At 49.2% G+C, this 57,671-nt stretch carries 47 protein-coding genes (2 of these 47 cut by a window edge); 27 read left to right on the plus strand and 20 right to left on the minus strand.

Annotated elements, in window-relative coordinates; all coding sequences use genetic code 11:
• Together groL and CBE68_RS00275 are read right to left on the minus strand one after the other, a co-directional pair.
• Positions 1–343, minus strand: the beginning of a protein-coding gene (gene groL, locus CBE68_RS00270; RefSeq protein WP_087504062.1) for a chaperonin GroEL. Its footprint begins 1,304 nt before the window's first position; 343 of the gene's 1,647 nt are visible here — the first part of the coding sequence; its start codon is at positions 341–343; the stop codon falls past the left edge of the window.
• Between the two features lie 74 nt (positions 344–417).
• Positions 418–708 (minus strand): co-chaperone GroES, encoded by a 291-nt coding sequence (locus tag CBE68_RS00275; protein ID WP_087504063.1) that lies wholly within the window; start codon positions 706–708, stop codon positions 418–420.
• Between the two features lie 399 nt (positions 709–1,107).
• On the opposite strand from CBE68_RS00275, the gene CBE68_RS00280 reads away from it, so the two are divergent.
• The gene (locus CBE68_RS00280) at positions 1,108–2,937 is read left to right on the plus strand and encodes an alpha-amylase family glycosyl hydrolase (RefSeq protein ID WP_087504064.1); all 1,830 of its coding nucleotides are present in this window, start codon (positions 1,108–1,110) and stop codon (positions 2,935–2,937) included.
• A gap of 82 nt (positions 2,938–3,019) precedes the next feature.
• Here the strand turns inward: CBE68_RS00280 and CBE68_RS00285 are convergent, their stop codons facing one another.
• Both CBE68_RS00285 and CBE68_RS00290 read right to left on the minus strand, forming a co-directional pair.
• The gene (locus CBE68_RS00285) at positions 3,020–4,132 is read right to left on the minus strand and encodes a DUF3083 family protein (RefSeq protein ID WP_087504065.1); all 1,113 of its coding nucleotides are present in this window, start codon (positions 4,130–4,132) and stop codon (positions 3,020–3,022) included.
• Between the two features lie 177 nt (positions 4,133–4,309).
• On the minus strand, positions 4,310–4,786 hold the full coding sequence (locus tag CBE68_RS00290; protein ID WP_087504066.1) for an FxsA family protein: 477 nt from the start codon (positions 4,784–4,786) through the stop codon (positions 4,310–4,312).
• Positions 4,787–5,030: 244 nt separating this feature from the next.
• Between CBE68_RS00290 and cutA the strand changes: the two genes are divergently transcribed.
• The 7 genes from cutA (at position 5,031) to CBE68_RS00325 (ending at position 12,761) form a co-directional block, all read left to right on the plus strand.
• Entirely contained in the window at positions 5,031–5,375 is a 345-nt protein-coding gene (gene cutA, locus CBE68_RS00295; RefSeq protein ID WP_087504067.1) for a divalent-cation tolerance protein CutA, read from the plus strand.
• Entirely contained in the window at positions 5,369–7,150 is a 1,782-nt protein-coding gene (locus tag CBE68_RS00300; RefSeq protein WP_229744587.1) for a protein-disulfide reductase DsbD, read from the plus strand. The genes cutA and CBE68_RS00300 overlap by 7 nt, the downstream gene beginning before the upstream one ends.
• Positions 7,151–7,428: 278 nt before the next feature.
• Positions 7,429–7,890 (plus strand): type II 3-dehydroquinate dehydratase, encoded by a 462-nt coding sequence (gene aroQ / locus CBE68_RS00305; protein WP_087504069.1) that lies wholly within the window; start codon positions 7,429–7,431, stop codon positions 7,888–7,890.
• Between the two features lie 23 nt (positions 7,891–7,913).
• On the plus strand, positions 7,914–8,363 hold the full coding sequence (gene accB / locus CBE68_RS00310; RefSeq protein WP_087504070.1) for an acetyl-CoA carboxylase biotin carboxyl carrier protein: 450 nt from the start codon (positions 7,914–7,916) through the stop codon (positions 8,361–8,363).
• Between the two features lie 11 nt (positions 8,364–8,374).
• The gene (gene accC / locus CBE68_RS00315) at positions 8,375–9,718 is read left to right on the plus strand and encodes an acetyl-CoA carboxylase biotin carboxylase subunit (RefSeq protein ID WP_087504071.1); all 1,344 of its coding nucleotides are present in this window, start codon (positions 8,375–8,377) and stop codon (positions 9,716–9,718) included.
• Positions 9,719–9,984: 266 nt separating this feature from the next.
• Positions 9,985–11,016, plus strand: a complete 1,032-nt coding sequence (locus CBE68_RS00320; protein WP_087504072.1) for an ABC transporter substrate-binding protein — start codon at positions 9,985–9,987, stop codon at positions 11,014–11,016.
• A gap of 557 nt (positions 11,017–11,573) precedes the next feature.
• On the plus strand, positions 11,574–12,761 hold the full coding sequence (locus CBE68_RS00325) for an ROK family protein (protein WP_087504073.1): 1,188 nt from the start codon (positions 11,574–11,576) through the stop codon (positions 12,759–12,761).
• Between the two features lie 282 nt (positions 12,762–13,043).
• On the opposite strand, the gene CBE68_RS00330 is transcribed toward CBE68_RS00325, so the two are convergent.
• The 6 genes from CBE68_RS00330 to CBE68_RS00355 all read right to left on the minus strand — a co-directional run bounded on the left by CBE68_RS00330 (position 13,044) and on the right by CBE68_RS00355 (position 19,081).
• Entirely contained in the window at positions 13,044–13,382 is a 339-nt protein-coding gene (locus CBE68_RS00330) for a 4a-hydroxytetrahydrobiopterin dehydratase (RefSeq protein ID WP_087504074.1), read from the minus strand.
• Between the two features lie 121 nt (positions 13,383–13,503).
• Positions 13,504–15,495, minus strand: coding sequence for a transketolase (gene tkt, locus CBE68_RS00335; RefSeq protein WP_087504075.1), 1,992 nt, complete (start codon positions 15,493–15,495; stop codon positions 13,504–13,506).
• Positions 15,496–15,504: 9 nt separating this feature from the next.
• Positions 15,505–16,470, minus strand: a complete 966-nt coding sequence (gene tal, locus CBE68_RS00340; RefSeq protein WP_087504076.1) for a transaldolase — start codon at positions 16,468–16,470, stop codon at positions 15,505–15,507.
• A gap of 505 nt (positions 16,471–16,975) precedes the next feature.
• Positions 16,976–17,212, minus strand: coding sequence for a TIGR02922 family protein (locus tag CBE68_RS00345; RefSeq protein ID WP_087504077.1), 237 nt, complete (start codon positions 17,210–17,212; stop codon positions 16,976–16,978).
• Positions 17,213–17,421: 209 nt separating this feature from the next.
• Positions 17,422–18,711 (minus strand): ammonium transporter, encoded by a 1,290-nt coding sequence (locus CBE68_RS00350; protein ID WP_087504078.1) that lies wholly within the window; start codon positions 18,709–18,711, stop codon positions 17,422–17,424.
• 31 nt (positions 18,712–18,742) lie between these two features.
• On the minus strand, positions 18,743–19,081 hold the full coding sequence (locus CBE68_RS00355) for a P-II family nitrogen regulator (protein ID WP_087504079.1): 339 nt from the start codon (positions 19,079–19,081) through the stop codon (positions 18,743–18,745).
• Between the two features lie 379 nt (positions 19,082–19,460).
• On the opposite strand from CBE68_RS00355, the gene CBE68_RS00360 reads away from it, so the two are divergent.
• From CBE68_RS00360 to CBE68_RS00390, 7 genes are all read left to right on the plus strand, one after another.
• Positions 19,461–21,767, plus strand: coding sequence for a putative bifunctional diguanylate cyclase/phosphodiesterase (locus CBE68_RS00360; protein ID WP_087504080.1), 2,307 nt, complete (start codon positions 19,461–19,463; stop codon positions 21,765–21,767).
• Between the two features lie 69 nt (positions 21,768–21,836).
• A complete protein-coding gene (gene prmA, locus CBE68_RS00365; protein ID WP_087504081.1) occupies positions 21,837–22,712 on the plus strand; it encodes a 50S ribosomal protein L11 methyltransferase in 876 nt (291 codons plus the stop codon).
• A gap of 147 nt (positions 22,713–22,859) precedes the next feature.
• Positions 22,860–23,828: a tRNA dihydrouridine synthase DusB gene (gene dusB / locus CBE68_RS00370; protein WP_087504082.1), complete on the plus strand. Its 969-nt coding sequence runs from the start codon at positions 22,860–22,862 to the stop codon at positions 23,826–23,828.
• A 28-nt stretch (positions 23,829–23,856) separates the two neighbouring features.
• Entirely contained in the window at positions 23,857–24,147 is a 291-nt protein-coding gene (fis, locus tag CBE68_RS00375) for a DNA-binding transcriptional regulator Fis (RefSeq protein ID WP_087504083.1), read from the plus strand.
• A gap of 103 nt (positions 24,148–24,250) precedes the next feature.
• Entirely contained in the window at positions 24,251–25,843 is a 1,593-nt protein-coding gene (purH, locus tag CBE68_RS00380; RefSeq protein ID WP_087504084.1) for a bifunctional phosphoribosylaminoimidazolecarboxamide formyltransferase/IMP cyclohydrolase, read from the plus strand.
• Between the two features lie 110 nt (positions 25,844–25,953).
• The gene (purD, locus tag CBE68_RS00385) at positions 25,954–27,246 is read left to right on the plus strand and encodes a phosphoribosylamine--glycine ligase (RefSeq protein ID WP_087504085.1); all 1,293 of its coding nucleotides are present in this window, start codon (positions 25,954–25,956) and stop codon (positions 27,244–27,246) included.
• A gap of 135 nt (positions 27,247–27,381) precedes the next feature.
• A complete protein-coding gene (locus tag CBE68_RS00390) occupies positions 27,382–29,319 on the plus strand; it encodes a sensor domain-containing diguanylate cyclase (protein ID WP_143824442.1) in 1,938 nt (645 codons plus the stop codon).
• On the opposite strand, the gene CBE68_RS00395 is transcribed toward CBE68_RS00390, so the two are convergent.
• Positions 29,316–31,502 carry a cation:dicarboxylate symporter family transporter gene (locus tag CBE68_RS00395; protein WP_087504087.1) on the minus strand — a complete coding sequence of 729 codons (2,187 nt, stop codon included), beginning with the start codon at positions 31,500–31,502 and terminating at the stop codon, positions 29,316–29,318. The two genes, CBE68_RS00390 and CBE68_RS00395, sit on opposite strands and share 4 nt — an antisense overlap.
• A gap of 238 nt (positions 31,503–31,740) precedes the next feature.
• Between CBE68_RS00395 and tpiA the strand changes: the two genes are divergently transcribed.
• On the plus strand, positions 31,741–32,496 hold the full coding sequence (gene tpiA / locus CBE68_RS00400) for a triose-phosphate isomerase (RefSeq protein ID WP_087504088.1): 756 nt from the start codon (positions 31,741–31,743) through the stop codon (positions 32,494–32,496).
• Between the two features lie 65 nt (positions 32,497–32,561).
• Here the strand turns inward: tpiA and CBE68_RS00405 are convergent, their stop codons facing one another.
• Positions 32,562–32,789 (minus strand): hypothetical protein, encoded by a 228-nt coding sequence (locus tag CBE68_RS00405; protein WP_143824443.1) that lies wholly within the window; start codon positions 32,787–32,789, stop codon positions 32,562–32,564.
• 325 nt (positions 32,790–33,114) lie between these two features.
• Here CBE68_RS00405 and purU point away from each other — a divergent pair, with 325 nt between their 5' ends.
• Both purU and polA read left to right on the plus strand, forming a co-directional pair.
• On the plus strand, positions 33,115–33,993 hold the full coding sequence (gene purU, locus CBE68_RS00410; protein WP_087504090.1) for a formyltetrahydrofolate deformylase: 879 nt from the start codon (positions 33,115–33,117) through the stop codon (positions 33,991–33,993).
• A gap of 658 nt (positions 33,994–34,651) precedes the next feature.
• Entirely contained in the window at positions 34,652–37,399 is a 2,748-nt protein-coding gene (gene polA, locus CBE68_RS00420) for a DNA polymerase I (RefSeq protein WP_087504092.1), read from the plus strand.
• Between the two features lie 639 nt (positions 37,400–38,038).
• On the opposite strand, the gene gloA2 is transcribed toward polA, so the two are convergent.
• Entirely contained in the window at positions 38,039–38,428 is a 390-nt protein-coding gene (gene gloA2 / locus CBE68_RS00425) for an SMU1112c/YaeR family gloxylase I-like metalloprotein (protein WP_087504093.1), read from the minus strand.
• Between the two features lie 2 nt (positions 38,429–38,430).
• Positions 38,431–39,072 carry a ribosome biogenesis GTP-binding protein YihA/YsxC gene (yihA, locus tag CBE68_RS00430; RefSeq protein WP_371870463.1) on the minus strand — a complete coding sequence of 214 codons (642 nt, stop codon included), beginning with the start codon at positions 39,070–39,072 and terminating at the stop codon, positions 38,431–38,433.
• 145 nt (positions 39,073–39,217) lie between these two features.
• Between yihA and CBE68_RS00435 the strand changes: the two genes are divergently transcribed.
• The 8 genes from CBE68_RS00435 to CBE68_RS00470 all read left to right on the plus strand — a co-directional run bounded on the left by CBE68_RS00435 (position 39,218) and on the right by CBE68_RS00470 (position 47,191).
• On the plus strand, positions 39,218–39,832 hold the full coding sequence (locus CBE68_RS00435) for a c-type cytochrome (RefSeq protein WP_087504095.1): 615 nt from the start codon (positions 39,218–39,220) through the stop codon (positions 39,830–39,832).
• A complete protein-coding gene (locus tag CBE68_RS00440) occupies positions 39,798–40,532 on the plus strand; it encodes a DsbA family protein (RefSeq protein ID WP_087504096.1) in 735 nt (244 codons plus the stop codon). The genes CBE68_RS00435 and CBE68_RS00440 overlap by 35 nt, the downstream gene beginning before the upstream one ends.
• Positions 40,533–40,580: 48 nt before the next feature.
• Entirely contained in the window at positions 40,581–41,237 is a 657-nt protein-coding gene (locus tag CBE68_RS00445) for a class I SAM-dependent methyltransferase (RefSeq protein WP_087504097.1), read from the plus strand.
• Between the two features lie 35 nt (positions 41,238–41,272).
• On the plus strand, positions 41,273–41,782 hold the full coding sequence (locus CBE68_RS00450) for a GTPase-activating protein (protein WP_087504098.1): 510 nt from the start codon (positions 41,273–41,275) through the stop codon (positions 41,780–41,782).
• Positions 41,783–41,800: 18 nt separating this feature from the next.
• Positions 41,801–42,280 carry a DUF2489 domain-containing protein gene (locus CBE68_RS00455; RefSeq protein ID WP_087504099.1) on the plus strand — a complete coding sequence of 160 codons (480 nt, stop codon included), beginning with the start codon at positions 41,801–41,803 and terminating at the stop codon, positions 42,278–42,280.
• A gap of 62 nt (positions 42,281–42,342) precedes the next feature.
• Entirely contained in the window at positions 42,343–43,731 is a 1,389-nt protein-coding gene (hemN, locus tag CBE68_RS00460; protein WP_087504100.1) for an oxygen-independent coproporphyrinogen III oxidase, read from the plus strand.
• A gap of 96 nt (positions 43,732–43,827) precedes the next feature.
• Positions 43,828–45,702 (plus strand): permease, encoded by a 1,875-nt coding sequence (locus tag CBE68_RS00465; protein WP_087504101.1) that lies wholly within the window; start codon positions 43,828–43,830, stop codon positions 45,700–45,702.
• Positions 45,703–45,787: 85 nt separating this feature from the next.
• Positions 45,788–47,191, plus strand: coding sequence for a coniferyl aldehyde dehydrogenase (locus CBE68_RS00470; RefSeq protein WP_087504102.1), 1,404 nt, complete (start codon positions 45,788–45,790; stop codon positions 47,189–47,191).
• Here the strand turns inward: CBE68_RS00470 and CBE68_RS00475 are convergent.
• The 6 genes from CBE68_RS00475 to CBE68_RS00505 form a co-directional block, all read right to left on the minus strand.
• Complete coding sequence (locus CBE68_RS00475; RefSeq protein WP_087504103.1) at positions 47,171–48,418, minus strand: mechanosensitive ion channel family protein; 1,248 nt, start codon at positions 48,416–48,418, stop codon at positions 47,171–47,173. The two genes, CBE68_RS00470 and CBE68_RS00475, sit on opposite strands and share 21 nt — an antisense overlap.
• An 80-nt stretch (positions 48,419–48,498) precedes the next feature.
• A complete protein-coding gene (locus CBE68_RS00480; RefSeq protein WP_158100454.1) occupies positions 48,499–49,242 on the minus strand; it encodes an START domain-containing protein in 744 nt (247 codons plus the stop codon).
• Positions 49,157–52,771, minus strand: coding sequence for a hydantoinase B/oxoprolinase family protein (locus CBE68_RS00485; protein WP_087504105.1), 3,615 nt, complete (start codon positions 52,769–52,771; stop codon positions 49,157–49,159). The genes CBE68_RS00480 and CBE68_RS00485 overlap by 86 nt, the downstream gene beginning before the upstream one ends.
• 132 nt (positions 52,772–52,903) lie before the next feature.
• Positions 52,904–55,081: an EAL domain-containing response regulator gene (locus CBE68_RS00490; protein ID WP_087504106.1), complete on the minus strand. Its 2,178-nt coding sequence runs from the start codon at positions 55,079–55,081 to the stop codon at positions 52,904–52,906.
• 498 nt (positions 55,082–55,579) lie between these two features.
• On the minus strand, positions 55,580–56,065 hold the full coding sequence (gene rraA, locus CBE68_RS00500) for a ribonuclease E activity regulator RraA (RefSeq protein WP_087504108.1): 486 nt from the start codon (positions 56,063–56,065) through the stop codon (positions 55,580–55,582).
• A gap of 93 nt (positions 56,066–56,158) precedes the next feature.
• Positions 56,159–57,064 carry a carbohydrate kinase family protein gene (locus CBE68_RS00505; protein WP_087504109.1) on the minus strand — a complete coding sequence of 302 codons (906 nt, stop codon included), beginning with the start codon at positions 57,062–57,064 and terminating at the stop codon, positions 56,159–56,161.
• A gap of 310 nt (positions 57,065–57,374) precedes the next feature.
• Here CBE68_RS00505 and CBE68_RS00510 point away from each other — a divergent pair, with 310 nt between their 5' ends.
• Positions 57,375–57,671, plus strand: partial view of a phosphatase PAP2 family protein gene (locus tag CBE68_RS00510; protein ID WP_087504110.1) — the 5' portion only. The gene runs 225 nt beyond the window's last position; 297 of the gene's 522 nt are visible here — the first part of the coding sequence; the start codon lies at positions 57,375–57,377; its stop codon lies beyond the right edge, outside the window.

Genomic DNA, 57,671 nt, shown 5'->3' on the forward strand with positions numbered 1-57,671 from the left:
CCATTGGGTTCATGCCTGCAGCAACACCCTTCATGCCTTCGTTGATCACAGCTTGCGCCAACACAGTTGCCGTGGTGGTACCGTCACCGGCATTGTCAGAAGTTTTAGAAGAAACTTCTTTGACCATTTGTGCGCCCATGTTTTCGAACTTGTCTTCCAGCTCGATTTCTTTCGCAACAGAAACACCATCTTTAGTGATGGTTGGGGCACCGAAGCTCTTGTCCAGAACCACGTTACGGCCTTTCGGACCGAGAGTAACTTTTACCGCGTCAGCCAGGATGTTTACACCAGCCAGCATCTTGGTGCGGGCGTCATTACCGAATTTCACTTCTTTTGCTGCCATTTTCTTAAATTCCTATCTATTCGTTACCAGAAGTAGCGCTAGTGATGATCAAACCAGCGCCTTTGCTTCAGCAATTAACCTTCAACAACCGCCAGAACGTTGTCTTCTTTCATGATCAGGTGCTCTTCACCAGCGATTTTTTCTGACTTCTCTACGCCGTGACCAAATAGCACTACGTCGCCAACCTTAACGGCAACGGCTTTTACTTCGCCGTTATCCAGTACGCGGCCTGCGCCAACAGCAACAACTTCACCTTTAGAAGATTTTTCTGCTGCACTGCCAGTCAGAACGATACCGCCTGCAGATTTAGTTTCGACTTCCAAGCGCTTAACCAGCACGCGATCGTGTAATGGACGAATGTTCATGAGTTAGATCTCCGATTCACGTTCCAAAATTATTTGTGAGTAGACGACCAAGGTCTGTGCCTCGGCCGGGATGAAAGAAAAATGGGGATGGTTTTTATCAATACAAGCGGTGAGCGAAAAATTTTTTGAAAAAAGTCGACCAAATGAGAATTCAACGACGTTCTGCTGTTTTTAGCGAAGATCAAACTAACTTTTCTTTCTCTGTCTCGTGCCGCAACACAACATTCTTGCACCCGCCAAAAGCATTGACTCTAAACAGCACTTCAGGCCAACAAAACCACGGCAATCCGAGCAATAAGCGCTAAAATATAAACGCTTCAGGCAAGGGTTTGCTTGAAGATCTTCGGGAGTAGTCTGGAATTCATTTCCAGTCCTTTTCTCAATCTTTCGGAGGTTCTTATGTCAAGTACGACTTTCTCTTCAAATCCAACGACAGTCAGCCAAACACTTTCAGAGTATGAGATCTTTGAGTTCTGCTCTCCGGGCTTAGTCATCGAGCAAGACCATTGGTACGCCGTCATTCACACCGCCCCTCATGCCGTTGCAGTTCAGCTAGTTGGTGACTTTACTGACTGGGAAGCTACGCCAATAGCATTAACGGCAATTCCAAGCGGCAAGTTCTGGTATTGCAAATACCCATTAACCGACACCGACCAACGACCTCGGGACGGTCAGTCATATCAATTCCGAGTAAAATACAGCGACAACGGCAGCTGGTTCTACTATCAAGATCCAGCTGCACGGCGACTAGAGCACACCGGCTTAAGCGGCAAATCTCAAGTGTCCGACTCAACCTACGTGTGGCAAGACCAAGATTGGCAAAGACCTGGCTGGGAATACTATGCCATCTATCAACTTCACCCACTTCGCTTCAGTGGTCGTCACCCTACTCTTAAGCCATTGCAAACGGTCAGAGCCGAGTTGCCAGATTACATTGTCAAAACCAAGGCGACAGCAATTCAATTACTGCCGGTCAATGCATTTGCAGGCAATGTGAGTTGGGGATACAACGGCACCTTCTTTTTTGCCATCGAAGAATCGTATGGCAGCCCGGATGACCTCAAGGCATTGGTTGATAGTGCGCACCAACATGGTATGGCGGTGATTCTCGACATCGTCCTCAATCACATAGGCAATCGGGACAACGTGCTGTGGCAACTGGACAAAGATGAGTATGTATCGGGCGACACTGCCTGGGGGCCGATGCTCAATTTTGGCAGTGATGTCACGCGCCATTTTCTAATTAACAGCATTGTCTACCTAGCCCGCGAGTATCACATTGATGGCTTCCGGTTCGACATGACCCATATCCTCCATCAAGGCCACACTTGGGCAAACCATGTTCGCTACCCCGGCAAAACTAGTGGTTGGAATTTCATCAAAGAACTGCGCCATCGAGTCAAGCAAATCGATCCTAATATCCTCCTAATTGCAGAGGAACTCCCCGATAACTGGTATGTCACCAAAGAGCAATGTCATTCAAATTGGGCTGGCGACTGGCACGGCCCTTACGACTCTCAATGGTGCGACAGTTTCCATGACCACGCCAAAGCGGTGTTGGCTGGCGGCCACTTAGACCAACTAAAGCGAGTGCTGACCAACTTTGGTGATAATTGGCAAGATGCAGTGAACTATACCGAGTCTCACGATGAAGTCGGCAATGAAGATAAGCGCGTTGCCAAAATCGGCCGCAATGGTATGGGCTGGAATATGTCGCAAATTGCCGCATCGCTAACCATCTTTTCTCGTGGTATTCCAATGATATTCATGGGCCAAGAAGGCGGCGAATGGATGCAGTTCGGCCAGAATGGCCAACCAGAAGGTGGCGGCAGCTGGTGGGATCACAGGCTGAGCTTAACCACCTACGAAACCATGCCTTACCAGCAAAAAATACTGCATTGGTATCGTCGAATGTTTGAGATCCGCAGCAACAACATGGCTGCATTCGCTTGGGGCAATATCGCCATTTGCCATATTCATAATGACAATGGTATTGCAGCGTTTACTCGAGCCGATGGTCGCTATCTGATCGTGCTAAATTTTGGCCCGACAACCTGGTGGCATTACAACGTTGGCGTCGCAGGTTTTTATAAGGAACTTGCCAACACCAGCTGGCCAGCATTCAACATTTGGGATTTTACCGAGGCCTCCCGCCACGGTGACGAGCACCACCAAATTTCAGATGTTCACATCCCAGCTTACGGCGCTGTTATCCTCGAGCGCTATTGACAACGATGCCAAGCAACGATCTCCAAAACAAAAAAAACCAGTGACCTAGTCACTGGTTTTCTTACTTGATGCTTGTGCGGTATTAGATACTGCCACCAATGTGTTGGTGGACGCGAATTGACAAATTCTCGCGTTTTTCGTCGTGGTCAATCTTGTCAGCAAAGTCACGCATCGCCTGATGCACTTCGCTAATGAATTTACCGTAACCGTAGCTGGTTTTGTCTGCCTTAGAAGCAATCATGATGAATTGGATCGAGTCCACCAAATTGCCCTTAGCGAAGTAACAATCAAAGCCATTAATTGGATCTTTTTCATTAAAGTCGATGGTTTGTAATTCACCATTCTCAGCAATATGGCTATCGGCTTTGCTACGGACCACAGGGGTGCGATCGTTGGCAGTCATAATGCCACGATCTAAACCCGCCGACTTAGCACTCTCAACAAACCGCTCATACAACGACTTGTATAAGTCCAGATAGGGCCAATCAGATGTTTTGTCGGCCGCAACCAGTTTCTGAACGCGCTTGTTAACGTGCAAATTGATCACTGCATAGGTTTGCGAGTCCAATTCGTTTTCGTCAATGACAACATCATGGGCACGGAAACGATTGGCGATTGAGCGCAACTTGTGCGCCTGTACGCCTTCAACACCTTTTTCTTTGGCGAACAAATCGTAAGTCAGGTGCTGATGGTCACATAGACGAATGGCGCCTGGAGCTAACTCCAGCAGCTGTGAGTATTCTTTCACGGCTTCAGTCACCTTGGTGTGGAACTGAGCTGAGTAATGACGCAGTTCTGGACCCGTCGCCAAAAACAGTAATTTAATTTTGCGAACCCGCTTTTGCTCATTGACAAACTGACGGCTACCGGTGTGGTATTTGGGGCTGTACAAAAAAGTCAGTTGTTGCTCAGATTCAACGGTAAATTTTTCTGGGCAGTAGCGCACCCGAATAAACTTGTCGTTGGCAATGAACTGGCCAGCGTCGAGACCATGTTTATCGCAGACATCGAAGAACAAATTGGCCAATTGTTGATAGCAGTAACCATATGGTGAGTCAGCGTCACTACTGCCTTGTTGTGAAAATGCCGCCAGCAACTCATCCGTTAGTTCAAATTTAGCCAGCAAATACTGGTTTTCTCGTGCATTCGAAGGAATATATACCTTGTGCTGCAAGCCTCGATCTCTGGAAAGCATGTTTTCTCCGATTAATTAATTCGACTTTTCATAACGTTAATCGGATTCTACAGATCTTTTATTTCAGCTAAAGAAATAAAAATCACAAGGGTGATCTAAGGCGGGTGACAAGGGGGCAAACAGGGCTTTGGCAAAGTGCCGGGAAACGCTTTGGCTTCCCGACATTAGACGCGCCGATTAGTTCAATCGATCGCGATCGTCCTTGCGCTCGAATTCGCCGTCGAAAGTATTGCCTTGGCTATCGCCCTGTGATGATCGACCCTGCTGAAATTGGCCATGGCCGAAATGTTGGGCATGACCAAAACGAATAAAACGAGATGTCAGCACCGACTTGGCAAATTGTTGGCGCAGCGGCGGCAATAATAATAGTGCCCCCAAAGCATCCGTGATGAACCCAGGGATTAGCAAACATAAGCCCGCAAACGCCAGCATACCGCCCTCAATGACTTCTGGAGCCGTGGTTTGACCTTGCGCCATGTTTTGCTGAGCGCGCTGCATCACACCCAAGCCCTGACTACGAACTAGCGATAAACCAACAATTGCAGTCAACACCGTCAGGCCAATAGCCCCCAAGGCACCAATTTGACTACCGACTTGAATCAACACCGTCAATTCAACAATAGGGACTAACAATATCAATATCAGAAAAGGCAAACTCTTGCTCCAACGTCGTCTTGAACCATAAAGATGGGGGCACTTCTCCGTTTTGCAAGCAAAGTGCTCAATGTTTGAGCATATGACCACGCCATCAACAAAAGGTTGCAGTGCCAACTAAATCTGCACCGAGGGGCTGATCGCACGGTTTGTTCGCTGTGAATTTCTGTACTTGTTGCCGAGCATGTTATAAACGACGACTTAAACTCTATTTGATCAGCTGACCACTCATTGACGTTTCAAGATGACAAACAAAGCGGATACACCAAACCACCGGGACGATATCCGTATCGTTCTAACCACCTGCGGAACAACTGAGCAAGCTCAGGCAATAGCAACTGATTTGCTGTCGGCCGAGCTGGTGGCATGCGTTAACCTGTTACCGCCAATGCAAAGTATCTATCGCTGGCAGGGGGAGATTTGTAATGAAACCGAAGTTCAACTGGTCATAAAAACCAGAGAACAACACGTAGAGGCAATTAAACGCTGGCTCAATGAACACCACCCCTACGAAACGCCAGAAGTCTTGGTGCTTTCTGTCGCCGATGCCAGCCTAGCCTATCATCAATGGATAAAAGAAGTATGCTGACCCACACGACCCGTTTATTAGCTATGACACGCCGTAGCGCCGTTGCGACAATGGCTGTGTTGAGCCTGCTGATGAGTTCAATCAGCACTGCTAACCCGTTGTCGTTCTTAAATGACACACCAGAATTTCTGCCAGAGCACGAAGCCTTTGAGTTTTCGGCAGATGTCATTGAACCGGGTAGAGTGGAAGTGTTTTGGCAAATAGCAGATGGCTATTATTTATATCGAGACAAACTTAAGTTTGAGCTCAATGGTCAAGTGATCACACCGACGAACTTACCGAAGGCAGAGCCCCACGAAGATGAGTTTTTCGGTTTAACCCAGGTTTATTACTACAACCTAGTGGTGCCATTGAATTATGAGAGTTCGGCCGACAGCAGCATCACCGTGACTTACATGGGGTGTGCCGAAGCAGGCCTTTGCTACCCTCCTACCAAACAGAAAATTTCGGTGCCATCGACCCTTGCGAGCAGCAGCGCACCAACAACGCCGGCAACTCAAGCAGATTTAGCCAGCTCATTGGCATCAGACAGCAAGTCCACAACCTTGGCTTTGTTCTTTTTACTCGGCCTAGGTTTGGCATTCACGCCTTGCGTATTTCCCATGTACCCGATTCTTTCAAGCGTTATCGCCGGCAACCGAAATGCTTCTAAGAGCCGCGCCTTTGCGCTGAGCTTTACCTACGTGCAGGGCATGGCGCTAACTTATACTTTGCTTGGCTTGCTGGTCGCTTCTTTTGGCATGCAACTGCAAGCCGCATTCCAGCACCCTGTGGTGCTGATCAGCCTCAGTGTCCTATTTGCTGGCTTGGCGTTATCTATGTTTGGTGTTTTCAATCTGCAATTGCCCGCAAGTTTGCGCGATCGCTTGCAGCAAACGAGTCAAAACATGGAAGGCGGCCGCTATGGTTCTGTATTCGGTTTAGGCATTATTGCCGGTTTGGTTGCCTCTCCTTGTACCACTGCGCCACTTTCTGCTGCGTTGCTTTATGTTGGTCAAAGCGGAGACTTGGTATTTGGTGGTAGTGCTTTATATCTGTTGTCGCTGGGAATGGGGTTACCGCTATTAGTAGTCGGGACTTTGGGCGCCAAGTTGCTACCGAAAAGTGGCCCTTGGATGAATGCGGTAAAACACTTGCTTGGTTTTATGACTCTTGCGGTGCCGGTGTTTTTACTCGAGCGCATCGTACCGGCCAGTGTCAGCTCAGCATTGTGGGCGTTGTTGCTACTTATCACCGCAAGTTATTTGCTGTTCGCGCTGCGACAAGTCGCTAAACCGGTAGTCGGAACTTTAGGCTACGCGTTCGCGGTGTTGTTATTGGCAGGTGCAGGATATTTTGGCTTACAGCTTGTCCCTTCGACAATCGGACCAATCGACCAAAGCCAGCAGCCGTCGAAAGATGAATTGGGGTTTATCACCGTCACCAATCAGCAAGAACTGCAACAACAGTTAGCCGACGCTGCAGCCCAGGGGCAACCGGCGTTAGTCGACTTCTACGCCGACTGGTGTGTCGCATGCAAGGAATTCGACAAATACACCTTTCCCGATCCTGCAGTTCGGCAGACGTTATCTGAATGGCGCTTGATCCGCATCGATGTTACCGCCTCGACGTTGCAGGATATCGAGCTACTCGAGGCCTACGATATCCTCGGATTGCCAAGCCTGCTGTTGTTTTCGCCGCAAGGGGAAGAACTACTCACCTACCGAATTGCCGGATTCCTCAAGCCACAACCCTTCATTGCTCATATTCGCTCGGCAACCGAGTCATACCAGTAACTACTAAAATCGTCGATTTGGCCTACACTAGAGGGTCAAATCGACCTGCTCAACGATGTCTTTGCATTTGTCGCCAGCACGAAATTGATGTTTTTTTGGTAAGGCAATCACACATTTTCTGAGATTAGACCAGAAAAAAGCTGCGAACAGACACGATTTTCCATTATCATCGCAAAAAATTACAAAGCCCCGTTATTTTCGGGAACTTTTCGGACTAAAAACACTCTAACGAAAAGTTAACAACAGATAACAACATTTTTGCCGAGGATGCCCACAGGATGCCAAATAAATATCGTATTTTGGTACTAAATGGCCCAAACCTAAATTTGTTAGGTACGCGTGAACCAGACAAGTATGGTCACCAAACATTGTCGTCCATTATCGAGCAACTACGCGATCTGGCTTCCAACTATGATGTTGACATTGACCACCTGCAAAGCAACTCAGAAGTCGAATTGATTGACGCAATTCACCAAGCGAAAAATCAAGTCGATTTTATTCTGATTAATCCTGCTGCTTTTACCCATACCAGTGTCGCACTGCGCGACGCTCTGCTTGCTGTGGCCATACCATTTATCGAAATCCACTTGTCTAATGTTCACTCACGTGAACCATTTAGGCAGCACTCCTATTTCTCAGATGTGGCTCAAGGCGTTATTTGCGGTTTAGGCCCCATCGGTTATGAACTTGCGATGTTAGCTGCGTTTCAACAGCTGTCATCTGCCAACCCAACAAACTAATTCGAATAAGAGATCCCTACACTATGGATATTCGCAAAGTAAAAAAACTGATTGAACTGGTTGAAGAATCTGGTATTTCCGAGTTGGAAATCACCGAAGGTGAAGAGTCAGTTCGAATCAGTCGTGGTGGTACTGTCGTTGCCGCAGCTCCAATTGCAGCGGCACCAGTCGCTGCAGCTCCGGTTGCAGCAGCACCAGCCGCCGCGCCGGCCGTTGCCGAACCAGCAGCCGAAGTTGCGGGTCACGCGGTGAAATCACCAATGGTAGGTTCGTTCTATCGCTCGCCAGCGCCCGGTGCAGCACCATTTGTTGAAGTGGGTCAAACCGTTAATGTCGGCGACACTCTATGCATCATCGAAGCAATGAAGATGATGAACCAAATCGAGTCAGACAAAGCCGGCGTCGTCAAAGCAATTCTGGCTGAAGATGGACAAGCGATTGAGTTTGACGAACCTCTGATCATCATCGAATAAGCGAGCCCGTCATGCTAGATAAAGTAGTGATTGCAAACCGAGGCGAAATTGCCCTGCGCGTACTACGTGCATGCAAAGAGCTCGGTATCAAGACGGTTGCAGTGCACTCGACTGCCGATCGCGATTTAAAACATGTTCTGCTGGCTGACGAGTCGGTGTGCATCGGCAAGCCTCCTGCCACAGAAAGTTACCTCAATGTGCCTCGCATTATTGCCGCAGCGGAAGTGACCGGTGCCGTAGCCATTCACCCTGGCTATGGTTTCTTATCAGAGAATGCTGATTTTGCTGAACAAGTAGAGCAAAGTGGCTTCATCTTCATTGGTCCCAAAGCTGACACCATTCGCGTCATGGGTGACAAGGTAGAAGCCATTAAGGCAATGAAAAAAGCCGGCGTTCCTTGTGTACCTGGCTCCGATGGCCCATTGGGTGACGATGAAGCGAAGAATATCGCCATCGCCAAGCGTATTGGTTACCCAGTGATTATCAAAGCATCCGGTGGTGGTGGTGGTCGTGGTATGCGGGTGGTTCGTTCCGAAGACGATCTGCTGCAATCCATCCAGATGACTCGCGCTGAGGCCGGAGCCGCTTTTAACAATGATCAGGTTTATATGGAAAAATACCTAGAGAATCCTCGTCATATTGAGGTTCAGGTATTAGCCGATGGTCAAGGTGGCGCCATTCATTTAGGTGAGCGTGATTGTTCCATGCAACGTCGTCACCAAAAAGTGATCGAAGAAGCACCTGCCCCTGGTATCACTGAAGAGATGCGTAAGTTTATTGGTGAACGTTGTTGCCGCGCCTGTCTTGAGATTGAATATCGCGGAGCTGGCACGTTTGAATTCTTGTATGAAAACGGTGAGTTCTACTTCATCGAAATGAATACCCGGATTCAGGTCGAACATCCGGTCACTGAAATGGTCACTGGCGTTGACTTGATTAAAGAACAGCTACGAATTGCTGCCGGACAACCGCTGTCTTTCAGCCAAGACGACATTAAGTTGCGTGGCCACGCGATGGAATGCCGAATCAATGCTGAAGATCCAGAAACATTTATCCCATCTCCGGGTAACATCGAGCGCTTCCATCCGCCAGGTGGTTTGGGGATCCGCTGGGATTCTCACATCTACTCCGGCTATAAAGTGCCACCAAACTACGATTCGATGATCGGTAAGTTGATCACTTATGGCGAAAATCGCGACGTTGCCATCGCCCGCATGCGCAATGCACTGGGCGAGCTGGTAGTGGATGGCATCAAGACCAACCCGCCGCTGCATCAAAAAATTCTTGCTGATGAAAACTTCCAGCACGGCGGAACTAACATCCACTATTTGGAAAAGAAATTAGGCATGCAGTAAGCCGCCGCAAAAACCAAAAACGCAGCCCCTGAGGCTGCGTTTTTTTTGTCCAGCTTTCCGAGTCTGTCACAAGAGCAAAGGTTGAAGTGAGTTACCATGCAGTCCAGCAATGCAGTGGAGGTGGGCATGGTTTGCTAGTGCGCAACAGAACAAAAACCATAATAAGCAATAACAATCAATATGTTATAAAGGTTGCTTCGCTATTACTGACTCTTTATCTGTTGGCATTTTGCAATGTCGTTAGAGCTGATGATACGCCCTCTCCAATGCACGCTGTATTAATCAATCCAGCGAAACCCGGCAATGTTTTCTGGGATAATGTCAGCCTTATCGCCACCACCGCAGCCGAAAGCTTAGGAATCGAACTAACCATCAAATATGCCCAGCACCGATTCGGTGTCATCGATCATATCCGCGCCATAGCCAATCAACCTTCAAAGCCTGATTACGTCATATTCATGTATCAAAAAGCCCATGGACTTGAGGCGCTGAAGATTTTGGAACAGGCCAAGATCAATAGTTTTCTGATCAACACCGATATTCCCGAACAAGAACAACCACACGTTGGCAAACCAAGGCAATACTTTAAGCACTGGCTGGGACATTCATTTCCAAACAATCAACAAGCCGGCTATCAATTGTCACAATGGTTGTTGGCACGGGCGCAACAACTCGAGCTCGCCCCACAGTTAGTTGCGATTAGCGGCTCGCGCGAATCATCAGCGTCAGCGTATTGCAATCAAGGCCTTAGGGAGTCGCTGCAATCAGAACCAATGGCAACATTGCACCAGCTGGTATTTGCTCACTGGTCATATGATAAAGCCAAGAAACAGGCCAAAGGGTTGCTGGCTCGATACCCCGAAACCAATATCGTCTGGGCGATGGGCGAAGATGTAGCGTTTGGAATCATTGATGCCGCAAGAGAAACTGGCAGAAATGTTGGTAATGATCTGCTGATCGGCAGCACGGTTTCCACAGCCGCCGGATTAAACGCCATTCAGAATGGCCTCATGGTAGGTAACATTGGCCCCGATATCTGGGAAGCTGGATGGGCCTTATCATTGCTAGCGGATCATTTTCATGGCTACGACTTCGGTCAGCAACAAACAGTATTCGAATACCAGTTGCAGTTAGTGACCGCCGATAACTTGCAAGACTTTGCTCATTTCATCGATCAACAATTTTGGCAACGCTTTGATTTTAAATCGCTCACCAAACGCCACAATACCTCGCATCAGCAGTATCAGCTGTCTGCTATCGAGCTGCTGCGTAGCGAACGCCCATTGAGTTATCGCTAACTGCTCTGACCTTAAATTATTTCTTCTGTAAAATTAAATTATGCTAAGCGAATCACAAAGTGAGCGTGGAACCGGTCCCACAGATGAGGTATTCTTCTTTCACGGTTATAGCTCCAATTGCCCGTAGTTGAGGATTGTTCCAACGCATGTTTATGGTCCTAGCCTACCTAAACAGCAACGCCAATAGTCAACCTGCGATAAACCGCAATGGTGAGCCATACCGCCTTCTTATAAGTGTGGCGCGAGTACGTTTTAGCCTTTCGTTTCTCGCACCAGCATTCATGCTGACACTACTTATCAGATGTTACCTAGCCTTTTTTGTTACCCAGACCCATGGTCTGGGTTTTTTTTGCCCAATTGGTCACAAAACTCTATTTGCAGTCAGTGCCTATTCAAGTTACAACAAAGTTAGGACTGCGAATTAATACTCAAAATAAATCAGTTGCTGATGACGAACTCATGATGAATTAACGGGTTGAAGTCAAAAATCACCCGACAATGGTCATCCAACAAGCAGCCATTTCCAAACACGACTTTAGGCCATAACAAGAACTACCATGAAAAAAATCACAGACACCGAACAAATCCGAGCAGCCAATCGCAAGCAAATTATTGCTGCACTTCGCGCTCACGGTCCGTTGGCGCGGGTAGAACTTTGCGAGATCACAGGCTTGAGCCCTGCAACTGTCACGGCAATCACCTCTGATCTATTTAGTATTGGCTTCCTTAAAGAGAGCAGTACAACTCCAGAGGGACATCAAGGCCGTGGACGGCCGAAAGTCAACATCGACCTCAACTCTGAAGCGGCGTTTGTTATTGGTATTCTGCCGTCAGTGAATCAATTAGAATTCGTGCTTGGCGATTTAAAAGGTAACTTACGTGAAACCCACAAAGTTGCCATTCAACTTGATCGACTCGACGAACAACAATTTATTACTCTCGTTATAGACGGCATCAATGATTTTCTAGCGTTCACCGGGATCGATAGAAATCGCTTGAGCGCCATTGGTATCGCGATGCAGGGGCCGGTCGACAGTGATGCAGGGGTGATCACCTGGAGCCCTGCGTTGTCGATTACCAATGTACAAATCTGCCAGCCGCTTGAAGACCGCTTTAACGTCCCAGTCGGCATTGCCAACGATTCAGATATTGTTGCTTTGGCACTGCGCCATCTCAACAACTACTCCCATGACATCAACCTTGTCAGCATTGTGCTTGGTCAAGGCGTTGGCATGGGGGCACTGATCAATGGTCAGCTTTACTCGGGCTCACGAGGAGCCGCCGGCGAATTTGGTCACGTGAAATTCAATCTCGAGGGGCCGCAATGCCGTTGTGGTGCGCGCGGATGTATTGAAGCTTATTGCAGCGACTACGCGCTTTATCGAGACGCCTCAACCATCATGCATTTACCAAGTTCAGATAACCACCGGCCCACCGCCGCCCAAATGCAAGCCATCATTGATGAGCTCGACAGTGGCAATGAAGCATTGCAGCGCATCTTTGAACAAGCCGGACGAGTGTTAGGCTTGGGCATTGCCAACTTAGTAACCGTACTCGATCCAGAGCGAGTGATTATTACCGGTGCTGGAGTCCATGGTTTTCCTTACATGGAACAAAGCCTGAAGCGAGCAATGAGTGAGTCACTACTACCCAATCACTCAACCGATATGGTTGAGAGCTACAGCTGGCAAGAGGATTTGAAAGCCACTGGGGTCATTCAACTCAGCTTGGAACGTGGCGATTGATCGAGTGTTCAGTTTTGTTTCCACTAAAGGGTGAGTAAATTTTAAACAGAAAAAATGTGATCTACATCACCTTTCCACTATAATCAGCTCGAGCAATAGGCTCGAACTGATTTTTTGGAGGACAGAAAGGTGAACAGTCGACTCAAGAAGACCCTTGAGGACACCCCGTACAGCTTGTGGCTAACGCCGCTGCGGTATGTACCAGAACCGCGGGGTTAATCATGACAATCAAGAAATGACAAGGCCAGCTTTACTCACCAGCTGGCCTTTTTCTTGGCCTTATTAGCCCGCTAACTCGTCAGTTTTTGCAGCCATCACAAAGTCATTGTTGTGCAACCCTTTAATCTTGTGAGTCCACCAAGTTACCGTCACCTTGCCCCACTCGGTTAAAATCGCTGGATGATGGCCATGTTGCTCAGCCAAATCGCCAACTTGATTGGAAAATGTCATTGCTTGGACAAAATTGTTAAAGCTAAATTGGCGCTGTAACTTCAGTACCGCGTGATCATCAATTACCTGCCACTGCGGCACCGCAGCAGATAGTGCCGGCATTTGTTCCTTGGTTACCCGGGGAGCATCAGCACGGCATGCTTCGCAACTTTGTTGAGCCAGCTCAGTCATGGTTATTTCCCTTATTTGTCATTGTCGTTGTCAATGTTGCTAACGTCGTACTAAGACTAGTCGATCAGGCAAATAAAAAGGGCTGCCATCAGGCAGCCCCTTCACAACATATGTTCGCCGATTACAGACTGGTTGCGGCTTCCACAACTGCTTCTGCAGTGATGTTGAAGTGCTTGAACAGATCACCGGCAGGGGCTGACTCACCATAAGTGGTCATGCCAACAACTTTGCCACCTAGGCCAACGTACTTCCACCAGAAGTCAACGTGTAACGCTTCAACTGCTACACGCTTGGTGACAGCAGCTGGCAACACAGACTCTTTGTATGCTGCATCTTGGGCATCAAATACCGAGGTACATGGCATCGACACAACGCGAACCGCTTTGCCCTGCTCCTTCAATGTTGCCGCAGCATTAACAGCCAACTCAACTTCAGAGCCAGTGGCGATCAGAATGATTTCTGGCGCGCTGTCAGAGTCAACCAAGACATAACCACCTTTGGCGGCAGCTGCTTGCTGTTCTGCAGAGCGAGCCATTGGTGCCAAACCTTGACGAGATAAAACCAAAGCGGTTGGACCATCAGTTTTCTCAACACCTGATTTCCAAGCCACACCGGTTTCAAACTCATCACATGGGCGCCAAGTGTCCAAGTTAGGCGTGTTACGCATATTGGCTACTTGCTCAACTGGCTGATGCGTTGGGCCATCTTCACCCAGACCAATAGAGTCGTGAGTATAAACGTGAACCAAGCGCTTCTTCATCAACGCCGCCATACGCAGTGCATTGCGAGCATATTCCATGAAGACCAGGAAGGTTGCACCGTAAGGGATAAAGCCACCGTGTAGAGCCAAACCATTCATGATGGCGCTCATACCAAATTCGCGAACCCCATAGTGCAGGTAGTTACCTGCAGCATCTTCGCCAGTGATAGACTTTGATGACTTGTGGAAGGTCAGGTTAGATGGTGCCAAATCAGCCGAGCCACCGAGCAATTCCGGCAATTCTGCACCAATCACGTCAAGTACGTTTTGTGACGCTTTGCGCGAAGCAACTTTATTTGCCTCAGCGTTAAACTTGGCCAGCATCTCAGTGGAAACTTGTTCCCAGTTAGCAGGCAAATCGCCAGCTGCACGACGCTTCAGTTCAGCTGCTTCTGCAGGGTACTGAGCGGCATACGCTTCAAACAAAGCGTTCCAAGCAGTTTCTTTTTCAGCACCGGCATCGAGGGCATTCCAGCCTGAGTAAATATCAGCAGGAACTTCGAAGTCACCGTACTTCCAACCCAAAGCTTCTTTCGATGCTTTGATTTCATCTGCACCCAATGGCGCACCGTGACAGTCGTGGCTGCCAGCTTTGTTTGGTGAGCCAAAACCAATCACGGTTTTGCAGCAAATCAGAGTTGGTTTTTCACTATCACGCTGAGCCAGCTTAATGGCTGCCGCGACCGCTTCTGGATCGTGACCATCAACATTCTCGATCACTTGCCAACCGTAAGCACGGAAACGAGCAGGAGTGTCATCGGTAAACCAGCCTTCTACTTCACCATCAATGGAGATGCCATTGTCATCGTAGAACGCAACCAATTTGCCGAGTTTCAAGGTGCCAGCCAGAGAACATACTTCGTGAGAAATACCTTCCATCATGCAGCCATCACCCAAGAAGCAATAGGTGTAGTGGTCAACAACATCAAAGTCAGGCTTATTGAAGTTTGCCGCCAGAATCTTTTCTGCTGCGGCAAAACCAACTGCATTGGCAATACCCTGGCCCAGAGGACCTGTGGTTGTCTCAATGCCTGGCGCATAGCCGTACTCTGGGTGACCAGCAGTGCGAGAATGCAACTGACGGAATTGCTTGAGATCATCGAGGCTCAAGTCATAGCCGCTTAAGTGCAGCAAGCTATAAATCAGCATGGAGCCGTGGCCGTTTGAGAGCACAAAACGGTCGCGGTTGAACCAGTCTGGATTGCTTGGGTTGTGGTTGAGGAAGTCGTTCCACAACACTTCAGCAATGTCAGCCATACCCATTGGTGCACCAGGGTGACCTGAGTTGGCTTTTTGCACTCCATCCATACTCAGGGCGCGGATGGCGTTCGCTAAATCTTTACGGGATTGCATGAGAACCTCTTATCTTACTGCTTGAATTCCGGCCAGCAGTTTGTCTTCCATTATGCCTTGATCCACGGTGAAGCCTCGGATACCTTCAGCCAACTTCTCAGTTGCCATGGCATCTTCGTTATGACCCCAGCGGAACTCAGCTTCTGTCATTAATGAAGGCTTCTCTTGACTGGCCGCAACCGGAGTGAGCGCAGTTTCGAGGGTGCCTTCCATGCCTTCCAGCTCTTCCAACAGCGCAGGGCTGATGGTTAAGCGGTCACAGCCAGCCAACGCAACGATTTCGCCAGCATTACGGAAGCTAGCGCCCATTACGATGGTGTTATAACCATGTTCTTTATAATATTGGTAAATCTTCGACACACCGATCACGCCAGGCTCTTCAGCCGCCGCATATTCAGTGCCCGGATTTGCTTTTTTGTACCAGTCTAAGATTCGGCCAACAAACGGCGAAATCAGGTACGCGCCAGCTTCCGCACAAGCACGCGCTTGAGCAAAGCTAAATAGCAGCGTCAGGTTACACTTGATGCCTTCTTTTTCAAGTTGTTCTGCTGCACGAATGCCTTCCCATGTTGAAGCCAACTTAATCAACACTCGCTCACGGCCAGTGCCAGCTGCTTCATACATGGCAATCAGCTTGCGAGCTTTGGCGACGCTCGCTTCGGTATCGAATGATAACCGCGCATCGACTTCAGTTGAAACCTTGCCAGGTACTTGTTTGAGGATTTCTTGTCCCATGGCAACAATTAGCTTGTCTGCAGCCAGTGCAACAGCTTCTTGATCGTCTTCAGTTTGTTCAGCGGCCCACTTAAGAATGTCATTCAATAGCGGCTGATAAGTATCCAAAGCCATTGCTTTAAGGATCAAAGACGGGTTAGTCGTCGCATCTTCCGGTTTGAAGCGAGCAATTGCATCAACATCACCGGTGTCTGCAACCACAGTCGTCACCTGCTTAAGTTGCTCAAGGATATTTGCCATGTGGTCGTCCTACTAAATTTGTTTACTGTTTCTTTTATGAGAGTTTTTGCGCAGTGACAACACTGCTCCAGCGACTCCCGCCAATCTGAGAAGCCGGTAGTCAAAACCAATGACTACCAAAATGCCGACTCGGTTTCATTGCAAACCGAATCGCACATCAATCCATTCACCGTTGAACGAGAGTATTACGATGTCGGCGATTTGCGACATCAAAGGGCGCCTGATCCAAATTCTAACGAGGATCGAAACGGACGCTCATTGTACAGCCTTAAAGCCGGATTTCGACTATATATGCGAATAATTGCAATAATTATTTAGCCAAAGAGCCTCTAAACTCGTTCATGGCTAAGGTATGAGATTGAAGAAAGGAATTGAATTACTAATTTTGGTTTTGTAGTAACCAATTTCGGCTGTTGTCGATGCAGTTCACAACAACACTCGACACGACAGCAAAAACCCTAATGCGGCAGGCTCAGTGGGATATCAGTTGATGCTCGGAGTGAACTTACTCAAAATCGATATCGGTTAGAATCTCTGCTGACGACAGGGGTAAAACGCGATCACCAATGCGGTTGAGTAAATGGCATTCACCCGCCAACACCGCAATGATTTGCTTACCTTCTTTGTACTCTGCTGGGATGATGGCGCGGCCGCCATCACCAACTTGCAACTCCAGAGTTTCATCTCGGAGACGCAGGTCGGCCTCACTAAAAAACAACACGGTTACTTTCAGATTCATCATTCGTCCCACCTGCAACACGGCCCACTCAACTGACCTAAGCGACTGCCCATGATAATAAATTTGAACTGGTCGATAAATAGACTACCACGCTTTGCAGTGAGATAAACAATGCTCATCTGCGCTGCAGCGTGGCGATGAGGGTTTAACAAGCGATACTTGTGCTTAAAAAAGCCGGGTGAAACCCGGCTTATGTATTAACGCGAAATTCACTAAAGATCGTAACCGCGCTCATCATGAAGCACTAAATCCAATCCTTGAGTTTCCTCGTCGGCAGTGACACGAAGATCAACAAATACACTAACCAGCTTGAGCAAAATCCAAGTCACCACAGCGGTGTAAACAAACGTCGCCACGACACCTGTGGCTTGAACCACAAACTGCGATCCAATGGTCATACCTTCAGCCAAGCCCTGACCACTGAAAATACCCAATTCGGCAGAAGCAAAGACTGCTGCTAGCAGTGTGCCCAAAATACCGCCAACACCGTGCACCGGGAAGACGTCGAGGGAATCATCAATTTTCAGTTTGCGTTTAATCAGCTGAGTGGCGTAATAACAAACGACACCAGCGCTCAGACCAATGACCAAGGCACCCATCGGGCCAACGAAACCTGAAGCAGGAGTAATGGTACCTAAACCTGCAACCATACCAGTCACGATCCCCAACACAGACGGCTTACCATACTTAATCCATTCCATCGCCATCCAAGCCAATGAGCCCGCAGCGGCTGAAATATGAGTGACTGTCATGGCCATCGCAGCATCACCGTTGGCGGCTAGCGCCGAACCACCGTTGAAGCCAAACCAACCAACCCAAAGCATACCCGCACCACACACTGTCATCGTGAGATTGTGCGGCGGCATAGGTTGAGTTGGAAACCCTTTACGTGGCCCCAGAACCAGAGCGGCAACTAATGCTGCAACACCTGCGGTAATGTGGACCACAGTACCACCGGCGAAATCGAGTAACCCCATCTCACCTAACCAACCGCCACCCCAGACCCAATGGGTAACAGGCGCATAAACAGCCAACAGCCACAAAGATGAGAAAATCACCACGGCCGAAAAGCGCATGCGCTCAGCAAATCCACCAATGATCAGCGCAGGCGTAATGATCGCAAAGGTCATTTGGAATAGCGCAAACAGAGATGCGGGAATGTCGCCATTTAAAGCCTGTTCGGTCAAACCGGCAAAGAATACATGGTCGAAAGCACCAACCAGACCGTTGCTCGCTTCACCGAAGGCCATGGTGTAACCCACCAGCAACCACAAAATCGAGGCAATACAAGCAATTGCAAAGCATTGCATCAAGACTGAAAGAATATTCTTCGAACGCACCAAGCCGCCGTAAAACAGCGCCAATCCTGGCAGCGTCATGAACAGCACGAGTGCTGTAGAGGTTAGAATCCAAGCTGTGTTGCCGCCGTTAAGAGCGTCTTCCGCTCGCGCAACACCAGAGATACTCATGAGCGCACAGGCCCACAAAGCAAATTTCAACATGATTAGGTTCCTATAATTATTTGCAGCGCGATTACAGAGCGTCGTGATCGGTTTCGCCTGTGCGGATCCGCACGACATGCTCAATTGGGGTAACGAAAATCTTGCCGTCACCAATGTTGTGAGTGTTTGCCGCTCCAGAAATGGCTTCCACAACTTGATCCACACGATCCGATGCAACCGCGACTTCAAGGCGCAGTTTAGGAACAAAATCGACTTGATATTCGGCGCCACGATACAGCTCGTTGTGACCTTTTTGGCGACCGAATCCTTTGACTTGCGTGACAGTCATGCCAAGCACTCCGACGCTGGCCAGCGCGTCTCGCACGTCATCTAGCTTAAATGGCTTGATAATGGCGGTAATCAGCTTCATCTGATTGCTTTCCTTTTTAAATGACATAAATGCAGCAATGCTGCGATTAACCGCAGGTTTAACTACCCTGCTTAGTTGTACTCAAGCTGTGCGGAGTAAAACAGATCCAGTCTTGCTGGATCTGACTTCCGACATATTTTTTTTAATTATCAAACGCAGTGCGCGTCAGATCACTTGAGCCAAGCGGGTTAAGCTAATTTGTTAGCAAAATTTATTCTTTAATCTAAGTCACATCGCGACTTAACAATTTACTAACAGCGCCGATTTATCCGCCAAATCGAGTGGAGCTTGCCCCAATCCTCTTCTAAGCTTGATCGATTGAGTAATTTTTAACTTGGCGCAAACGAGCAACGAAGCTATTGCCTCAAGGTCTGTTTGAATGTCGATTCGCTACAAACCACCCTTTGTCAGTTTACGTTGGCAGGTTGCCACCGTACTCATCGTATCCAGTGCCATTGCGGTACTGGCGTTAATGCTGTGGTCGGCGTCAGAAAGCAAACAAGAACTCAATCGACGGATATTGCTCGAACAGCAACACCTCATTGCTGAACTGAGAAACACATCCAAACAGGGCTTTCATATTCTCGAGGAGCGAGCCCGGCAGCTAGAGGCTGTCCTACCTTTAGTACCCAGCGAGCAATCATTGGAGCACTTAGCAGATAGCTTCAATGCCACCATTATCGATTCATCAGGCAGTTTGTTAGCAGGCCCCGCCCCACCCGCCGACAGCAAAGCTCAGCAATGGCAACAAGCATTGCTAGCTAACGGTGGTGAATATCGCCGTTGGCATTGTCAGCAACAATGTGAATTACAGTACTTTTCTGTCCATGACTCGGAAGCGGCAAAACTAACCATTCAACGGATTGGCATTAATGATTTGATGGAGAAACTAGACATCGCTCATTCAGCGAATTTGTGGCTGGTAGCTCCCGAGGGTGAGTCACTGCAACTTTTTTACCAAACAGCAGCAATTCCTCCCCAATTCACCGCCAGTAAAGGCAACCCACCCTTACCACCGGAGTTTGTTCTAGTGGGAAAACACCGACCACAAGCTATGTGGCGTTGGCCGTTACAAAATGACGGTACGCCAGCCGAGTTGTGGGTCGCAATGCCAACGCAACAATCCATTACTGACGTTGAGCAAGTGTGGCTGAAGACTACAACGTACATCGTTGTAACGCTGACGATCTGCTGTGCGATGGCAATTGGGTTGATTTGGCGACCATTACTACGATTGAGTCGACAAGCGCGGCAACTGCCTCTGCTAGCCACCGCTAACCAATCCATTCGTTCCCCGCGTCACCGATTTTTGCGCGACGAATCGCACCTTTTTGCGACCGCTAGCCAGGAGTTGGCAGAGAAACTAAAAGCCCAACGCCAGCGGTTATTGCAGCAAACCCATGAGCTCAAACGCTTGGTCCAACACGATCAATTGACGGGGTTGAATAATCGCTCCATGTTCGAGCAATCATTGCAACAAACCCTTGGCCAGCTTGGACGCCACATCCAGTCACTTGCCATTATGTTCATGGACTTGAACAAGTTTAAGGTCATCAATGACACTATGGGTCATGATCACGGTGATCGTTTGTTACAACAAGTTGCGATGCGACTGGCCGGAGCAATTCGAAAAAGTGACGTGCTAGCGCGCTTCGGTGGTGATGAGTTTGTAATTCTACTACCCGAACCAGGAGGCCAGCATCAATTGCAGTTACTCGCCGATAAATTGATTGATAGCGTGGTCGAACCTATTCAACTCAGCAGCACGACAGTGCAAGTCGGGCTGTCCATCGGTATCACCACTTGCCATGACCCACAGTGCAGTATCAGTCAATTGCTCCGCGAGGCCGATACTGCTATGTATGCAGCCAAGCACTCGGGCTCCAGCTGCGCGCGCTTTTTCCACTCGTCACTAGACAGCGAAGAACGGCAATTGCAGCAGCTCGACAATGCCATCGCAGAAGCCATAAAAGACAACCAATTGCAGCTCCATTATCAACCCATTGTCGAATTAGCCGATGATAATATTGGCCATTATCAAGCGCTTGTAACTTGGCCAGCGGCGCCCGAAGCAATTCGCAAAGGGCACGATCTGATTCAGCAAATCTCCGATCCGAAGTTACAGCAACAGGCTTCAGAATGGTTGTTGCGGCAGGTGCTCGACACCTTAGATCGAGTCACCATCAATCAAATGCCAGTGCGCGTTTTTATTCGCGCAGCAGACTGCAATCCAGAGTTGCTGCGGCAACTAGTGCTGTGCTGTCGCCGTGATGCCAGTGTCGCTAACCGGCTCGGTTTACTGATCGACGAACAAGACTACATTGACCAGTTCATTCACACTCAGATGGAGCTCAGTGTGCTATATCAAGCCGGCGTCGCCATCGGCCTAGACGGTTTTGGCAATAGTCTTGGTGCTCTCAATCAATTATCCCAAATGCCGCCCAAGTTGGTTCGTCTGGACGGCAAGTTTTGCAATGGCGTATCACTACAAAATGGCTTCACTCAGTCTTTGATATTGATGCTCCACAAACTCAATATTCAAGTGGTCGCATCAGATGTAGAAACGCTAGAGCAGCGTCGCCAGTTACAGCAACTGCATTGCGATTTTGGTCAGGGCCCCCTGTTGGCTCAGTTGTTGTCCGAGCACAAATTGGTGTCAAACCACACGACAAGCTCTCACCATTAATTTGCTTTACCGCTGAGCACGGCTAAAATGCCGACCGCGATTCCATCCAGATCTAAATAGAGGCAATTCATGGCCTGGCTTCAACTTCGAGTCAATGCGACGGCAGCATCAGCTGAATCAATCGGTGATGCAATGAGCGAGTGTGGCGCACTATCGGTGACATTCCTCGATTCTAAAGACACTCCAATCTTTGAACCTCTTCCCGGTGAAACCAGACTCTGGGGCGAAACCGATGTGATGGGCTTATGGCAAGCCAACGCTGATATGGATGTAGCACTTCATCTACTACAGCAGCAATTTGGCCAACTCACCTACAAAATGGAAGCGCTCGAGGATAAAGATTGGGAACGGGCTTGGATGGACAACTTTAAACCCATGAAATTTGGCAACCGCCTTTGGGTTTGTCCGAGCTGGTGTGACGTTCCTGAACCCGATGCTGTCAATGTCATGCTCGACCCCGGCTTAGCATTTGGTACCGGAACTCATCCCACAACAGCATTGTGTCTGGCGTGGCTTGATGGCCTCGACCTGCACGGAAAAACTGTTATTGATTACGGCTGTGGCTCCGGCATTCTTGCCGTTGCAGCGCTGAAACTGGGTGCCACTCGAGTCATCGGAATCGATATTGACCCGCAAGCAATTCAGGCATCGCAAGCCAATGCTGAACGCAACGAGGTGGCCGACAAGCTGGAATTGCATCTTGCTGGCGAAGCTGAGCTGCCGGCAGCAGATGTGCTGGTTGCCAACATTCTTGCTGGGCCTTTGCAGCAATTGGCATCGACCATCGCAGATCTCGTCAAACCAAGCGGACTTTTGGCGCTATCCGGACTATTGCTTGAGCAAGAAACGAGTGTCAAACAAGCTTACCAAGATCAGTTCAATTCGCTGCAAGTTGTCGAACAGGAACAGTGGATGCGCATTAGCGGCATAAAAAGAAATCGCTAGAACCGCCATTATCGCGACAAGTTCACCTCATTTTGCGTCAGCGCAAAGCACATTCTTTGAACTAGCAATTGGTACACTATTTAACCTTTTCAGCCGCTCAAAAAGGGCGTAATATAGCCGCCCCTTGGCAGTGATTGGTGATTTTTCGTGCAGATCGGTGATTTCAAATTAGCGCATCCAGTGATCTGCGCGCCGATGGCTGGTGTCACCGACAGGCCTTTCCGGCAAATGGCGAGAAAGTGGGGAGCAAGTTTAGCAGTATCGGAAATGCTCTCCGCCAACCCCAAAGTTTGGGACACCGACAAATCGCAGCAACGCATGGACCACAGTGGCGAAAGTGGCATCAGAGCGGTACAAATTGCTGGCTCTGAGCCTGAGTTGATGGCTAGCGCGGCTCGTCACAATGTCAATAACGGCGCTCAGCTAGTCGACATCAATCTCGGCTGCCCAGCCAAGAAAGTGAATAAGAAACTCGCTGGCTCTGCCTTGATGAAAGAGCCAGAACTAGTAGAGCAAATCGCCGCTGCTGTTGTCGCAGCTGTAGATGTCCCGGTGACACTGAAGATGCGTACCGGTTGGGATCACGACAACAAAAATGCGGTCGACATTGCAAAGCGTGTCGCTCGTGTAGGTATTCAGGCCCTTACCGTTCATGGTCGAACTCGCGCTTGTGGCTATCGTGGCCAAGCGGAATACGACACCATTAGAGCAGTTAAGCAAGCCGTTGATGTTCCGGTGATCGCCAATGGCGACATCGATTCACCGCAAAAAGCCAAGCAGGTGATGGCTTACACTGCAGCTGACGGTGTAATGATTGGCAGAGGCGCTCAAGGGCGCCCCTGGTTGTTTCAGCAGGTTGCTCATTACTTGGCAACCGGTGAAGAGCTTGCAGCGCCTCCGTTAATGGAGCAGCTGCAAGTTTTGCAAGACCACGTGCATGCACTGCATGAATTTTACGGCCCGATTAAGGGTATGCGAATCGCGCGAAAGCACGTGGGATGGTTCGTTGAACCATATGATCAGCAACGACAGTTTCGGGCCGCCTTCAATCAGGTCGAAGGCGAAACGGAGCAATTGGATATGCTGATTAAGTTTTATCAATCGATTTATCAATAAAGCCGCTGTAACAAAGAGCTTATAACTTATGTTCGAAAACAACTTTAAAACTGAGACAGTCTCTACTGAAACTCCTTCTACACCAGTATCTCAACCAACTCTGCGCGAGTCGGTCAAGCAATCGGTTAGCAACTACCTTGCAACCCTCAACGGTCAGGATATCAATGACTTGTATGAGTTAGTTCTGTCAGAAGTTGAAGCTCCATTGCTTGAAGAGATCATGACTCACACTCGTGGTAATCAAACTCGTGCGTCCATCATGTTGGGACTGAACCGCGGCACCTTGCGCAAAAAATTGAAAAAATATGGCATGAACTAATCATTGCCTTCGGCAATAATTATCATGACTTTTTGGCTGGCTCTAGAGCCAGCCTCCTCCCCGCTAAACTAGCATTCAAGTTCACAGTAGATAGGTACAACTCATGGAAGCTCCACGACCGATTAGGCGTGCTCTGCTCAGTGTTTCTGACAAAACTGGTATTGTTGAATTTGCCCGAGCACTCGCTGCTCGCGGTGTCGAATTACTCTCAACCGGCGGCACTGCTCGTCTGTTGGCTGATGAAGGTCTGACTGTTACTGAAGTATCAGATTACACAGGTCATCCAGAAATCATGGACGGCCGGGTAAAGACTCTTCATCCGAAAGTTCATGGCGGCATTCTTGGCCGTCGCGGTACTGACGAAAATGTCATGGCCGAAAACAATATCCAACCGATTGATATGGTCGTGGTCAACCTGTACCCATTTGCTCAAACGGTGGCAAAGCCAGATTGTTCGTTGGAAGATGCGGTCGAAAACATCGACATCGGTGGTCCAACAATGGTTCGCGCAGCAGCAAAAAACCATAAAGATGTCGCTATCGTCGTCAACGCGACGGACTACGAACGAATTATTACCGAACTGGATGCCAACGATGGCTCTTTGGTTCATGCTACCCGTTTTGATTTGGCCATTGCCGCGTTTGAGCACACAGCAGCCTATGACGGCATGATCGCCAACTATTTTGGCACCATGGTGCCAAGCCATGCTGACAACAAAGAAGGTGACGAAGAATCTAAATTCCCTCGCACTTTCAATAGCCAGTTCATCAAAAAACAAGACATGCGCTACGGCGAAAACAGCCATCAAGCGGCTGCGTTTTATGTTGAAGCAGATATTGATGAAGCGTCTGTTGCCACGGCAACTCAGTTGCAAGGCAAGGCGTTGTCATACAACAATATCGCTGATACCGATGCAGCCCTCGAGTGCGTTAAAGAATTTACTCAACCTGCTTGTGTCATCGTCAAACACGCCAACCCATGTGGTGTTGCCACCGACGACAGCATTTTGGCAGCGTATGACAGTGCTTTTAAAACTGATCCAACATCAGCTTTTGGCGGTATTATCGCCTTTAACCGCGAGCTGGACGCCGAAACTGCTGAGGCCATTGTCTCTCGTCAGTTTGTTGAGGTGATCATCGCTCCTGTGGTGAGTGAAGCGGCAGCCCAAATCGTAGCAGCTAAACCAAACGTACGTTTGCTTGAGTGTGGTCAATGGAATAGCCAAACCAAGGGCTACGATTTGAAGCGAGTCAATGGTGGCCTACTGGTCCAAGACCGCGACCAAGGCATGGTTAGCCAAGAGCAACTAACAGTTGTTAGTAAGCGCCAACCAACTGAACAAGAAATGAAAGATCTTATGTTCTGTTGGAAAGTAGCCAAATTCGTTAAATCGAACGCCATTGTTTATGCCAAAAGCGAAACCACCATCGGCGTAGGTGCAGGCCAAATGAGCCGCGTTTATAGTGCGAAGATTGCTGGCATTAAAGCGGCTGATGAGAGCCTTGAAGTTGCAGGCTCAGTGATGGCATCTGATGCTTTCTTCCCATTCCGCGATGGCATTGATGCGGCGGCTGCCGCAGGCATTACCGCAGTCATTCAGCCTGGCGGTTCGATTCGCGATGATGAAGTCATTGCCGCAGCAGATGAAGCGGGCATGGCCATGGTCTTCACCGGCATGCGTCACTTCCGTCACTAAGTACCCTCAAGGGCAGCCTTTGGCTGCCCTTGCTCGTTGCAGAGCAACCCAACTGAATATTCTGCTCAGTATCAAGCTGAGCAAAAATTAAAGCGAAAAAGGATTCAAACATGAATGTTCTGGTAATTGGCGGCGGCGGCCGCGAACATGCCCTGGCTTGGAAAGCTGCTCACTCTTCACAAGTCGACACCGTTTATGTTGCTCCCGGAAATGCCGGTACAGAGCTGGAAGCCAAGCTGGAAAATATTGCTATTGACGGCTGTGATATCCCTGCTTTGGTCGAGTTTGCTAAAGCCAACCAAGTAGGGCTAACGATTGTTGGTCCTGAGGCTCCTCTGGTCATTGGTGTCGTTGATGCATTTCAAGCCGCTGGGCTTGCCATCTTCGGGCCAACCGAAGCGGCTGCGCAGCTCGAAGGCTCAAAAGCCTTTACCAAAGACTTTTTAGCCCGCCACGACATCCCAACGGCAGACTACGGCAACTTCACCGATACCGATGAAGCGCTGGCTTATGTGCGCAAAGTAGGTGCACCGATTGTCATCAAGGCCGATGGCCTAGCGGCAGGCAAAGGCGTGATTGTTGCGATGGACTTGGCTACTGCCGAGGAAGCCATTAAAGATATGCTGTCTGGCAATGCCTTTGGTGAAGCCGGTAGCCGCGTGGTAATCGAAGAGTTTCTTGACGGCGAAGAAGCGTCTTTCATTGTCATGGTCGACGGCAAAAATGTTCTACCGATGGCGACGTCTCAGGACCATAAACGCGCAGGTGATGGCGATACAGGTCTTAACACCGGTGGCATGGGCGCTTACTCGCCAGCACCAGTCGTAACGCAAGAAATCCATGACCGCATCATGGCTGAAGTCATTATGCCGACGGTTGAAGGAATGGCATCGGAAGGACACCCATACACAGGTTTCCTATACGCCGGCTTAATGATCATGGCTGACGGCACACCTAAGGTCATTGAATACAACTGCCGCTTTGGCGATCCAGAAACTCAACCAATCATGATGCGGATGCAATCCGATTTAGTTGAGCTTTGCTTGGCCGCCATTGACGGTCAACTTGATAGCAAAACCGCCGAATACGATCCTCGCGCAGCAGTAGGTTTAGTGTTAGCGGCCGACGGTTATCCGGGCAGCTACCCCAAAGGTGATGTCATTGCCGCATTGCCCGAGCCAGCGCAAGATGATGCCAAGGTGTTTCACGCCGGTACCGCTATGAGTGAAGGCCAAGTGGTCACCTCCGGTGGCCGCGTGCTTTGCGCAACAGCTCTCGGTGCCAATGTTACCGAAGCTCAAGCCAAGGCTTACGAATTGCTGCACCAAGTGAAGTGGCCAACAGCTTACTTCCGCAACGACATTGGCTATCGCGCGATTGCCCGCGAACAAGCCGATAACTAGCGATTAAAAGTAGCCAAAATAAAAGCCCGTCCTAGCAGACGGGCTTTTTTATGATATGTTGAAACTAGTCGGTCAATCGCTTGTTCAGTGTTGAGTACCGCTGTTTTATCAACATCAACTAGGGAATGGTTGCGCGTGATCCCACTTAATTCGCTGATTACTAGTCACTTTAGGAAGCTGTTTTTAATTCCAGTGCTCACTCTGGAGCTTGCACTGCTGGCGATGTACTTCATCGTTAATCAGCTCATCACGGACGAATCCCGCCAAGATCTGCTGTTTGAGCGCTCGCAAAATGTCTACGAACACCTCGCCATGCGGGCTCAAGATCTCAACCACCGCTTCAATGAAGTCAGGCTGATGTTGGAGCTGATTCAAGCGGAGCAACAGCGAAGCTTTGCTAGCCCTGCCAGTCAAAATTACTTTCCCAATGGTGCCGCTGAATTTGTCTTGGAAGATAATGGCGTGTGGCGCAAGCGTGTCGACAATGGCGGCGCCAGTGTCTTTGTATCGAGACAATTTGCCAGCAACTCAGAAACTCAGCGCAAAGCAATGTCGACGGAAAATTTTGACCCGTTATTTATTGCTGCCGTAGACCAAATTGAGTTAGTCGACGCGGCGTACTTTAACAGTTTCGACAACATTAACCGCTATTATCCGTTTATTGAGGATGTCCATCTGCAGTTCCCTGCGGACATGCATATCCCTAATTACAATTTTTATTATTTGGCCGATTATCAACACAACCCTGAGCGTCAAATGGTCTGGACACCGGCTTATCTAGATCCCGCGGGGCAGGGCTGGATGGTATCGGCAATTGCACCTATCTATCATCAAGACCGCCTTGAAGGTGTCAGTGGCCTCGACATTACGCTTGACTCCATGATCAGTGAAATTGAGCAATTGGTACTGCCCTTTGCTGGCGAATCATTTTTGGTGGACGAAGGCGGCCGCATTATTGCCATGTCATCCGGCATTCAACAATTGCTCAACTTGCGTGAGCTGACTCACCATGACTACGATAAAGTGGTGACTCAAACCCACGAAAAGCCAGATGAGTACTTAATTCAGCAGCTGCCCTATTCGGCATTTCGGCAAAGTATCAGCGGTATGTTCGAGCACAATGAACACACCCGTTATGTTGAACACAACGACGAAATATTTCTCATCGCAAGCCAACAGATCACCGAAACCAACTGGCGCTTATATAGCATTACCAACGCCGACCAAGTGGTGTTGCGCATCAACGAGCTGGATCAACTTGCAATTGAATTGGGAATCATAGCCATTGGCTTGATGATCCTTTTCTACCTGCTGTTTTATATCTTGGTGAAATATCAGTCTGGCAAGTTATCTCAGCGTATCTCGGCGCCAATTCAAGAGCTGCAACAAAGCAGTCGTCAAGCCAGTAAAGGCAACCCATTCATCGCTCCCAATGAATCTGGTATCGACGAACTAGACGAACTTGGAAATAGTATTGGTTCAATGGTCGAGATTCTAAACGAGCAGGCCCGTAACCTGATCCGCGGCCAGCAAAAGTTATCGTCGGAACAAAGCCACCGGGCTCGCCTTGAGCAACAGGTAAGCACCGATGAACTGACCCATTTACTCAATCGACGCGGCCTCCTAAGCCAAGGCGAAAAAGCGCTGCAATATGCCAAAGAGCAGCAGCAACCGCTTTCCGTTATTCAATTTGAAATAGGCCAGTACCCGCAGCTGATCGAGCGCCATGGCATCAGCAAAGCCGAACAATTGATTCTGCAGTGCGCCAATTGTTGTCAGGCGTTAATGCCTGAGAATGCAATTCTCGCTTACCCAGCAACGGCACAGTTCATATTACTGATGCCAAATGCCGATATCGAACATGCAATCAACCATGCTCGCCGGCTCCGCAGCGAGCTATATTTGAGTATTGAGATTGATGGCAGCAGTGCATCGGTGCTCACTCATTTCGCGGTCACCGCCGCCAGTTTGGAAAGCCACGAAAGCCTGCTATCGATTCTGGCCAAAGCGCAACAATTGCTTGAGCAAAGCCGCCACCGGCCACAAACATCAATACAGACCGAACGCCATTAATCCTGTTTCTGGATAGCGGCGGGGTCATCATCCCAGTGCAGCACGTCTCGCCAAATCGACCAGCGAGGCGTGTCCGGCTCGGCACCTTCTCCAAGGATCCAAAAACGATATTCTTGGTCAAAGTAACCATTCACTTTTTGGATTTGCACCCAACTAGTTAAGTATTGATGGAGATCTTCGTTTTGTCTGGCGACGGCAAAACCAACAGGGTACTGGCGCGGGTCGGTTTTCGACACCACCACGTTGTAGCTAGGGAAAAACAGGGTCCACGCGTAACCCTCTTCAGCACTAATGACCAACCCGTCGGCTTCGCTCTTGCCAGTGAAGAAGTCGCGTTCGTGTTCAATTTCAACGAAATTGACATGGGGAAACTCATCCCGCAGACGCCGAACCAAACGCTTATGCTGAGCGACAGCCAGTGTCACTTGCCGAACTCTGGCTTCTTTTGCCAGCCGATCATAGGCATGACGATCATGATCCTTGACCACCAGAGCTAAATTCAACGTTAAGATCGGCGGACTAAAACGCATCTGCTCAATTGTTTCAGCATCCATTTCAATCCCCGATACGGCGATATCAAAGAACCCTTGCGCCAGAGGTACTTTCAGGCGATCGCCGTGATAAGGAATAAACTCTACTTCGACGCCCAGATCGTAGGCTAATTGACGGGCAATATTGATATCAATGCCAACCAATTCACCACTGCGATTAAAGTAAGAAAACGGTACTTTGCCCGGCAAATAACCAATACGAAGAACGCCACGGCGCTTGATCTGCTCGACGTTAGTCAGCGAGTACTGACCGCCTTCATAGCTCTTCGGCAAATCGGCATAAACTTGCTCAGGAACACGCCCAACACGCTTCATCTCAATCAACGGATTGGTGACCTGATCAACATTCAACAACCAGGTAGAGACGCCTCTCATCGATAAAATAAACACCCCGGCACCTATCACTGCAATGATGGCAAAGCGCAAGGCTCCTCCCCCCAAAGGCTTCCATTGCCGCTGAATCAGGCACAGCGACAACAGCACGAATGCGACTAAATGCATCACCGCAACAATCGACATCATTCGCGACGTCACCACAGTACCAACCAAAAACAACTGATACATGTCAGCCGGGAGCAACATCAAATCCAATAAGAATGGCACTGCCACATTGACCGCACCAAACAAACTCAGCAATCCAGTAACGCCCAATTGCGGCATATCCAAGGCATTAATCGGTGAGCCAACAAACCAACCGGAGAACACCACAAACAAAATCACCATCAACTTTCCGGCATTCGGGAAGCTGAAGGCAATCGGAATCAGTACATCGACCATTTGATCGGTCTGCTGATTCTCCAGCTGATGCTTCTTGTAGAGCTCTTTACAGCCTTGCTCAATCACCGGCAAAACAATCAATACATTGGCCGTAACAAACGCGGTGACCAGCGCATCGCGACTGACTTGCTCAACTTCACGCCAGGTAAATGGGGTCAAGCAGGCAATGAGTGCGGGTAAGATGATGTACGCCAACAACAAGCCAACGGCAATGAAGCTAAGGAGAAACACTTGAAGGTTGTTGAGCTCGGTCACCGTCATGGTGCCAGCAGCCGATGCGGTGATAGCAAAAATGCCGACCGGCATCGTCTTTAATGCGTAGCTAGTGACGATATTCAGGCCCTTACCAGTCACTTTAAACAGGTTCAATACGTCTGCTTTATCTTCGGTACGGATAAAGGCCACTCCGAGCGCAATGGCGAACACTACCACTGCCGGAATCGAACCGTCAGCAAGTGACTTGAAAGGGTTGGCAGGAATATAAATATTGAGTAAGTCAGGCGGCGGAGAAGAGGTAATGACTGAGGTCGAGAAAAATGATGCTTTGGCGATTGCCGGAAATGCCATTGACATCGCAAATATGGTTAACAACGCCATGGCCCACAACAGCAGCAACACGATGCCCGCTTTATTGGCCAGCAGTTTGGCATGTTCTTTGGTCAACGAACCAAAGCCGCCGATCAACGAGACCAGAATGTAGGGGATAATAGTCATCTGCATCAGCATGATGACGGCTTCCCCGATGACGTTCATCCAACCAACTTTTTCGCCAAAAAATAGGCCAACGATAAGACCGGTCACCAGACCAATGAGGATCCACTGAGACGACGATAGATTAAATATTCGAGAACGCATGCCAAACTAAACGATAAAAACAAACTGCCACTAATAATACAGCAATCAGGCACGCTATTTCCGTTGTCCGACGGTTTATTCACTGAATCGCGCGATAACTGGATTGATACATGTCAAACCAGCTTGGCTCTGCTAAGCTTTTGGGTTGCTCCGGGGCGGCACCACGTCTATCCTTTGTGCCACTTAAATTCAAACCCCAAAAAAGAACCCACAAGAATCCAATTCAGGAGATTTGCTTATGCCACGCCCTTTAGTGATGGGTAACTGGAAACTCAACGGTACCAAAGAATCAGTAGAAGCATTGCTGAGCGGTATTCTTCCAGCCGCAGAGTCCGTCAAAGACAGTGCTGATGTTGCTGTTTGTGCACCAGACATTTTCATTGACCAAGTAGCCCGCAAGCTGACCGATACAGCGATCGCTTGGGGAGCGGAAAACAATGACGTTCACACCAGTGGTGCGTTTACCGGTGAAACTTCACCAACGATGTTGAAAGAGTTTGGCTGCACATACGTGTTGGTTGGCCACAGCGAGCGTCGCCAATACCACGGTGAAACTGACGCCAGCTGCGCGCAAAAGTATGCCTTGCTGCAAGAGCATGATCTAATCCCTGTATTGTGTATTGGTGAGACTTTGGAAGAGCGCGAGAGCGGTCGTACCAACGACGTCATCCGCACACAACTGACTCCTGTATTGGAAGATCTGGGTGTTGATACGCTGAAAAAAGCAGTGATCGCATACGAGCCAGTTTGGGCCATCGGTACCGGTAAGGCTGCAACTAAAGAAATGGCGCAGGAAGTTCACGCTTTCATTCGTCAGTTGATCGCTGAAAAATCTGCTGAAGTGGCAGCTGGCGTTCAAATCCTATACGGCGGTAGTGTTAAAGCAGCCAATGCTGAAGAGTTGTTTGCACAAGCCGACATTGACGGTGCATTGGTTGGTGGTGCAGCGCTAATCGTTGAAGAATTCAGCGCAATTATCAAAGCTGCAGGCTAATCACAGCACTGCCGCTAATAAAAAAGCAGGCCACTGGCCTGCTTTTTTTATCGCATTGTTTATCTTTATAACGAACTTGCTGCATCCAATTCGAGTTCCAAGTTATCGCCAGATAACGCCCTCTCAATCGTACCGAGATTAATTAAGCTCAGGTGCTCCTTGCTAGTTCCTGTCGCATAAGATTCAATGGCCGAACTCAGGCACTGATCACTCATGTCACTAAACTGAGGACGTGCTCTTAAGTAATACAAAGCCTCTGCTGCGGTAAAACGAGTACGAATACTCCGCGTCATAAGATCCTCTCCTTTCATCCATCCCACTAAACATTGAGTTTAGTTGACTCACCAGCAGTTGTTGGTCGGTAATCAGCAGATAATTGGTAATTGCCTGATATCCGATACGATCTTTTTTTACTAACAATGGGCAATCAAATGCGGGTTGTCGCTAAGCTATTGATTTGCGGTTTCAGCCAATTGCAGTTTCTAGTAGGACCGTTTCAATCGACAAATAATTGCTCTAATCGACAGTTAAACAGGCCCTAGCAGTTGGTTAATAGTTGATCCCAACTTTCGTGTGGTTAATACTGTGCGCCCTATTCAACACTGAGATTTAAGTCACATGGCAGTACAAGGAGAAGCGCCGGTATCAGCAATACTGCTGATTTCTTGCCCCGATCAGAAAGGATTGGTTAACACAGTCACTCAGTTTATCTACACCAATGGTGGCAATGTTGTTGACTTGGAACAGCACGTTGATCGAGCTGAAGGGCGCTTTTTCATGCGAGTGGCATGGGATCTCACTGATTTTGTCATTCCCCGGGAGTCATTAGCTGATGCGTTTAACAAAGCGCTAGCAATACCACATCAGATGGATTGGCAGCTTTACTTCTCCGATTGTAAGCCGCGCATGGCAGTATTCGTGTCTAAGCACGAACATTGCCTGTTCGATATTCTTGCGCGCTACCAATCTCATGAATGGGACATCGAGATACCATTGGTGATCAGTAATCACCCCGACTTGGAACAAGCGGTGACCAGCCTAGGTATTGATTACGTCCATATTCCGGTTAATAAAGACAACAAAGCAGACGCAGAGCAACAACAACAACAATTGCTCGAACAATATCAAATAGATTTTGTTGTGCTTGCTCGCTACATGCAGATCCTGTCGGATGACTTCATCAAGTCATACCCGAATCGAATTATTAATATTCACCACAGCTTCCTACCTGCATTTCCTGGTGCTCGCCCATATCACTCAGCCTATGAGCGCGGCGTTAAGATCATTGGCGCGACCAGTCACTATGTCACCGCCGAACTCGATGCAGGTCCAATCATTGAACAAGATGTCGAGCATGTTCGCCATACTGATGAAGTCGAAGATCTGGTGCGAAAAGGTCGCGATGTAGAAAAAGTAGTGTTGTCTCGAGCGATTTGGCGTCACTTTAATCATCAAGTGTTAGTTTACGGTAATCGTACTGTCGTATTCGGCAGCTAGACTGCCAACTGGCGACAACTTAGCTGAGATAAAAAGGGCACAAAATCCGTGCCCAACTTTTAAGCAAAGTGGACATTTGTTAGCCAATTTGGAGCGAGCGCACGTTTTTGATCTTCCCTTGAAATAGCCCATGTAAAATATTTGTTGCTCTGTTATATTTCCCAACCAGCATTTTGAGACTAAGCAAGAGCAGCACGGAAGCAGTCGTTCGTTCCCCGCATCTCTCTACAAAGTTGTACACAGCCTCGTCGCTTATTTGAGTATCATTTTCAACACTCATATAGGCCATAAAAATGCAATTATTCAAACACTTAAAATCTCTTCGGTTTATTGCCTTGGGGTTCTAAAGGCATGTCTAAAATTTCTCAACAGAGTTATCCACAGTCGACCCCAGATACCCACAAGCAAAAAAGCATCGTTTTGCAAGTCTTTTTTGCGTTTAAAATAATTACTCTAATCAAACCAAAACCCTAGTGAAATAGCGGCCAATTATTGCTCTCAGCACAGTGATGCTGATTGAATATTATTGCACCAAGGACGAGCGTTACTAACGACTTGCCCATACCTGCTCAAATCTCGATTGAGCAGTTGCAATGTTGGCGTTCGTAAATCAATTTGTGGCATCCTTAGGCCCCCTATTCTGACGAACAAAAAGACTATGACTAATGTCCCGCAGCAACCGCTGATCTTGGTTGATGGTTCCTCATACCTTTATCGCGCCTATCATGCGCCACCACACCTCACTAATTCCAAGGGCGAGGCGACCGGGGCGGTCTATGGAGTCGTCAATATGCTGCGCAGCCTGATCAATCAGTATCAGCCATCGCACATGGCAGTGATATTTGATGCCAAGGGGCCAACCTTCCGCGATGAAATGTACTCCGAGTACAAAGCTCAGCGACCACCGATGCCAGATGATTTAAGAAGCCAAGTTGAGCCCTTATACGAGGTCATCCGAGCCATGGGATTGCCACTCATAGCGATACCTGGAGTTGAGGCTGACGATGTTATTGGCACACTGGCGGTTCAGGCCAAAGCAGCAGGCTTACATACCCTGATCAGTACCGGCGATAAGGATTTAGCGCAATTAGTCAACGACGACGTCACACTGATTAACACCATGAACAACGCCATCACAGGGCCTGACGAAGTAGTCGAAAAATTTGGTGTTGGCGCTGAACTGATCATTGACTATCTGGCCTTAATGGGCGACCAAGTTGACAACATTCCTGGCGTTCCCGGCTGTGGACCGAAGACGGCGGTCAAATGGCTTAATCTCTACGGCTCGATGCAAGGTGTCATCGATAATGCTGATGCAGTGAAAGGAAAAATCGGCGAGAAGTTGCGAGCGGCAATTGAACACTTACCACTGTCCTATCAGCTCGCCACTATCAAATTAGACGTTGAGTTAGAGCCACAGCATGCTCCGGCAAAGCTGCAAGTGCAAACTGCTGATAAGGACAAGCTGGCTGATTTGTATGGTCAACTAGAATTTCGTCGTTGGCTAAAAGAAGTATTATCAGGCGCAGACTCCACTCAATCGAAGTCCAACGCCAGCACAGAGCAACCCGAAGATGCCCCGAAAGGCATTGATACCAGCCAGTATCAAACGATTCTGACCGATGCAGATTGGCAACAATACCGAGCTAAATTGCATGCGTCATCGGGCTTTGCCATTGATACCGAAACAACCTCTGTTGACTACATGGACGCCGAGTTAGTTGGTATTTCGTTGGCTATCGAGCCCGGGCAAGCGGTTTATGTCCCCCTCGCCCATGACTACATGGATGCACCAGAGCAACTCAATCGTGATCAGGTTCTTGCTGATTTGCAGCCACTTTTGGTGAGTGAACAACATCGTAAAATAGGGCAAAACCTAAAGTATGACATGAGTGTGTTGGCCAAGTATGGCATCGCCTTTGCTGGTCCTTTGCACGACACCATGTTGCAATCTTACGCCTATAGTTCGGTCGGCTCACGCCACGATATGGATAGCCTGGCGTTAAAGTATCTAGGTCACAATGCCATTAGCTTTGAAGACGTTGCCGGTAAAGGTGCCAAACAACTGACCTTCAACCAGATCCATCTCGATCAGGCAAGCCCTTATGCCGCCGAAGACGCCGATATTACCTTGCAACTCAATCAGGTACTGGGTGACAAATTAGATGCAGAACAATCCTTGCAGTCGGTTTACCAGGACATCGAGTTGCCATTGGTGCCGGTGCTGTCGGCAATAGAGCGCCACGGCGTGCTAATCGATGACATGTTGCTGAGCCAGCAAAGCACCGAGTTGGCCATGCGCCTTGAGCAACTGCAAACCGAAGCCTATGAGTTAGCCGGAACAGAATTCAACTTATCATCACCCAAGCAGCTGCAAGCCATTCTGTTTGAGCAGATGAAGTTGCCGATCCTGAAGAAAACGCCCAAAGGAGCACCATCGACCGCCGAGGAGGTGCTGCAAGAATTAGCCTTGGATTATCCATTGCCTAAGCTGATCTTAGAGCATCGGGGGCTGAGCAAACTCAAGAGCACTTACACCGATAAGCTGCCACGCATGATTAACCCGACGACAGGCAGGGTGCATACCTCTTATCATCAGGCTGTGACGGCTACTGGTCGTTTGTCATCGTCAGATCCAAATCTTCAGAACATTCCCATTCGAACCGCCGAGGGGCAGCGGGTGCGGCAAGCTTTTATTGCACCGCAAGGTACCAAGATGGTGGCTGCTGACTATTCGCAGATTGAATTGCGAATCATGGCTCACTTATCTGGTGATAAAGGCTTACTTAATGCCTTTGCCAATGGCCAAGATGTTCACCGAGCAACAGCAGCCGAAGTTTTCGGCGTCGATGTCGATGCTGTCAGCGCGGATCAGCGGCGCAGCGCCAAAGCCATTAATTTCGGTTTGATTTATGGTATGTCAGCGTTTGGTTTGTCCCGCCAACTAAACATTGGTCGCCAACAAGCGCAGCAATACATGGATACCTACTTCGAGCGTTATCCCGGCGTACTTGACTACATGGAGCGCACCCGCGCACAAGCCACCGAAGATGGCTATGTTGAGACCTTGTTTGGCCGTCGCTTGCATCTCCCAGACATCAAAGCCCGCAATGCAGCTCGTAAAAAAGCGGCCGAGCGCGCTGCAATCAACGCACCGATGCAAGGCACAGCGGCAGATATCATCAAACTGGCCATGCTCAAAGTTTACCAATGGTTGCAACAGCCAGAGAATAGCGACATCAAAATGATTATGCAGGTTCACGATGAATTGGTGTTTGAGGTACCTGAGAGCAAATTGGAGGCAACCAAAACTCAATTGTGCCAACTGATGGAGTCTGCTGCGTCCCTAGATGTGCCGTTGTTGGTTGAGGCTGGCTCCGGGGACAACTGGCAGCAAGCTCATTAAAACCAATAAAAACAATCGATTAAAAATTTTATTTAGGGAAATGAATTTTTCTCGGAACTTTTGCTGAAACACCTGTCTAAGCTTGTGTGAACGCTGCATACAACAGTTAGTGGTTGTGTTTCGCAAAGTGTGTTTTTCTAGCCGATCATGAAGATCGGCTTTTTTTTGTCCGACATTCTTGTTCAAGGTCAAATCAAATTCAGTTTTGGTAACTTTATTACGAAACCTGCTTTCACTGGCCAGAGTGAGTCTGTATAGTCAATCGCGTAGGGTACAGAGGTAAGATGTTCTATCTTTCAGACCTTTTAGTTCACGTAATTGAATAGGCTTATATATGCCGCCTCAGCTGTTCGCAGCTGAGGCGTTTTTTTTTGCGCGTCCCTTAGTAAATATCAACGTCAGCTTTGATCTCCCAACTCCTTTCAAGAAAACGGTTACTTTTCGACGTTACCGTAACTTTACTACGCAGAATCGGTAAGTTAGCGCAAGCTGGCATACGGCCGAAACGATCAACAAAAAATATTTCTGAACTTTATTTGAACTTTTTATTGGCAGGTGGGTCTGAACCTATGCAAGCAAAAAGTGCTTTGTCCAATCCCCCCTTATTGGAGCCCTGCGTCTAGCCAACGCGGGGTTTTTTTATGGCTGAATTTCATAGAGTTCTAGCGGCAAGCCGTCTGGGTCGGCAAAAAACGTGAATCGTTTGTCGGTAAAGGGATCAACTCGGACCGGCTCGACAGCAATATCAGCTTGCTGCAAATGAGCGATGACAGCGTCTAGATCATCCACCCTAAATGCCAAATGCCGCAGACCTTGAGCCTCCGGCTGGCTTGGCCTCGGCGGAGGCTGGGGAAACGAAAACAACTCGATTTGGCAATCATTATTGAGTGCTAAATCGAGTTTCCAACTATCACGCTCAGCACGATAATTTTCCGCCACTACCTTGAGCCCTAGCAACTCAACATAAAATGCTCGGGATCGTTGATAATCACTACATATGATGGCGACGTGATGGATGCCCTGTAGCAAAGCTACTCTCCCAACTCGGCATCAGCAGACTCATCGGCCTGTTCTACGCACCAACGATTTACCGTTGACTCAAGTTGCTCGAGACCGAATTTGCGCAATGCAGAAAAAGCAATGACTTCAACTTGATCGCCATAGAACAAACAAGCTTCTCGCACTTTTTTAAGCATTTTACTGCGCTCTGATTGGCTCAGCTTATCGGCCTTCGTCAAGGTCACTAGCACTTGCAAGCCACTATCGACCGCCCACCCGACCATTTGCTGGTCAAGGTCTTTGAGTGGATGACGAATATCCATCAACACCACGAGCCCCTTAAGACACTGTCGTTTTTGCAGATATTCACCCAACGCACGCTGCCATTTGTTACGAACGGCAATCGGGACTTTGGCAAAGCCGTAACCGGGCAAATCAATTAATCGCACTTCATCAGTCACATTAAAGACATTGATCAATTGCGTTCTGCCGGGCGTTGAACTTGTTTTCGCCAATCGCTTTTGTCGGGTCAACGCATTCAAGGCGCTGGATTTGCCCGCATTGGAACGACCAGCAAAGGCAATTTCAATTCCTTCATCGGCTGGCATGTGGCGAATATCGGGCGCACTGGTCGTAAAGCGAGTATTTTGGAACAAAAGCTGTTGATCTGACACGATCATCCTCCGGCCATTGGGTTACTTTTTGATAATTTGGTGTACAATATCGCGCGAGTCAGCGCTGTGTGGTAGCAATTGTATCACGTCCCTTTAACGGGCGGCGTTTGCGTCAGACGAAACAAACTATAACAACAGGTAATAAATGAAAAATGTCATCTTAGCTTGCGTTATGGGTTTACTGGCCTCAACCTCTGTACAGGCAGTAGATCAAGCAGCGCTGGAGCAAACAGCCCTCACATGTAGCGCCTGCCATGGCCAAAATGGCCATGCCATCATGGATATTTATCCCAATATTGCGGGACAGAACAGCAAGTATCTTGCTAAACAGTTGCGTGAATTTAAAGCGGCCATGACTGGCGGTACAGGCCGTGTCGACCCAGTCATGGGTGGTATGGCGATGGGCCTCAGTGAAGAAATGATTGTCGCCCTTTCTGACTATTATGAAGCGATGCCAGCGAAAACCGGCACCACGCCAGAAAATGTCATCGAAATCGCCAAACCGCTGTACATTGGTGGCGACATTGAGCGCAAAATTGCCGCTTGTGTTGCGTGCCACGGCCCACGCGGTAATGGTCAAGAGCTTTCAGGCTTTCCAAAAATTTCCGGTCAGAATGCCGATTACTTGAAGAAGCAATTGGAAATGTTCCGTGATGGTTCTCGCGATAATGATTTGAACGGCATGATGCGTGATGTAGCCGCTAAATTGACGGACGCTGAAATCGATGCGCTGTCAAAATACCTCGGTGGCTTGCATTAATCGCTCAGTCCCAAAAGGCGGCCTCTGGTCGCCTTTAGTCCTCCTGCTGGTTTCGCTGTTTACCGCGTCAACATCGGCGATCGAACCCTACCAAGCAGGTACTCACTATCGCCAGATCGGTGACGGTCAGGTCAGTACCGAGCAAGCCATTGCAGTTGATTACTGGTTTTGGCTTGGCTGCGCCAGTTGCCAAGTTTTCGAACAACGATTGGCAGAACTCGAAGCTGCCGATCTTCAATGGCGCCAAATACCAGCACAGTTACGGCCCCACTGGTATTTCCACGCCAAAGCATTTTTGGTCGCCCAGCAACAACCGCAAGCAGAACGATTGTTAGCTGGATTAAGCCAACAACTGGTTAACGAGCCAGAAAGCTTAACCGATATCGACAGTGTCGTGACATGGTTTGTTGAGCAAGGCGTCGATGTGACTAGCGCGGAGCAACAGCTATTGTCGCCGTTGCTGAACGAACAAATCGATAGCAATTTATTATTGCAACAACAGCTAGCCATCCGCGGTGTGCCAACCTTAGTGATTGGCAATCAGTATTTAGTTGATGCCGGTATGGTGCAATCGGTAGAAGAGTTTATCGGTGTCGCCAAGTACCTGTTAGATGTACTGCGCCAACATCGCGAAGAAGCAGGCTTCGAATGGAGCGATGACGAGTTACTGGAACAACCTTTACCTGTGACGGTCCAATAGTCGCCCTCCCTGCAGCCACTTACGCCACTATAGTAATCGCATCATTCTATGACGTCCGCAGAAAACAGCACGTGTCCATTGTGCCTTGAGCAACGCATTGAGCACTATCATCGCGACAAAACACGCGACTATTACCAATGCCAACACTGCCAATTAGTGTTCGTTGCCAGAGCAAGCTTGCCTGCTTTGAGCAAAGAACGAGCCGTCTATGATTGCCATCAAAATGACGTCCATGACAGTGGTTATCGGCGTTTTTTGGGCCGCACTGCGGACCCTATATTGGCGCGCATCGCCAACAAAGCCGAAGGGTTAGATTTTGGCTGTGGGCCAGGACCAGCATTGGCGGCGATGTTCACCGAGCAAGGTCACCCCATGGCGGTGTACGATCCGATTTTTGCAGCTGATCGCACGCCACTTGCCAAGCAGTATGACTTTGTCACTTGCACCGAGGCCATTGAGCACTTCCATTACCCGCATAAAGAATGGCAAACACTGCTGCAACTCGTGCGACCGGGCGGCTGGTTGGCGATCATGACCAAACTCGTTGCCAACAAAGAGCGATTTAGTACTTGGCACTACAAGCTAGATCCGACTCATGTCAGCTTTTTTAGCCGGTCAACATTTGAGTACCTTGCTCAACGCGATCAATTGACACTGGAATTTATTGATTCAGATGTCATGCTTTTTCAAACACCAAACGACTAATTATCGAACGATTACCAGAATCGTCAGGATTTGTAATGACCCGTAAAAAGAAAACCCGTACCGGAGGCCCACTGGCCGCGGCGAAAAAACAGCGCCAAGGCGAGTCGGTCAACCCAAGTGCCAGTAAGAAGGTTGGTAAAGGCAAAGCCTCTGGCTCGCGCCACTCTGGTCCAGCGCAACAAAGTGCTGCATCACCAACAGCAGCACGAGACAAACGAACCGGCAGTAAAAAGCCGATTTCTTTAACGCCTGCTGCCAAGCCTGCTGCGCCGGTGAAAAAATCATCAGCGGCGACTGAGTGGCCGCCACAATCGGAAAAGGCCATGCTGGCGGCGTTGCAAACCTTCGAGCAGGATGCGCAGTTCATGGCTCAACTCGACACCTTAGAGCAAGGTGGCGTGCTCGCCCAAGACCAACAGCAAGCATTTAGCCAAAAACTCGAACGCTATGACTGGCTGTTAGAGCAACTCGATCCAAGCGACGATGACGAAGATTGGGATGATCTGTCCGAGCAAGGCAAGTCGTTAAAAGACGAGTGGTTGTAAGGTAAAGGAAAGTAGTAAATGTCGTTGAATATGTTCTTGCTAATGGGCGCAGCGTTAATTATCGCTGGCCTGGCATTCTACGCTGGTCGTCTGCTTTGGATGTTGAAGGCCCAAGGAGAGGCCCAGCAACGCATCAAAGAACAAAAACATCAGCGAGCCATCGAAAAGAACGAAAAAATTTGGCTTAGCATCGATACCATATGCCGCGCGACTCAGCAGGGCCAATGTTGCAGCTCTGAAGCAGCTATCCGTTTGTGTGTGCTACTTGATCATTTAGACTTCAGCGAGCGTCCAGACTTGGCCAGCCAGTTTCCTGGCATCCACGGTCTTTATCAAGCGATCAAGCACCATCCAACCCATAGCGCTCGCAAGAGTTATTCGAAAAAAGAGATTCGTCAGCTCGATCAGGAGCGAGAACAATTCGAGCAACAGTTCGAATCACAGATACAACTAGATCTGAGTCAACTCCTTAAGAAACAATTACCCTTGATCGCTTGATTCAACACGGCAGGGCTAGGATCATAACGCCTTTGACTTAGTCAGCCAGCAGTGGAGCTCTCATGCAAACAGGCCAACAGCAGCAATCGGAAACCGATGTAATTTGGGATTCGGCATTGCTCGAAAAGTACAATACCAGTGGCCCGCGTTACACGTCCTACCCCACTGCGCTGTCGTTTCATGAACAGGTCAGTCGTAACGATATCATTAGCGCCTGGCAACAGAGCGACCGCAATGAGCTGTCCTTGTATGTGCACTTACCGTTTTGCCACACGCTTTGCTATTACTGTGGCTGTAACAAAGTCATCACTCGCCACCCGGAAAAGGTAGACCGTTATCTTGATGCTCTGGCGGCAGAGATTGCTGGTTTGCCAGCAGCATTTAAAGCCAAGCCTGTGAGTCAAATTCATTGGGGCGGTGGCACTCCGACATTCCTGGATTGTCGTCAGAGTGAGCGCTTGATGGCGATGCTGAGCGCGGCATTTGCAATACAACCAACGGCCCAAATTAGTATTGAAGTCGATCCCAGAGAGTTGCCACTTGAACGACTCGATACCCTCAAACGCATCGGCTTTAATCGTTTAAGCATTGGCGTACAAGATTTTTCCGAAACAGTTCAATTGGCCGTCAATCGAATCCAATCAGAGCAGTTAGTCGCCAATTTGATGAAACATGCGCGCGATTTGGGCTTTGACTCGATCAATTTAGATTTGATTTATGGCTTGCCCCATCAAACCGTCAAGAGTTTTGCCGCCACCTTAGAGCAAGTATTAGCTCTCGATCCTGAGCGCCTCTCTGTGTTCAACTACGCACACTTGCCTGATCGGTTTGCCGCACAACGCAAAATCAAAGATGAGCATCTACCAGCGGCCGATCAAAAGCTAGCGGTTCTGCGTCACACCATCGATACCTTGACCGCTGCGGGCTATCAGTTTATTGGTATGGACCATTTTGCCAAGCCAGATGATGAGCTGGCAGTGGCTCAGCGCCAAGGTGTGCTGCATCGCAACTTCCAAGGCTACACCACGCACCCAAACTGCGATCTGCTCGGGCTTGGTGTGTCATCGATTAGTCAAATAGGACGCTCATTTAGTCAAAACCATCGCGAGCTCAAAAGTTATTATCAGGCCGTCGAGCAGCATCAACACGCTCACACCAAAGGCTATGTACTCAGTGACGATGATGTAATTCGCCAGCGTGTCATCCGCGACTTGATATGCAATATGCAGCTCTCCATCGCCGATATTGAACAACAATTTGATATCGACTTCTGCGACTATTTTAGCGATGCCATTGCTCGCTTACCTGAGTTGGCAGAGGATGGTTTGATTACTTGGGACGGCGCGGTCATTACGGTGCAGCCAGCAGGTAAGTTGTTAATCCGCAATATTTGCATGCTATTTGACGCCTACCTCAAGCAAACTCAGCAACGTTTTTCAAAAGTCATTTGAGAATTATTCTCAATTAAATCCTTGCTCGTGACAGTCGCCCTCGCTATAGTGCGGCTGTCATCCAAATCACCAACTTAAGTGCTCATCTGACGACTCATGATGCATCTAACTATTTCTATTGCTGCTCTTTTTATCGGTCCGCTTCTGTATCGATGGATTGCTCGCAAACCCACTTTGATGGGGGCATTAGATGCATTTATTTTCGTTGTCATCGGCGGCGTCGTGTTGTTTCATATGCTGCCAGACATCTTTCAGGTGGGCGGTATTTGGTCACTCGCATTTCTAGCGTTTGGACTGGCGGTCCCGACCCTGCTTGAACACACATTCCATGCCATTGCTCGCCACGCCCATGCCGGGGCTCTGCTATTTGCCGCACTGGGGCTTGGCTTTCATGGTATGACCGATGGTGCTGCGTTAGCTGAAGCGAGCTCTAGTGAACACCAGTCATTGCTCGCCGCTGGGGTTATTCTCCACCGACTGCCTGTCGGCTTGACGATTTGGTGGCTGTTACGCCCCCACTTTGGCGCAACATTAGCGCTGATTGTATTGGCGGGTATATCAATAGCTACCGTCGCAGGCCATCAACTCGCAGAGCCGTTACTTCACGACCTCCATGGACCGGGCCTAGCCTGGTTTGAAGCGCTAGTCGTCGGCACTATTTTGCACGTGGTTTTTCATCGCCCTTACCATGAAGATCACAACCACGACGCCCACGACCATCACAATCATAGCAACAGTCCAACCAACGAGCCGTCGACCGACTGGCTTCAGGGAGTTGGCAGTTTGGTTGGCGTAGTGACCTTGCTGGCGATCATGATGCCTTACTGGCTTGGTACCATCGAGCATCAGCACGGCCACCATAATGAACATGAGCATCACCACGTCGAAACCGTGATTCAGCCGTTGGCCGAACACTCCAACACCGAAGTACTGCATCGCTTGCTCGACTTAAGCTTGGCGGTTGCGCCTTGGTTGCTGTTGGCCTATTTGCTCGCCGCTGCCATCAACTTCGTATTGCCGCGACCGTTTGCCGTGCCACATAAGCAAGAAGCAAACGAACACCCAATCAAGCAATCGATTCAAGGAGCGATCGCAGGTTTGCCGTTGCCCATCTGCGTCCCCAATGCCAGTCGTCTTTACAATTTACTGTTGCAAAGCGGTGCCGGACAAACCTATGCGCTGGCATTCCTGATCGCTTCACCACTGATGGGCATCGATGCCTTGTTGCTAACATGGGGACTGTTAGGCTCAGAATGGGCATTATGGCGCCTTGCGGTCACTTTTGTATTCAGCATTATGATGGCGTTGGCGATTGGTTACTGGCTCCGCCAGCCGCAGCATTCAGCAACTAGCGGCCATAATCATCAACAGTCACAGACCGATAGCGAACAACCATCTGGTCACTGGCGTTCTCGGTTACAGCAGGCCGTGCGTCACGGCTACGCTCACTTGATTGATCACACCGCGCCATGGGTTATCACCGGATTGATTGTTGCCGCGCTGCTGCCGTCAGTCACCGGTCTCAATGAGTTACCTGTGCTGATGACATTATTGGTACTGGCGCTGCTGTCGTTACCGTTGCACATTTGTGCCACCGGCATGACGCCCCTGCTGGCAGTACTATTAATGGCTGGATTAGCTCCTGAAGTTGCCCTGATTATATTGTTGCTAGGGCCGGTCACCAACCTCACCCAAATGAAGCTACTATCAAGGCTTCACGGCAAAAACCGAGCACGAGTAGTCACCTTAGGCATGGCCGTATTTGCGCTAGCCATGACGCTGTTGATGCCATATTGGCCAAGTAGCACATTACCCTTTGACAGCAACCCCCATGCCGATCATTGGTGGCAGTACGCATCTTTAGCCGCCATCATTGTGCTTTATACCTTGTCGCTGCTGCGCCGCGGGGCTCGCGCATTTGTTGCTGAGTTGCTCCCAACCAATGGTGTTCAGCCCCACAAACATCACTAAATTATCAGGCCATCATTGGCCGGTTGAGCCCTCCGCTCTATAGTGACGTAAACACTCTAGAAGCAACTATCGCGAGTTAGTCAACATGCAGCCAGCCGAACTCAATTTGCATCTCAGCGAACTGCAGCAGCAGTATCGCCAGCAACCGTACCCATCACTGAAGGAACGCCAGCAATGGCTGCAACGGTTGCAGCAAAAGCTGCAAGCTGACTACAGTACACTCGCCGAAGCACTTAGTGATGACTATGGGCAGCGCCCAATACAAGAGACCCAGTTAGCTGATGTGGTGCCCGTGTTGCAACAGTTGCGATACACTCGCCGCCGCCTCAAGCGTTGGATGAAAGCAAGTAAGCGCCATCTCGACATGGCGTTATGGCCAGCCAAAGCCGAAGTGCAATATCAACCCAAAGGTGTGGTCGGCATTATAGTGCCGTGGAACTTTCCACTGATGTTATCTGTTGGACCACTGATCAACGCGCTGGCAGCTGGCAATCGGGTCATGTTGAAACTATCCGAGTACACACCAGCATTCAATCAGCAACTAGCTCAGTTGTTACAGCGCACCTTGGGTGATGATGTAATTCGCATCATTCAGGGGGATGCCCCGGTTGCACAAGCCTTCTCTCGGCTGCCATTCGATCATTTACTGTTTACCGGCTCCACCGCAATTGGCCGTCATGTTATGGCCGCAGCTGCTGACAACTTAACACCTGTCACCCTAGAGTTAGGAGGAAAGTCGCCGGTGTTGATCGCCGATGACTGCCCGGTTGAACTCGCCGTCGCTCGCATTGCGGCCGGTAAATGCCTTAACAGTGGTCAAATCTGTGTCGCTCCGGATTACGTCCTTTGTCCGGAGGGAAAGATTGCAGAATTCGTCAGCGCTTTTCAGCAACATTACGCCAAGCAGTATCCACTGGGCATCAATAGCCCAGATGTTGCTAGTGTCATTAATGAAGGGCAGTTTCAACGGCTACAACAGTTACTAGCTGATGCAGAGCAGCAAGGAGCCCGTGTTGTGCCTGTCGCTGAACCGGCATCAGACCCTGTTCAAAGACTGCTAGTACCGCATCTGGTGACGGGTGTGAACGACAATATGCGGCTGATGGCAGAAGAGATTTTTGGCCCGATATTACCCATTGTCGGCTATCAAAAGGTTGAACAAGCCATTGACTTCATCAACGCTGGAGCTCGGCCATTGGCACTGTATGTAATGAGTTTTGATCGGCAACTGCAGCAACAAATCAGTCAAAAAACCATATCAGGCGGCATGGCAATCAATGATACCTTGTATCAGGTTGCCATTGACGATGCGCCTTTTGGTGGTGTTGGCCCGTCCGGCATGGGTCACTACCATGGTCACGAAGGATTTTTAACCTTTAGTCACGCCAGAACAGTCTTTCGTCGCGGCAAAGTAAGCCCTGGCGCGCTATTGCAGGCGCCCTATGGACGATGGTGGCAACGCCTGATTTTACGCTTTTTGCTGCGTTAAACGACCGACATCAGCGCCACTCGGGGCTTGAAATGCGCGCAAGTCAAAGTTGCTCAAAATAGCGAATACGTGATCAAAGATATCCGCTTGAATGGCTTCGTAATCGGCCCATTGCAGCTCGGCGCTGAAACAATAGATCTCAATCGGTAAGCCCTTATCGGTTGGTGCTAGCTGGCGTACCAACAAGGTCATGCCTTCATGAACATTATGATTGGCTCTCAAATAAGCCTGTAAATAAGTCCGAAAGACGCCGATATTGGTCAACCTGCGGCCATTGACCGGGCTGGAACTTAACGAAGATTCTGATTGTTGCGCCAATTCAGTCGACATGCTCTCTAAGTAGCTCTGTAGCAATTCGACGCTACGTAGTTGCGCCATCAAGGCATCATCAATGAATCGAATGCTACTGACATCAATGTGCAATGAGCGCTTGATCCGGCGACCGCCCGACTCTTGCATACCACGCCAGTTCTTGAACGAATCGGTAATCAAAGCATAAGTTGGAATGGTGGTGATAGTCTTGTCCCAGTTACGGACTTTTACCGTGGTTAGCCCGACATCGGTAACATCACCATCGGCACCATATTTCGACATTTCTATCCAGTCGCCCCGCCGCACCATGTCGTTAACCGACAATTGCACGCCTGCCACCAGCCCCAACAAGGTATCGCGAAACACCAACAACAAGATAGCGGTGAACGCACCTAAACCACTGAGCAAATACGCTGGGTTTTGATCAATCACAACACTGAGAATGGTGACAGCGACGGCAATAACAATCAGCAACTTAAGCAGCTGCTGTAAACTCCGCAGTGGTAACTTGTTGGCACTGTCGCGCAAATCAGCCAGTGCAGTCGCAGCATTGATCAGCGACATGACACTGAGCGAACCCATGATCACCAAATACAAGATTGCTGCTTTCGCAAGGATTGCCTGCAGGTTGGGAAAATCCGCAAAAATGACTTCCGCGCCCCAGTAAAACACCACGCCGGGCAACAGGTGAGCCGCGCGCTGAAACACCTTGTGGCGCCACAACACATCATCCCACTGCATGCGACTATCAATCACTTTTTGCTGCACCCACAACAACACCACACGTCGTGTCAGCCAATCGACTACGATACCAAAGACAATGACCAATCCTAACAACACGAACATGGCAAGAACTGATGGCACACCTTGGTTGATAAGAGCGGCCTGCAAATCGCGAAATAACTGTTCAATCATAAGGATAGAGAAAAGACATAGTTGGCTATGAGGTCAGTGTGACTGCCAAGGCTGTTGGTTTCAAGCGTCGAGGGCATATCTCACTCGAAGTCATTGGCAGCGTTAAAACTAGCAATGACTTGCTGCAAACGCTGACAATAGCCTTGTTGTGATGGCGGCGCAAAATCCCACGCCTTTGGTGGCGCCTTGTCATAACCCTGAATGACCGCAATGAGATTATCGAGAGTCGTGTTCAGCACCATGGCTTGCGCCGGATTGACGATAAAATTAGGAACACTGCCAGGGTCGTCAATGTAACCCAAATAACTTAACCGGCTGCGCTGCGCACCCAAACGCTGGGCAAACCAACATGTTTGCATTTGCCGAACTCGAAGATAACCTTGGCTCTGACCGCGCAATTGCGGCCTTGCCTCAGCTTGCAGCCAAATTCCGTCATGGTGATGCCAATGACGAGAATGGGTAACGAGATCGCGATTGCTCACCGGCCAAGGCGGCGAGTACTTGCTATAAACTAAAAACTGATTGCCACTGAACTGCTGCAGCACTTGTGCTTCAGTAGCATGATGGACCCACGACGGCACAGCCTCAGTGTCCAATAGCAATGCCAGCATTGCTTCTGCCGGCACGGCCAGTTCGAGTTGTGCGAAGTACTCTCGCTGCTCACTGGTGGCTAGCGGGCGGCTAGCAAATAATGCGTCTGACCGCTGCCAGTGAACGCGCCAAGGCTGATCAATTAATTCAGCTTGATTGGCCGCAATCGCTGCCGGTTTCAATGCCATCATCAGCAGCACCAAAACCAGCGCCACCGGGAGTTTCCAATTCAATGCAATCTCCTTGCTGAAGTAACACTTGGGCAGCATATGGCAGTAGCTCAATATCGCCATTCGCTCGTATCACGCGATTGATACCGGCCAACGCATCGCCGCCTCCCGCGACTCCTGGCGGTCCTGCGGTGCGGTGGTTGCTCAAGATCGATACGTCCATTGGTTGCATGAAACGCAATCGCCTAACAACCCCATTGCCGCCCCGAAAGCGCCCCACACCACCACTGCCTTGGCGAACTTGAAATTTTTCCAGCACCACAGGAAAGCGATGCTCAAGCACTTCTACGTCGGTAAGCCGCGAGTTAGTCATGTGGCAATGAATGGCATCAGTACCGGCGCCATGAAGGCCCGCCCCGGTGCCACCACAAATTGTCTCGTAATATTGATGATCGGCATCGCCGAAAATCAAATTATTCATCGTTCCTTGGCCTGCCGCCATCACCCCCATGGCGGCGAATAATGCGTTGACCACACACTGCGACGTTTCAACATTGCCAGCAACCACTGCCGCTGGCGCCTGAGGTGACAAAATCGAACACTCCGGAATGATGATTTCGAGTGGCTTCAGGCAGCCTGCATTCAATGGAATATCATCATCCACTAAGCACCGGAATACATAAAGAATAGCAGCCATGGTGACGGCTTTGGGCGCATTGAAGTTGTCATTGGACTGGCCCGAGGTGCCGGTAAAATCGATGGTTGCTGTTTGACCATCGCTAGCCACTCGAATCGCCACCTGAATCTGGCAGCCATTGTCCATAGGGTAACAGTAGTCACCGTCTGTCAGTTTGCTGATCGCGCGACGCACGCAACTCTCAGCATAATCCTGAACATGCTGCATATAGGCTTCAACCGTCGCTTGGCCGAAATAACCCAGCACCTTGCCCAATTCACTCACCCCTTTCTGATTGGCCGCCAGCTGAGCTTTTAAGTCAGCTATATTTTGCCCCACGTTGCGCGCAGGATAACGACCAGAATTGAGCAGCGAGACGAGCTCTTGATGCTGGAACTGACCCTGTTTAACGAGCTCAAAGCATTCAAAGCAAATGCCTTCATGCTCCAGATTAGCTGAGTGAGCAGGCATAGAGCCCGGAGTAATGCCACCGATATCAGCATGATGGCCGCGACTGGCAACGACAAACAACAGTTGACCATCATCATCAAAGACGGGTGTGACAACCGTTAAATCAGGTAGGTGGGTGCCACCATGATAGGGGCTGTTGACTAGGTAGCTTGACCCTTGTTGCAGTTCTAAACGCTTTAGTACGGCTTGCACCGTTTCTCCCATCGAACCAAGGTGAACCGGCATATGCGGCGCATTCGCCACCAGCTGCCCCTGATGATCAAACACTGCACAACTAAAATCGAGGCGCTCTTTAATGTTTACCGACGAGGCCGTCTGTTGCAACACATGTCCCATATGGGTAGCGATATGCATGAACAAATTATTGAACACCTCGAGCATGACAGGATCAACTTGTTCACCGACTTGTTGTTGGCTAGTCCTAGGCAGGTATCGAGTTAATATGACATTGTTAAGCGCATCAATGGTCGCCCGCCAGCCTGGTTCAACGACTATAGTTGTGGTGGTGTCGAGAATAATCGCCGGACCATCGAGTTGATGGCCAACATTCAGTTGTTGGCGCCGCCAAAATGGAGTGCGATGCCAGTCATTCTCAAAGAACACTGGCCGCTCAGCGATAGCCTCAGGCAACACCGATTGCGTCGTTGTGGCATCAACTGTGGCCATGCTAGCTTGGTTAGCGATCACCTCAACCGTGACACTGGCAATGACCAACGGCGTATCTGCCAAACAAAAACCAAACAATTGTTGATGGGCTTCGGTAAATGCCTGCTGCATCTTATCGGCTGTTCCCCAAACCACATTCAAAGTGGTATCTGCGCCCTGATAGCGCAATTCAAGCTGGCGCTTCACTTGCAATTCCGTCGGCTCGATTAATTGTTCAGTAACCGTTATCGATGCACGCTGCGCCAGCTGCTCCAAGCATTGTTGGGCAGCGGCTAGACCACTGTGATTAAAATCTTGTTCGAGTGACTGACTGAGTAGCTCTCGAATGCTCGCCAATCCCATACCGTAAGCCGAAAGCACGCCCGACAGTGGATGGATCAATATCGTGTCAATACCAAGCTCATCCGCCACTAGGCAGGCATGCTGTGGACCGGCACCACCAAAGCAAGACATGACAAAATCACTCACCGGATAACCGCGCTGAACCGAAATGGTCTTGATCGCATTCGCCATATGGTTGACAGCAATTTGTAGAAAACCACTGGCAATCTCAGCACTGCTCTTGGCAACTCCGGCTTGCGATAGCTGTTGCTGCAGCGCTGCGAAGGCTGAGGTGACTGCCTGCCCATCCAGCGACTCATTGCCCTCATCACCAAACACGGAAGGGAAAAAATCAGGCTGCAATTTACCAAGCAAAATGTTGATATCGGTGACTGCCAGCGGGCCATTCTTGCGATAACCAACAGGGCCAGGATCGGCGCCTGCGGAATCAGGGCCAACGCGCATTCGCTGACCATCAAAAAGCAATGTTGAGCCGCCTCCGGCTGCAACTGTATGGATATTCATCATCGGCGCACGGATTCGAACTCCTGCCACTTCAGTTTCAAAGCGACGTTCATACTCACCATGAAACAACGACACATCGGTGCTGGTGCCGCCCATGTCAAAGCCGATAATACGCTCGAATCCGGCTTGACGTGCCGTTTCAACCATACTGACCACACCACCTGCGGGACCAGACAAAATGGCGTCTTTTCCGGCAAACTGTTCTGCGTCAGTGAGGCCACCATGGCTTTGCATAAACTGCAAACGAGCTCCCTGCAAGCCTTGTCGCACCCGCTCAACATAACGACTTAATACTGGTGATAAATAGGCATCAACGACACAGGTATCGGCGCGGCCAACCAACTTAATCAAGGCACTGGCTTGATGACTCAGAGAAATCTGTTCAAAACCGATTTGTTTGGCGATTTGCCCAGCTAACAATTCATGCTGCGGGTATTTATAACTATGAATAAATGCAATGGCACAAGCCCGAATACCTTGGTCATACACCTGCTGCAACTGAGTTCTCAAAGAGTCAACACAAAGCGGTGTGAGCACATCGCCGTTATCAGCTAGACGCTCATCGGCTTCAACGACCAGTTGATAAAGGCCATCCGGTTTCTTGACCGCCCGTTCGAACAGGTTGGCTCGGTGTTGATAACCAATCGCCAGCGCATCGGCGAAACCTTTAGTAATAACCAACGCCAACGCATCGCCCTTTCGTTCCAATAGTGCGTTGGTGGCAACAGTGGTGCCCATCTTAACGACATCGACATGGTCATCGAGTTGGCCATGCTGCTTGAGAATATGCTGAACACCATGGGTCACAGCGTCTTGATAGCGCTCAGGATGTTCGGATAACAGTTTATGAACATGCAGTTGCCCATCTGGGGATTGGCCCACTAGGTCGGTAAATGTGCCACCGCGATCAATCCAAAACTGCCAATTTGCCATCTGTTCGTCCCTATTTCCCTGTCTCAAGTGCAGGTTGACAATGGTGGCAGGAACAGGACGGAGAAAAAAGAGCCAATAGCGATGTCCGAGCAGCTAATTAGCTGCTCGGTTCATGAATACGCAATGATTTGTCTAGAGCGGACGAAAAGCGTTGAGGAATTTTTTCAGATCGCCAAACGGCATAGGCTTAGCAAACAAGTAGCCCTGACCACAGTGGCATCCCATATCCGTCAGTTTTTGCTGTTGATCCTGAGTTTCAATCCCCTCAGCAACGACGGTGAGATTTAGGCGTTCAGCCAAACCGATGACCATATCAATAATCGACGCCACTTCTTCCTTATCAATATCCATCACAAAGGCGCGATCGATCTTGATCGTATTCAAAGGTAATTGTTTGATGTAGCTCAGACTGGAGTACCCGGTACCAAAGTCATCGATGGCAACTTTCACGCCCAGCGTGCGAACTTGTTCCAACAATCCGATCACAACAGTTGGATCTTCCATCACCACACTTTCAGTGATCTCCAACTCGAGGTTTTCAGGACTGATCTGATGCTGAGCCAATGTACCTGTGACTTGCTCGAGGAAATTGTCTTGACGGAACTGTTGCATTGAAATGTTGACCGCGACTCGGACGGCAATATCGAGCTGAGTCAATTCACTCAAATCAGAACAAGCTTGCTGCATCACCCACTGACCAATTTCGGTGATCATGCCGGAATATTCTGCCAATGGGATAAACACCGCTGGCGAGATAAAGCTATCGCCATCGCGCCAGCGTAACAGCGCCTCAACGCCAAGCGTACGACCGGAGCTTAGATCAATTTGAGGTTGATACCAGACCTCTAACTGCTGCTGAGTCACAGCCTGGCGGAGTTTACGAATGATGTCCAAGCGCTCTTGGGTACGAACTTCGTAATCTGATTCAAAGTAATTATAGCGAGCAGCAGAGCTACGCTTAGCCTGACTCAAAGCGATGCTACATTGATGCAACACGGTCAAGCCATCATTATGCATTTCAGACAGGCGGCATAGCCCGACTCGAGTCCGCAGCGGTAACTGATGAGCTCGGACCGCCAATGGCTGCTCGAACACAGCCATCAAGTTATCTGGCGTAACCAATTGGCTAGGGCCAACGATGCCGAATACATCGGCATTCAAGCGGGCACACTTGACGCTTTGATTATCAAAATGGCCAATCAACGCCTGAGCAATAGCCTTAAGGGTATCGTCACCAAAGTCCTGACCGAGACTGTCATTGATATCAGCAAAGTGGCTGATATCCAGCAATGCTGCGGTAGTGTTGAAATCTCGCGCCGCAACAATACTGTCAAGCGAACCGATAAAGCTGGCGCGATTGGGTAGCTGGGTGACGTCATCAACAAACGCAGTCACTTGCAATTTACGCATCAGCGCCAAATTAACAAACGCGACCCGCACGTGAGCAAGATACGACTCAATTACTTGTTGATCGATTCGTCGTAATCGCGTTGGGGTTCGAATCACCACAACCGCTGGTAAGTCACTGCAGTTGACGTTCATCACCAAGGCATTGCGTTTGGCAACCGTTCGTTCAGCCAGCATGACCTCATTCACCAGCGGCTCTAACTCATCAGCTAGGGGCAACTGTTGAAACTCGCCGACACCAGCGACGAGCTGCGGCGCACTGCCTTGACAAAAAAAGGCACCATCGATATCGGCTCCAACCAAGTCGTGCAGTTGGCCTAACACACAATGGGCAAATTCAGTCAGAACGTCGGAATCAGCATCAGTTCGCGCCCGTCGGACGGTTAACTCCAAACCGCTCAAACTGGTGTTGAGCATGTTGATTTGGCGGTACGAGCGAATGGCTGTGGTCACCAACGTCAATAACCGACGTTGAGTCAACTCTGTTTTAGTGGCGTAGTCATTAATGTCGTAGTCTTGAATGACCTGATGCTCTGGCGCATAGCCTGGTTGGCCTGTGCGCAAAATGATCCGCGGCGCGTTCATTGAAAGGTGTTCGCGAATGTAAGCGACTAGCTCAAGGCCGGCGTTGTCGGTTTCCATCACTACATCGAGTAAGATAACCGCAAAGTCATTGTGTTCGCGTAGCAGCTGTCGTGCTTCCTTAGCACTGTAGGCGTGTTCAAATTCCAGCGTGCGCTCAAGCACCAGCTCGCTGCCTAAGGCTAGGCGAGTGACTTTATGAACTTCTTCATCGTCGTCAATGACCAGTACTCGCCAGCTGGCTCGGTCAACGGTCGAGGAAGCTTGCTGTTCCGGTTCATCTGCAAAGACAAATGGAGCATCATCAGAGCTTACTGCCATTCCCTACTCTTTCCTTTCTTGCGCTAAATACGAGCGAATGAAACTAACTATACGTCAGATTATTCTAGTTGCATCTTATACAACACAATTTTGCGAGTTAGCTCGTTGGATTCACCACAAATAAAAAAGCCGCTTACTCCTGTCCCTGGCCCTGATGCGATGGAGTAAGCGGCAACAAAAACGAAACCCAGCGAGTACCAGAGTTTCTGATTGTCTATGAGCAAAACAGATGCCAACCCGCCACCCCGAGCCATATTTTGTCGTTCAAAGTCGCTAGGAAACACATGAAATAAAAATTTAACAAGCTAAAACAGCAAGTTAATAAAACCCAACAAAAAAAGGGGTTGAGTAATTCAATCAACCAAGAGCAATCGAGAAGGTTACTGCCAGAAGGTATACAGAGCTGTAGTTTGGTGCGGTTTACGGTGATTTTTGGTGCGCAACCAAACAGTTGCACACCAAATTGGGGAGTGTTTGCAATATTTGTTAGCGCTAGGACTATTCAATATCGAGTGGTTCGGACGATAAAATAACGCCAGTGTTGTCAGCATAGACATGATCTTCTGGCAAGAAGGTGACACCGCCAAAATTAACCGCTAAATCCTGCTCACCAGCGCCTTCGCTATCCGCTCCTACCGGAATGGAAGTCAGTGCTTGAATGCCTAGCTCCAACTCTGCCAGTGCATCGACATCGCGCACACAGCCATAGCAAATAATGCCTTCCCAATCATTTTCCAACGCTGTTTCTGCAATATTGACATCGATCAGTGCCCGACGTAGCGAACCACCGCCATCAACCAGCAACACCTTGCCGAGACCAGATTGCTGCACTAGCTCCTGAATCAGGCCGTTGTCTTCAAAACATTTGACGGTAATGATTTGTCCTCCAAAAGAAGACAAGCCGCCAAAGTTGGTAAACATGGGTTCAACCACATCAACCAAATCACCATAGGTATCGCACAGTTCAGAAGTATTGTATTCCATCGCATTATTCACTCGGCAGAGGCCAGTTGCGGTTCAGTATAAACCAGCATTTCAAGGAAACCCATTGATTCGATCAAACTCAGTTCTGTTCAGCTAAGTGATTGGCGTGGCAGAGAGAAATCCCTGCGAAGCTAGTTCTGGGGTAAGGGCCTCGTCAACCAATTCACTGGAGCCGACGCAGCAAGCTGCGACTTTGCTTGCGATCTGCAAGCAAACCAATGGCTCGAAGCCTTGATGATAGGCAAACAAGTAGCCTGAAAAAAAAGCATCGCCGGCACCATTGCAATCGGTCACGTCGACGTTAGCTTGCGCCGCCACTTGATACCACTGACCATCACCTGTTAGGGCGACCGCGCCATCTTTCCCCTGCGTGCACACCACGAGTTGTTTACCCTTAGCGATTAGCGCTTCCATTAATGGTTTTGGGTCAGGTAGTTTGTCATTGCTGAGAAAAACAAAATCAGCGGCATCGACAAAATCTTGGTGATATGGGTTGCAGCCATCATAGTCGTGCAAATCACACCAAATCGGTTTATCCAGTTGTTTGGCAAAAGGAATCAATCGCCGACAATAGTTGATGATATTGATGACGACGTAATCGGCATGCAACATAGCCTTCGCTAAATGATCCGGATCGATACCCGGCCGCTCGCTGGCGGCATGAGTATAGATACTCATACGGCGGCCATCTCGGTCCATGATATTGGTATGCCGCTCAGTACCTTTAGGGTCGATATCGGTAAGCAATTGCACCGATGTTCGACGAAACCGCTGCTGAATTTTGTCGCCCCAATCATCCTGTCCCAGCACGACATGGAGCAACACGTTAAAACCTAAGCGTTCAAGGTTTAGTGCTTTGCCGGCACCAGTACCACCCACTACTTCATGATAATGACGGGCAAAAAGCGACCCTGGCTCTGGCACCGGTAGTTCATCTAAATCAATAATGGCGTCCCAAGATGCGCCACCAGCTACGAATACGCTACATTTCTTATCCATAACAACTTGCTCAAGTACTACATGTATTTCTAATCACCTAGATTAGCTGGCAAAACTGCTTCGCGGTATTGATCCTGAGTACGACCCTCCCCCAAAAGCCCATTTATTGGGTTCTACGAGCAGCAGCATTGCTCATCACAGCCCATAAAAAACCATGACAAATGAATATATATCAATCACTTAAAAACCAACACCGAATCATCAAATAGCCCCCCAGCAAAATTGATTAAAATGTCTACAATGTGTCACCGAACTGTCACATTAGCTGTCTAGGCTTTACTGCGAGATAGAACAGACAGGTTTAGACGCCATGTTGCTGAACACCATTCAGCGTGCCGATCACGCTTTGTATGCGTCAATTACTGACCGTAAAAACGCCCGTCATATAGCGGCTGTCGCTCGCTGGGTTTCGAAGACTGGTGATGGCCATTTGTATGTCGCATTGGGAGTGATTGCGTTGATTTTCGACAGCAGTCATGGTGCCAACTTTTTTACCGCCGTGCTGACAGCCTTCGCTTTCGAATTGCCACTTTATTTCCTCATTAAAAACGTATTTAAGCGCAACCGCCCTTGCGAAGTGATGCGCTCATTACCGGCATTTGTTAAG

The organism is Neiella marina, assembly GCF_002165625.1.
GTDB lineage: Bacteria > Pseudomonadota > Gammaproteobacteria > Enterobacterales > Neiellaceae > Neiella > Neiella marina.

Excerpts from the sequence above, each read along its gene's own strand:
- CBE68_RS00275 (WP_087504063.1), bottom strand. The coding sequence starts at position 708 with ATGAACATTCGTCCATTACACGATCGCGTGCTGGTTAAGCGCTTGGAA.
- CBE68_RS00280 (WP_087504064.1), top strand. The coding sequence starts at position 1,108 with ATGTCAAGTACGACTTTCTCTTCAAATCCAACGACAGTCAGCCAAACA.
- CBE68_RS00285 (WP_087504065.1), bottom strand. The coding sequence starts at position 4,132 with ATGCTTTCCAGAGATCGAGGCTTGCAGCACAAGGTATATATTCCTTCG.
- cutA (WP_087504067.1), top strand. The coding sequence starts at position 5,031 with ATGACAAACAAAGCGGATACACCAAACCACCGGGACGATATCCGTATC.
- CBE68_RS00300 (WP_229744587.1), top strand. The coding sequence starts at position 5,369 with ATGCTGACCCACACGACCCGTTTATTAGCTATGACACGCCGTAGCGCC.
- aroQ (WP_087504069.1), top strand. The coding sequence starts at position 7,429 with ATGCCAAATAAATATCGTATTTTGGTACTAAATGGCCCAAACCTAAAT.
- accB (WP_087504070.1), top strand. The coding sequence starts at position 7,914 with ATGGATATTCGCAAAGTAAAAAAACTGATTGAACTGGTTGAAGAATCT.
- accC (WP_087504071.1), top strand. The coding sequence starts at position 8,375 with ATGCTAGATAAAGTAGTGATTGCAAACCGAGGCGAAATTGCCCTGCGC.
- CBE68_RS00320 (WP_087504072.1), top strand. The coding sequence starts at position 9,985 with ATGCACGCTGTATTAATCAATCCAGCGAAACCCGGCAATGTTTTCTGG.
- CBE68_RS00325 (WP_087504073.1), top strand. The coding sequence starts at position 11,574 with ATGAAAAAAATCACAGACACCGAACAAATCCGAGCAGCCAATCGCAAG.
- CBE68_RS00330 (WP_087504074.1), bottom strand. The coding sequence starts at position 13,382 with ATGACTGAGCTGGCTCAACAAAGTTGCGAAGCATGCCGTGCTGATGCT.
- tkt (WP_087504075.1), bottom strand. The coding sequence starts at position 15,495 with ATGCAATCCCGTAAAGATTTAGCGAACGCCATCCGCGCCCTGAGTATG.
- tal (WP_087504076.1), bottom strand. The coding sequence starts at position 16,470 with ATGGCAAATATCCTTGAGCAACTTAAGCAGGTGACGACTGTGGTTGCA.
- CBE68_RS00345 (WP_087504077.1), bottom strand. The coding sequence starts at position 17,212 with ATGATGAATCTGAAAGTAACCGTGTTGTTTTTTAGTGAGGCCGACCTG.
- CBE68_RS00350 (WP_087504078.1), bottom strand. The coding sequence starts at position 18,711 with ATGTTGAAATTTGCTTTGTGGGCCTGTGCGCTCATGAGTATCTCTGGT.
- CBE68_RS00355 (WP_087504079.1), bottom strand. The coding sequence starts at position 19,081 with ATGAAGCTGATTACCGCCATTATCAAGCCATTTAAGCTAGATGACGTG.
- CBE68_RS00360 (WP_087504080.1), top strand. The coding sequence starts at position 19,461 with ATGTCGATTCGCTACAAACCACCCTTTGTCAGTTTACGTTGGCAGGTT.
- prmA (WP_087504081.1), top strand. The coding sequence starts at position 21,837 with ATGGCCTGGCTTCAACTTCGAGTCAATGCGACGGCAGCATCAGCTGAA.
- fis (WP_087504083.1), top strand. The coding sequence starts at position 23,857 with ATGTTCGAAAACAACTTTAAAACTGAGACAGTCTCTACTGAAACTCCT.
- purH (WP_087504084.1), top strand. The coding sequence starts at position 24,251 with ATGGAAGCTCCACGACCGATTAGGCGTGCTCTGCTCAGTGTTTCTGAC.
- purD (WP_087504085.1), top strand. The coding sequence starts at position 25,954 with ATGAATGTTCTGGTAATTGGCGGCGGCGGCCGCGAACATGCCCTGGCT.
- CBE68_RS00395 (WP_087504087.1), bottom strand. The coding sequence starts at position 31,502 with ATGCGTTCTCGAATATTTAATCTATCGTCGTCTCAGTGGATCCTCATT.
- tpiA (WP_087504088.1), top strand. The coding sequence starts at position 31,741 with ATGCCACGCCCTTTAGTGATGGGTAACTGGAAACTCAACGGTACCAAA.
- CBE68_RS00405 (WP_143824443.1), bottom strand. The coding sequence starts at position 32,789 with ATGACGCGGAGTATTCGTACTCGTTTTACCGCAGCAGAGGCTTTGTAT.
- purU (WP_087504090.1), top strand. The coding sequence starts at position 33,115 with ATGGCAGTACAAGGAGAAGCGCCGGTATCAGCAATACTGCTGATTTCT.
- polA (WP_087504092.1), top strand. The coding sequence starts at position 34,652 with ATGACTAATGTCCCGCAGCAACCGCTGATCTTGGTTGATGGTTCCTCA.
- CBE68_RS00435 (WP_087504095.1), top strand. The coding sequence starts at position 39,218 with ATGAAAAATGTCATCTTAGCTTGCGTTATGGGTTTACTGGCCTCAACC.
- CBE68_RS00440 (WP_087504096.1), top strand. The coding sequence starts at position 39,798 with ATGCGCTGTCAAAATACCTCGGTGGCTTGCATTAATCGCTCAGTCCCA.
- CBE68_RS00445 (WP_087504097.1), top strand. The coding sequence starts at position 40,581 with ATGACGTCCGCAGAAAACAGCACGTGTCCATTGTGCCTTGAGCAACGC.
- CBE68_RS00450 (WP_087504098.1), top strand. The coding sequence starts at position 41,273 with ATGACCCGTAAAAAGAAAACCCGTACCGGAGGCCCACTGGCCGCGGCG.
- CBE68_RS00455 (WP_087504099.1), top strand. The coding sequence starts at position 41,801 with ATGTCGTTGAATATGTTCTTGCTAATGGGCGCAGCGTTAATTATCGCT.
- hemN (WP_087504100.1), top strand. The coding sequence starts at position 42,343 with ATGCAAACAGGCCAACAGCAGCAATCGGAAACCGATGTAATTTGGGAT.
- CBE68_RS00465 (WP_087504101.1), top strand. The coding sequence starts at position 43,828 with ATGATGCATCTAACTATTTCTATTGCTGCTCTTTTTATCGGTCCGCTT.
- CBE68_RS00470 (WP_087504102.1), top strand. The coding sequence starts at position 45,788 with ATGCAGCCAGCCGAACTCAATTTGCATCTCAGCGAACTGCAGCAGCAG.
- CBE68_RS00475 (WP_087504103.1), bottom strand. The coding sequence starts at position 48,418 with ATGATTGAACAGTTATTTCGCGATTTGCAGGCCGCTCTTATCAACCAA.
- CBE68_RS00485 (WP_087504105.1), bottom strand. The coding sequence starts at position 52,771 with ATGGCAAATTGGCAGTTTTGGATTGATCGCGGTGGCACATTTACCGAC.
- CBE68_RS00490 (WP_087504106.1), bottom strand. The coding sequence starts at position 55,081 with ATGGCAGTAAGCTCTGATGATGCTCCATTTGTCTTTGCAGATGAACCG.
- rraA (WP_087504108.1), bottom strand. The coding sequence starts at position 56,065 with ATGGAATACAATACTTCTGAACTGTGCGATACCTATGGTGATTTGGTT.
- CBE68_RS00505 (WP_087504109.1), bottom strand. The coding sequence starts at position 57,064 with ATGGATAAGAAATGTAGCGTATTCGTAGCTGGTGGCGCATCTTGGGAC.